Annotated in this window: 54 protein-coding genes; 11 read left to right on the forward strand and 43 right to left on the reverse strand. The window is 67.4% G+C overall.

The annotated features are described in order from the left end of the window. Together pheT and pheS are read right to left on the reverse strand one after the other, a co-directional pair. A partial coding sequence (gene pheT / locus ACT3S2_RS12925; RefSeq protein WP_444561776.1) for a phenylalanine--tRNA ligase subunit beta occupies positions 1 to 2,110 on the reverse strand: 2,110 nt, incomplete at its 3' end. Positions 2,111 to 2,112: 2 nt separating this feature from the next. Continuing rightward, positions 2,113 to 3,198 (reverse strand): phenylalanine--tRNA ligase subunit alpha, encoded by a 1,086-nt coding sequence (pheS, locus tag ACT3S2_RS12930; RefSeq protein WP_444554580.1) that lies wholly within the window; start codon positions 3,196 to 3,198, stop codon positions 2,113 to 2,115. Between the two features lie 168 nt (positions 3,199 to 3,366). On the opposite strand from pheS, the gene ACT3S2_RS12935 reads away from it, so the two are divergent. Both ACT3S2_RS12935 and ACT3S2_RS12940 read left to right on the forward strand, forming a co-directional pair. Then, positions 3,367 to 5,292 carry a penicillin-binding transpeptidase domain-containing protein gene (locus ACT3S2_RS12935; RefSeq protein ID WP_444554581.1) on the forward strand — a complete coding sequence of 642 codons (1,926 nt, stop codon included), beginning with the start codon at positions 3,367 to 3,369 and terminating at the stop codon, positions 5,290 to 5,292. Next, a complete protein-coding gene (locus ACT3S2_RS12940) occupies positions 5,279 to 5,746 on the forward strand; it encodes a hypothetical protein (RefSeq protein ID WP_444554582.1) in 468 nt (155 codons plus the stop codon). The genes ACT3S2_RS12935 and ACT3S2_RS12940 overlap by 14 nt, the downstream gene beginning before the upstream one ends. Here the strand turns inward: ACT3S2_RS12940 and pcp are convergent. The 7 genes from pcp to infC all read right to left on the reverse strand — a co-directional run bounded on the left by pcp (position 5,718) and on the right by infC (position 10,969). Further along, positions 5,718 to 6,338, reverse strand: a complete 621-nt coding sequence (pcp, locus tag ACT3S2_RS12945) for a pyroglutamyl-peptidase I (protein ID WP_444554583.1) — start codon at positions 6,336 to 6,338, stop codon at positions 5,718 to 5,720. The genes ACT3S2_RS12940 and pcp overlap by 29 nt on opposite strands. Continuing rightward, positions 6,335 to 6,799, reverse strand: a complete 465-nt coding sequence (locus tag ACT3S2_RS12950) for a (deoxy)nucleoside triphosphate pyrophosphohydrolase (RefSeq protein ID WP_444554584.1) — start codon at positions 6,797 to 6,799, stop codon at positions 6,335 to 6,337. Before ACT3S2_RS12950 ends, pcp begins: the two co-directional genes overlap by 4 nt. Continuing rightward, a complete protein-coding gene (locus ACT3S2_RS12955; protein ID WP_444561777.1) occupies positions 6,796 to 7,752 on the reverse strand; it encodes a cation diffusion facilitator family transporter in 957 nt (318 codons plus the stop codon). Before ACT3S2_RS12955 ends, ACT3S2_RS12950 begins: the two co-directional genes overlap by 4 nt. Before the next feature lie 98 nt (positions 7,753 to 7,850). Beyond that, a complete protein-coding gene (locus ACT3S2_RS12960; protein WP_444554586.1) occupies positions 7,851 to 8,765 on the reverse strand; it encodes a TrmH family RNA methyltransferase in 915 nt (304 codons plus the stop codon). Between the two features lie 139 nt (positions 8,766 to 8,904). Continuing rightward, positions 8,905 to 9,582: a 50S ribosomal protein L20, sunset domain variant gene (gene rplT / locus ACT3S2_RS12965; RefSeq protein WP_444554587.1), complete on the reverse strand. Its 678-nt coding sequence runs from the start codon at positions 9,580 to 9,582 to the stop codon at positions 8,905 to 8,907. A gap of 104 nt (positions 9,583 to 9,686) precedes the next feature. Further along, entirely contained in the window at positions 9,687 to 9,881 is a 195-nt protein-coding gene (gene rpmI / locus ACT3S2_RS12970) for a 50S ribosomal protein L35 (protein WP_444554588.1), read from the reverse strand. Between the two features lie 116 nt (positions 9,882 to 9,997). Further along, positions 9,998 to 10,969, reverse strand: a complete 972-nt coding sequence (gene infC, locus ACT3S2_RS12975; protein ID WP_444561778.1) for a translation initiation factor IF-3 — start codon at positions 10,967 to 10,969, stop codon at positions 9,998 to 10,000. 321 nt (positions 10,970 to 11,290) lie between these two features. Here infC and ACT3S2_RS12980 point away from each other — a divergent pair, with 321 nt between their 5' ends. Then, entirely contained in the window at positions 11,291 to 11,659 is a 369-nt protein-coding gene (locus ACT3S2_RS12980; RefSeq protein WP_444554589.1) for a DUF1844 domain-containing protein, read from the forward strand. Positions 11,660 to 11,756: 97 nt separating this feature from the next. Here the strand turns inward: ACT3S2_RS12980 and ACT3S2_RS12985 are convergent, their stop codons facing one another. From ACT3S2_RS12985 to ACT3S2_RS13015, 7 genes are all read right to left on the reverse strand, one after another. After that, entirely contained in the window at positions 11,757 to 12,683 is a 927-nt protein-coding gene (locus ACT3S2_RS12985) for an SseB family protein (RefSeq protein ID WP_444561779.1), read from the reverse strand. A gap of 2 nt (positions 12,684 to 12,685) precedes the next feature. Beyond that, positions 12,686 to 13,429 (reverse strand): bifunctional 1-(5-phosphoribosyl)-5-((5-phosphoribosylamino)methylideneamino)imidazole-4-carboxamide isomerase/phosphoribosylanthranilate isomerase PriA, encoded by a 744-nt coding sequence (gene priA, locus ACT3S2_RS12990; RefSeq protein WP_444554647.1) that lies wholly within the window; start codon positions 13,427 to 13,429, stop codon positions 12,686 to 12,688. Between the two features lie 67 nt (positions 13,430 to 13,496). Continuing rightward, positions 13,497 to 13,649: a hypothetical protein gene (locus ACT3S2_RS12995; protein ID WP_444554591.1), complete on the reverse strand. Its 153-nt coding sequence runs from the start codon at positions 13,647 to 13,649 to the stop codon at positions 13,497 to 13,499. Further along, on the reverse strand, positions 13,649 to 14,287 hold the full coding sequence (gene hisH / locus ACT3S2_RS13000) for an imidazole glycerol phosphate synthase subunit HisH (protein ID WP_444554592.1): 639 nt from the start codon (positions 14,285 to 14,287) through the stop codon (positions 13,649 to 13,651). The genes ACT3S2_RS12995 and hisH overlap by 1 nt, the downstream gene beginning before the upstream one ends. After that, positions 14,288 to 14,908 carry an imidazoleglycerol-phosphate dehydratase HisB gene (hisB, locus tag ACT3S2_RS13005; protein WP_444554593.1) on the reverse strand — a complete coding sequence of 207 codons (621 nt, stop codon included), beginning with the start codon at positions 14,906 to 14,908 and terminating at the stop codon, positions 14,288 to 14,290. It abuts the gene before it with no gap. 58 nt (positions 14,909 to 14,966) lie between these two features. Continuing rightward, a complete protein-coding gene (locus ACT3S2_RS13010; RefSeq protein WP_444554594.1) occupies positions 14,967 to 16,097 on the reverse strand; it encodes a histidinol-phosphate transaminase in 1,131 nt (376 codons plus the stop codon). Positions 16,098 to 16,164: 67 nt separating this feature from the next. Beyond that, the gene (locus ACT3S2_RS13015) at positions 16,165 to 16,563 is read right to left on the reverse strand and encodes a LysM peptidoglycan-binding domain-containing protein (RefSeq protein ID WP_444561780.1); all 399 of its coding nucleotides are present in this window, start codon (positions 16,561 to 16,563) and stop codon (positions 16,165 to 16,167) included. A gap of 263 nt (positions 16,564 to 16,826) precedes the next feature. On the opposite strand from ACT3S2_RS13015, the gene lexA reads away from it, so the two are divergent. Beyond that, positions 16,827 to 17,561 (forward strand): transcriptional repressor LexA, encoded by a 735-nt coding sequence (gene lexA / locus ACT3S2_RS13020; RefSeq protein WP_444554596.1) that lies wholly within the window; start codon positions 16,827 to 16,829, stop codon positions 17,559 to 17,561. Between the two features lie 53 nt (positions 17,562 to 17,614). Here lexA and ACT3S2_RS13025 read toward each other — a convergent pair whose 3' ends face one another. Then, positions 17,615 to 19,633 (reverse strand): ATP-dependent DNA helicase, encoded by a 2,019-nt coding sequence (locus ACT3S2_RS13025; protein WP_444561781.1) that lies wholly within the window; start codon positions 19,631 to 19,633, stop codon positions 17,615 to 17,617. After that, positions 19,626 to 21,200, reverse strand: coding sequence for a GTPase HflX (gene hflX / locus ACT3S2_RS13030; protein WP_444554598.1), 1,575 nt, complete (start codon positions 21,198 to 21,200; stop codon positions 19,626 to 19,628). The genes ACT3S2_RS13025 and hflX overlap by 8 nt, the downstream gene beginning before the upstream one ends. 188 nt (positions 21,201 to 21,388) lie before the next feature. Here hflX and ACT3S2_RS13035 point away from each other — a divergent pair, with 188 nt between their 5' ends. After that, positions 21,389 to 22,036, forward strand: a complete 648-nt coding sequence (locus tag ACT3S2_RS13035; RefSeq protein ID WP_444554599.1) for a class I SAM-dependent methyltransferase — start codon at positions 21,389 to 21,391, stop codon at positions 22,034 to 22,036. Here the strand turns inward: ACT3S2_RS13035 and dapF are convergent. From dapF to ACT3S2_RS13065, 6 genes are all read right to left on the reverse strand, one after another. Beyond that, positions 22,033 to 22,974, reverse strand: a complete 942-nt coding sequence (gene dapF, locus ACT3S2_RS13040) for a diaminopimelate epimerase (RefSeq protein ID WP_444561782.1) — start codon at positions 22,972 to 22,974, stop codon at positions 22,033 to 22,035. The genes ACT3S2_RS13035 and dapF overlap by 4 nt on opposite strands. 9 nt (positions 22,975 to 22,983) lie before the next feature. Then, the gene (gene miaA, locus ACT3S2_RS13045; RefSeq protein WP_444561783.1) at positions 22,984 to 23,898 is read right to left on the reverse strand and encodes a tRNA (adenosine(37)-N6)-dimethylallyltransferase MiaA; all 915 of its coding nucleotides are present in this window, start codon (positions 23,896 to 23,898) and stop codon (positions 22,984 to 22,986) included. A 6-nt stretch (positions 23,899 to 23,904) separates the two neighbouring features. Next, on the reverse strand, positions 23,905 to 25,428 hold the full coding sequence (gene miaB, locus ACT3S2_RS13050; protein WP_444561784.1) for a tRNA (N6-isopentenyl adenosine(37)-C2)-methylthiotransferase MiaB: 1,524 nt from the start codon (positions 25,426 to 25,428) through the stop codon (positions 23,905 to 23,907). A 61-nt stretch (positions 25,429 to 25,489) separates the two neighbouring features. Then, positions 25,490 to 26,131 carry a regulatory protein RecX gene (locus ACT3S2_RS13055; RefSeq protein ID WP_444554603.1) on the reverse strand — a complete coding sequence of 214 codons (642 nt, stop codon included), beginning with the start codon at positions 26,129 to 26,131 and terminating at the stop codon, positions 25,490 to 25,492. Positions 26,132 to 26,172: 41 nt separating this feature from the next. Beyond that, positions 26,173 to 27,225, reverse strand: coding sequence for a recombinase RecA (recA, locus tag ACT3S2_RS13060; protein ID WP_444554648.1), 1,053 nt, complete (start codon positions 27,223 to 27,225; stop codon positions 26,173 to 26,175). A 197-nt stretch (positions 27,226 to 27,422) separates the two neighbouring features. Beyond that, positions 27,423 to 27,644 carry a DUF3046 domain-containing protein gene (locus ACT3S2_RS13065; RefSeq protein ID WP_444561785.1) on the reverse strand — a complete coding sequence of 74 codons (222 nt, stop codon included), beginning with the start codon at positions 27,642 to 27,644 and terminating at the stop codon, positions 27,423 to 27,425. 48 nt (positions 27,645 to 27,692) lie between these two features. Between ACT3S2_RS13065 and ACT3S2_RS13070 the strand changes: the two genes are divergently transcribed. Then, complete coding sequence (locus ACT3S2_RS13070) at positions 27,693 to 28,172, forward strand: MarR family winged helix-turn-helix transcriptional regulator (RefSeq protein ID WP_444561786.1); 480 nt, start codon at positions 27,693 to 27,695, stop codon at positions 28,170 to 28,172. A 78-nt stretch (positions 28,173 to 28,250) separates the two neighbouring features. Here ACT3S2_RS13070 and ACT3S2_RS13075 read toward each other — a convergent pair whose 3' ends face one another. The 6 genes from ACT3S2_RS13075 to dapA all read right to left on the reverse strand — a co-directional run bounded on the left by ACT3S2_RS13075 (position 28,251) and on the right by dapA (position 35,569). Beyond that, positions 28,251 to 28,688 (reverse strand): helix-turn-helix domain-containing protein, encoded by a 438-nt coding sequence (locus tag ACT3S2_RS13075; RefSeq protein ID WP_444554606.1) that lies wholly within the window; start codon positions 28,686 to 28,688, stop codon positions 28,251 to 28,253. A gap of 168 nt (positions 28,689 to 28,856) precedes the next feature. Further along, positions 28,857 to 29,345, reverse strand: a complete 489-nt coding sequence (locus ACT3S2_RS13080; RefSeq protein WP_444554607.1) for a CinA family protein — start codon at positions 29,343 to 29,345, stop codon at positions 28,857 to 28,859. Beyond that, positions 29,342 to 29,950 carry a CDP-diacylglycerol--glycerol-3-phosphate 3-phosphatidyltransferase gene (gene pgsA, locus ACT3S2_RS13085; protein WP_444561787.1) on the reverse strand — a complete coding sequence of 203 codons (609 nt, stop codon included), beginning with the start codon at positions 29,948 to 29,950 and terminating at the stop codon, positions 29,342 to 29,344. The genes ACT3S2_RS13080 and pgsA overlap by 4 nt, the downstream gene beginning before the upstream one ends. Before the next feature lie 9 nt (positions 29,951 to 29,959). Then, positions 29,960 to 32,881: a DNA translocase FtsK 4TM domain-containing protein gene (locus ACT3S2_RS13090; RefSeq protein WP_444561788.1), complete on the reverse strand. Its 2,922-nt coding sequence runs from the start codon at positions 32,879 to 32,881 to the stop codon at positions 29,960 to 29,962. A gap of 50 nt (positions 32,882 to 32,931) precedes the next feature. Continuing rightward, positions 32,932 to 34,638, reverse strand: a complete 1,707-nt coding sequence (locus ACT3S2_RS13095) for a ribonuclease J (RefSeq protein WP_444561789.1) — start codon at positions 34,636 to 34,638, stop codon at positions 32,932 to 32,934. 13 nt (positions 34,639 to 34,651) lie between these two features. Then, complete coding sequence (gene dapA, locus ACT3S2_RS13100) at positions 34,652 to 35,569, reverse strand: 4-hydroxy-tetrahydrodipicolinate synthase (protein ID WP_444561790.1); 918 nt, start codon at positions 35,567 to 35,569, stop codon at positions 34,652 to 34,654. 197 nt (positions 35,570 to 35,766) lie between these two features. Here dapA and ACT3S2_RS13105 point away from each other — a divergent pair, with 197 nt between their 5' ends. Beyond that, positions 35,767 to 36,972: a heparan-alpha-glucosaminide N-acetyltransferase domain-containing protein gene (locus tag ACT3S2_RS13105; protein WP_444554612.1), complete on the forward strand. Its 1,206-nt coding sequence runs from the start codon at positions 35,767 to 35,769 to the stop codon at positions 36,970 to 36,972. 6 nt (positions 36,973 to 36,978) lie between these two features. Here the strand turns inward: ACT3S2_RS13105 and ACT3S2_RS13110 are convergent, their stop codons facing one another. Then, the gene (locus tag ACT3S2_RS13110; RefSeq protein ID WP_444554613.1) at positions 36,979 to 37,764 is read right to left on the reverse strand and encodes a GAP family protein; all 786 of its coding nucleotides are present in this window, start codon (positions 37,762 to 37,764) and stop codon (positions 36,979 to 36,981) included. Positions 37,765 to 37,889: 125 nt separating this feature from the next. Between ACT3S2_RS13110 and ACT3S2_RS13115 the strand changes: the two genes are divergently transcribed. Both ACT3S2_RS13115 and ACT3S2_RS13120 read left to right on the forward strand, forming a co-directional pair. Then, entirely contained in the window at positions 37,890 to 39,179 is a 1,290-nt protein-coding gene (locus ACT3S2_RS13115; RefSeq protein WP_444561791.1) for a sensor histidine kinase, read from the forward strand. Next, complete coding sequence (locus ACT3S2_RS13120) at positions 39,176 to 39,835, forward strand: response regulator (RefSeq protein ID WP_444561792.1); 660 nt, start codon at positions 39,176 to 39,178, stop codon at positions 39,833 to 39,835. Before ACT3S2_RS13115 ends, ACT3S2_RS13120 begins: the two co-directional genes overlap by 4 nt. Before the next feature lie 20 nt (positions 39,836 to 39,855). Here ACT3S2_RS13120 and ACT3S2_RS13125 read toward each other — a convergent pair whose 3' ends face one another. From ACT3S2_RS13125 to ACT3S2_RS13165, 9 genes are read right to left on the reverse strand one after another with little or no spacing between them, the layout of a single operon-like run. Next, positions 39,856 to 40,323: a hypothetical protein gene (locus ACT3S2_RS13125; protein WP_444554616.1), complete on the reverse strand. Its 468-nt coding sequence runs from the start codon at positions 40,321 to 40,323 to the stop codon at positions 39,856 to 39,858. After that, the gene (gene dapB / locus ACT3S2_RS13130; protein WP_444561793.1) at positions 40,324 to 41,088 is read right to left on the reverse strand and encodes a 4-hydroxy-tetrahydrodipicolinate reductase; all 765 of its coding nucleotides are present in this window, start codon (positions 41,086 to 41,088) and stop codon (positions 40,324 to 40,326) included. An 18-nt stretch (positions 41,089 to 41,106) separates the two neighbouring features. After that, complete coding sequence (locus ACT3S2_RS13135; RefSeq protein WP_444561794.1) at positions 41,107 to 41,547, reverse strand: molybdenum cofactor biosynthesis protein MoaE; 441 nt, start codon at positions 41,545 to 41,547, stop codon at positions 41,107 to 41,109. After that, positions 41,534 to 42,025: a MogA/MoaB family molybdenum cofactor biosynthesis protein gene (locus tag ACT3S2_RS13140; RefSeq protein ID WP_444561795.1), complete on the reverse strand. Its 492-nt coding sequence runs from the start codon at positions 42,023 to 42,025 to the stop codon at positions 41,534 to 41,536. The genes ACT3S2_RS13135 and ACT3S2_RS13140 overlap by 14 nt, the downstream gene beginning before the upstream one ends. Further along, positions 42,022 to 42,522, reverse strand: coding sequence for a cyclic pyranopterin monophosphate synthase MoaC (gene moaC / locus ACT3S2_RS13145; RefSeq protein ID WP_444554620.1), 501 nt, complete (start codon positions 42,520 to 42,522; stop codon positions 42,022 to 42,024). Before moaC ends, ACT3S2_RS13140 begins: the two co-directional genes overlap by 4 nt. After that, positions 42,519 to 43,811 carry a molybdopterin molybdotransferase MoeA gene (locus ACT3S2_RS13150; protein ID WP_444561796.1) on the reverse strand — a complete coding sequence of 431 codons (1,293 nt, stop codon included), beginning with the start codon at positions 43,809 to 43,811 and terminating at the stop codon, positions 42,519 to 42,521. The genes moaC and ACT3S2_RS13150 overlap by 4 nt, the downstream gene beginning before the upstream one ends. A 20-nt stretch (positions 43,812 to 43,831) precedes the next feature. Beyond that, on the reverse strand, positions 43,832 to 44,650 hold the full coding sequence (locus ACT3S2_RS13155) for a molybdate ABC transporter permease subunit (RefSeq protein ID WP_444554622.1): 819 nt from the start codon (positions 44,648 to 44,650) through the stop codon (positions 43,832 to 43,834). Continuing rightward, entirely contained in the window at positions 44,647 to 45,411 is a 765-nt protein-coding gene (gene modA, locus ACT3S2_RS13160) for a molybdate ABC transporter substrate-binding protein (protein ID WP_444554623.1), read from the reverse strand. The genes ACT3S2_RS13155 and modA overlap by 4 nt, the downstream gene beginning before the upstream one ends. A 2-nt stretch (positions 45,412 to 45,413) precedes the next feature. Then, complete coding sequence (locus ACT3S2_RS13165; protein WP_444554624.1) at positions 45,414 to 45,809, reverse strand: TOBE domain-containing protein; 396 nt, start codon at positions 45,807 to 45,809, stop codon at positions 45,414 to 45,416. A 220-nt stretch (positions 45,810 to 46,029) separates the two neighbouring features. On the opposite strand from ACT3S2_RS13165, the gene moaA reads away from it, so the two are divergent. Together moaA and ACT3S2_RS13175 are read left to right on the forward strand one after the other, a co-directional pair. After that, positions 46,030 to 47,133, forward strand: coding sequence for a GTP 3',8-cyclase MoaA (moaA, locus tag ACT3S2_RS13170; RefSeq protein ID WP_444554649.1), 1,104 nt, complete (start codon positions 46,030 to 46,032; stop codon positions 47,131 to 47,133). Then, entirely contained in the window at positions 47,134 to 47,409 is a 276-nt protein-coding gene (locus tag ACT3S2_RS13175; protein WP_444554625.1) for a MoaD/ThiS family protein, read from the forward strand. Positions 47,410 to 47,571: 162 nt separating this feature from the next. Here ACT3S2_RS13175 and ACT3S2_RS13180 read toward each other — a convergent pair whose 3' ends face one another. The 3 genes from ACT3S2_RS13180 to ACT3S2_RS13190 form a co-directional block, all read right to left on the reverse strand. Then, positions 47,572 to 49,086 carry an alanine/glycine:cation symporter family protein gene (locus ACT3S2_RS13180; protein ID WP_444561797.1) on the reverse strand — a complete coding sequence of 505 codons (1,515 nt, stop codon included), beginning with the start codon at positions 49,084 to 49,086 and terminating at the stop codon, positions 47,572 to 47,574. 118 nt (positions 49,087 to 49,204) lie between these two features. Then, positions 49,205 to 50,605 (reverse strand): M16 family metallopeptidase, encoded by a 1,401-nt coding sequence (locus ACT3S2_RS13185; RefSeq protein WP_444554627.1) that lies wholly within the window; start codon positions 50,603 to 50,605, stop codon positions 49,205 to 49,207. A gap of 15 nt (positions 50,606 to 50,620) precedes the next feature. Further along, positions 50,621 to 52,852 carry a polyribonucleotide nucleotidyltransferase gene (locus tag ACT3S2_RS13190; protein WP_444561798.1) on the reverse strand — a complete coding sequence of 744 codons (2,232 nt, stop codon included), beginning with the start codon at positions 52,850 to 52,852 and terminating at the stop codon, positions 50,621 to 50,623. Between the last annotated feature and the right edge of the window lie 246 nt (positions 52,853 to 53,098).

Consider the following 53,098-nt stretch of genomic DNA (forward strand, 5'->3'; position numbering starts at 1 on the left):
ACGACAGCCGGGCCGTACGCCCCGGGTGGAACGCCTGATGCATCCCCTGGGACACCACCAGTTCGACCCCCAGGATGTCTGCCACCAGTCGGGCCACATCCAGGGCCGAGGCCCAGTCGTGGGCCCGTGGCTCCACCCCGACGCCGGGGGCCGCATCGTTGCCGAACAACACGGCGCCGATATGCTGCGGCTGTTCGGGCAGACCGGCATCCAGTGCGTCCAGGACGTCGTCGGCGGGGCGTTCACCCAGCGGCGGGATCGTCGCGGTGCCCAGCGTTTCACCGGGCAGGTAGACCAACCCGGCCTCGTAGAGGGCCAGATCGCGGAAGCCCCTGGAGTGGTTCCGACGCGCGGTCTCCAGCAGTCCGGGCAGGATGCTGGTGCGCAGGAACCCGAACTCGGTGGAGATCGGGTTGGCCAGCTTCACCGCCGCGACCTCGGTGCCGGCCGTTGCCGCGCCGAAGGTCTGGTTCTGCGCCAGGGACACGAACGGATAGCTCAGCACCTCGGTCAGTCCGGCGTCGGCGAGGCCCTGGAGCACCCGGCGGCGTTGCTGCTGGGTCCGGGTCAGGCCGCGCCCGGGGGGAGCCACCGGAAGGGTCGAGGGGATCTCCTCGTAGCCGACCAGCCGGGCGATCTCCTCCACGAGGTCCTCGCGGATGCGCAGATCGGGCCGCCAGGACGGTGCGGTGACCCGCAGCCCCGCGGTGGTCTGCTCCACGGTTGCACCCAGATCCCTCAGCGTTCCGGTGACCTGTTCGGGGGTGTAGTCGACGCCGATCAGCTTCGAGGCGAAGTCCTCGGGCAGATCGATGATGCGTGGTTCGGGCCGGGCGCCCTCGTCGGTCGCGGTGTCCTCGGCGGTTCCGCCGGCCAGTTCAACCAGGAGTTCGACGGCGCGTTGGGCGGCTTCGTCGGCCACTTCCCAGTCGACCCCGCGCTCGAAGCGTTTGGAGGCCTCGGAGGGTAGCCTGTGCCGGCGACGGGATCTGGCCACGGCCACCGGGCTGAAGTGGGCGGCTTCGATGAGCACGTTGGCCGTGGACGTCGAGACCTCGGTCTCGGTGCCTCCCATGACCCCGGCGATGCCGATGGCTCCCCGGTCGTCGGCGATCACCACGTCCTGGGGGTCCAGCTCCCGCTGCTTGTCGTCGAGCGTCCTCAGGCGCTCCCCCGCCGTGGCACGACGCACCACGATGTCCCCGCGCAGGACGTCGGCATCATAGAAGTGCAGCGGCTGGCCCAGTTCGAGCATCACGTAGTTGGAGATGTCCACGATCAGTGAAATCGTCCGCATTCCGGCCAGGGTCAGCCGCGAGGCCATCCAGGGAGGGGTCGGCCTCGAGGCGTCCACCCCGGTGACGGTCCGGGCCACGAACCGGTCGCAGCCGGGGGCCGCGTAGGCTCCTGCATCGTCGGCGATCCGTACCGGGTATCCGGGTCCGGTCGCGGCGGGGACGGTGACCCCCGCCGCCGGGTCGGTGAAGGTGGTGTGCGTGGCGTGGGCGTATTCGCGGGCGACGCCGCGGATCGAGAAGCAGTAGCTGCGGTCCGGGGTGACGTTGATTTCCGCCGCCTGGTCGTACAGGCCCAACAGCTCCATGGCATCGGAGCCGATCTCGGGGTCCAGCCCCAGGCGCGAGAGCACGATGATCCCGTCGTGGTCATCACCGATGCCCAGTTCGCGGGAGGAGGCGATCATCCCTGCCGAGACATGACCGTAGGTCTTGCGGGCACTGATGGCGAAGTCGCCGGGCAGCACGGCCCCGGGAAGGGTGACCACGACCTTGTCGCCTTCGACGAAGTTGTGCGCACCGCAGACGATGCCCTGCACGCCCGAGGGGTCGATCCCGTCGTGGGTGAGGTCCTGGGTGGCCCCTTCGGGCACCACGCGGACCTGGCACCAGTTGATGGTCTTGCCGTTCGTCTGGGGTTCCTTGACCAACGATTCGACCCGGCCCACGACGATGGGACCCGAGATGGAGTCGGTGGGACGGTGGACGTCCTCCTCCTCCAAGCCGACCCGCACGAGGTCGGCCATGACGTCTTCGGCCGTGGCGTCGGCCGGTACCTGCGCGTATTCGCGCAACCAGGAAAGGGGTATGCGCATGATTAGATCTCCATCCCGAAGTGTTCGCTGAAGCGGATGTCGCCCTCGATCATGTCGCGCATGTCCGGGACGTCGTTACGGAACATGAGCGTGCGTTCGATGCCCATGCCGAAGGCGAAGCCCGAGTATTCCTCGGGGTCGATGCCGGCGGCGCGCAACACATTGGGGTGCACCATCCCGCAGCCACCCCATTCGATCCAGGCCGGCCCTCCCTTGGCCCCGGGGTGGAAGATGTCCAGCTCGGCGGAGGGCTCGGTGAAGGGGAAGAAGTTCGGGCGCAGCCGGATCGCGGCATCGGGGCCGAACATCTGCCGGGCGAAGTGTTCCAAGGTGCCGCGCAGATCGGCCATGGTCAGGCCCTTGTCCACGGCCAGGCCCTCGAACTGGTGGAAGACCGGGGTATGGGTGGCGTCGAGCTCGTCGGTGCGGAACGTCTTGCCCGGGCACAGCACATAGACGGGCAGATCGCGCTCGAGCATCGAGCGGATCTGCACCGGCGAGGTGTGGGTACGCATCACCAGGTGGGACTCGGCGGGTTCGATGAAGAAGGTGTCCTGCATGTCGCGGGCCGGATGGTCCGGGGCAAAGTTCAGGGCGTCGAAGTTGAACCATTCCGATTCGACCTCGGGGCCCTCGGCGATCTCCCAGCCCATGCCCACGAAGATATCGCCGACCCGTTCCTGCAGGGTGGACAGCGGGTGCCGGGCCCCGGCACGACGGCGGTGCGCCGCCGCGGTGACGTCCACGGCCTCCTCGATGAGGATCCGTGCGGCGTCCTCCTCCTCCAGGACCGTGGTGCGTGCGGCCAGGGCCTTGTTGACGCGGCCACGGGCCCCGCCCATCAGCTTGCCGGCTGTCGCCTTCTCGGTCTTGTCCAGCCGGCCGATTTCGCGGTTGGCCAGGGCCAGCGGGGACTTCTCTCCGCTATGGGCCAGCCGGGCCTGCTTGAGCATTTCGAGATCGGTGGCCGCCTCGATGGCCGACAGGGCGGCGTCGACGGCAGCCTGGACTGCCGCCTCGTCGGTGGGATGCGGAACCGACGGTGCGGTTCCTCCGGGTCCACCGTTCGGTGGCGTGGCTTCAGACATGGCAGATGTACGGCCCTTTTCACGGTTGGGGTGGTCCTGTTTCCGGATCCCAGTCTAGTAGTTCGCCCCCGGGCTCCCGAACCCGCGCGCGGACATTGCGCCCGCCGCGGCGTCGTTCCATATGTCCCGCCTTGTGATCGCGTCCACTCCCCGGCCATAATGACCACCATGCATGTAGCCCGGCGCTTGACGCTGACGACCGTCCTGTCCACGCTCGCCCTGGGAAGCCTCTCCGCATGCTCATCCCCGGTGCCCGATCCCGATCCGGTCGCCCAATCCGTGGCCCAGGCCCTGGAGACCTTCGATTTCTCTTCCGTGCCGCTGAAGAATGCCGACCCTGCCACGGTTTCCGAGGACCTGGCCACCGCCTTCGACTCCATGAAGGACCTGAAGCACCGCACCACGGTGGACTCGGTCGAGCGGCCCGAGGACGAGGACGAGGACTCCCCCACGGCGACCGCCACCTTCACGACGGTCTGGGACGTGGATGACACCAAGACCGACTGGGAATACTCCACCAGCGCACAACTGGCCTACGACCAGGAGGCGGAGGCCTGGCAGGTCGACTACGACCAGGAGGAACTCACGGGGCTGGAACCGGGCCACCATGTGGCGTTGCGGACCAAGGCCTCCGAACGCGGGCAGATCCGCAGCACCGATAAGCAGGCACTGGTCAAGGACCGCCCGGTGGTCCACCTGGGCCTCGACAAGACGCGGCTGGAGGACGGCGAGGCAGGGGGCGCGGCGAAGAAGCTCGCGAAGCTCGCCGACGTGGACGTGTCCGACTACGTCGCCCGGGTCAAGGCCGCCGGGGACCAGGCGTTCGTCGAAGCCATCACGCTGCGCGACAACTCCAAGCGCGAGGTCACCGACGCCCAGGTCGAAGCCATCCCCGGCGGCCGGGCCATCACCGGCAGCGAGCCGTTGGCCCTGACCCGGACCTTCGCCCGACCGATCCTGGGCACCGTCGGGCAGGCCACCGCCGAAATCATCAAGGAATCCGAGGGCAAGACCAAGGCCGGGGACGTCGTGGGGCTCTCGGGGCTTCAAGCCCAATACGACGATCGGCTCTCCGGCACGGCGGGCCTGACCATCGCCAGTTACGATCCCTCCGGCCAACAGGTGGAAGAGCTCTTCGAGCGCGACCCGAAGAACGGCAAGGACCTGACCGTGACGCTGGACTCGGCCCAGCAGAAGCTGGCCGAGAAGCTACTCAAACAGGTCGACCCCACCTCGGCCCTGGTCGCCATCCGCCCCTCCGACGGCTCCGTTCTGGCCGCCGCCTCCGGCCCGGCGGAGCAGGGGATGAACACGGCGATGCTCGGCAAATATGCCCCCGGGTCCACCTTCAAGGTGGTCACCGCCCTGGCCATGCTCCGCGATGGGAAGACCCCGTCCAGCAAGGTCAAATGCCCGAAGACCACCACCATCAAGGGCAAGGAGTTCAAGAACTTCGACGCCTACCCCGCCGGCAAGCTCGGGACCATCCCGCTGTCGGAGGCCATCGCCCAGTCCTGCAACACCGTCTTCATCAACGGGGCTGCGGGCCTGAAGGCCAAGGACCTGACCACTGCCGGGGCCTCCCTGGGGCTCAACCCCTCCCCGTCGACCGGCGTCTCCTCGTTCCTGGGCTCCATCCCGGATGATTCGACGGGGACGACCCTGGCGGCCAATGGCATCGGCCAGGGTGTCGTGGAGACCTCCCCGTTGGGCATGGCCACCGTCGCCGCTTCCGTGGCCGCCGGCCAGACGGTCTCCCCGCATCTGGTGGAGTCCCCGAGCCCGGATGCCGCCAAGGATCCGGCGAAGAAACTGGAGTCGAAGGAGGCCGACGAGCTGCAGAAGATGATGGCCGGAACCGTCACCCATGGCACCCTGGTGGGCCTGCAGAAGGTCCCCGGGCCGAAGGTCTACGGCAAATCCGGCACGGCCGAGTACGACGCCGACGAGAATGCCCATGCCTGGGTCATCGCCGTCCAGGGTGATCTGGCCGTGGCGGCATTCGTCTCCGAAGGCATCGGTGGGGCCCAGACCGCTGGACCCCTCGTCGCTGATTTCCTCACCGGGGTGCAGAAGTCCGGTGGCGGCAACTGACCGGGCGCGTTGGCGCAGCGCGGCGAACTGGCTGAACCTGGCTACTCCGTGCGGGCTGCTGCTGGCCCGTGCCACGGGGTGCCGGGTGCGTTCGGGGCCTCGTGGCCTCTACCTCGCCCTCGGGTATCGGCTGGACCTGCCCGACGCCGCGGCCTTCACCGTGGGCAACGTCGTCCTCTGGCGGGAGGGCCTCGACGAGCCGGAGCGTTGTCCCGGACTCATCGTCCACGAGGAACGCCACGCCAGCCAATATGCCTGGTGCCTGGGACTGCCGTTCCTACCGCTCTACGCGGTGGCCGCCGGATATTCCTGGCTCCGCACCGGCGACCCCGCCTCCCGCAATGTCTTCGAACGGCAGGCCGGGCTGGCGGCTGGCGGCTACACGCAGCGCAGGAGCCGGCCGATCGGCGCCCTCCTGCCGCCGCTCAGGCGATGGTCCCGGCCCCGAGGCTGATATCCGCCGAGCCCTCCAGCGCCTCACGCACCACCAGGACCAGCGCCGTGGCCAGGGACTCGGGATCCACCCGGGCCACCGCCGGGAAGGGGACATGGACGAAGCCGCCACGGCGGGCCTGTCCCGAGGCCGCCAGCTCATGCATCAGCGTGTAGAAGATCTGGTTGCAGACGAAGGTGCCGGCACTCTGGGACACCTGGGCGGGGATCCCCTCCCGCTGCAACGCGGCCAGGGCCCGCTTGAGGGGCAGGGTCGTGAAATAGGCCGCAGGGGCCCCGGGAACGACGGGCACATCCACGGGTTGTTCCCCCGCGTTGTCGGGGATGCGGGCGTCGATCACGTTCAGGGCGACCCGTTCGAGCATGACGGCCCCGGCAGCGGCATTGAGCCCGGTGCAGACCACCAGTTCCGGACGGTGGTCCTGCAGGGCCCTGCGCAGGACTCCCGCGGCTTCGGAAAAGACACACGGAAGTTCGACGGCGGTGGCGGGGTGGCCGGATTCGGAGAGCAGTTCCGCGGCACGGCGTGAGGCGTCCCCCGACGGGTTCAGCGGATCCCCGCCAAAAGGTTCGAAACCGGTCAGCAGGATCATGGGCGCACGATGCCCTGACCGGATACCGTCCCGGGTAGGGCACCGTGTCGGGCCACGATCGCCTCGACGATCGGCAGATCCGCGGGAATCCACGGAACAACGTCCTTCAGGTCCCCATCGAGTTCCAGCCACCGCAGTTCGTCGTGGTCTTCCAGCGGTTCGGGGGTCCCGTCGGTGACGCAGGCGAGCCAGACGCGCATGGCCGCCGGTCCCGAGAGTTTCCAGCCCTGGTCGATCGGTCCCTCGATTTCGGCTCCGAGTTCCGCCTCGATGCCCAGTTCCTCGGCCAGTTCACGAAGCAGACCGGCCTGGCAGCCCTCCCCGGCTTCGACCTTGCCCCCGGGAAATTCCCAGAGCCCGGCCAAGGCGGGCGGACTGGTCCGGCGGGCCGCCAACAGCCGGGTCGGGGCCTGGAGCGAATCAACCAGTGCCGCGCCGACGATTTGTTTCAACGCATTCATTCAGCGACTCCTTCGTTGGTCCCGGGACCCCCGATGTCCTCGGTCGTCCGTTCGATGTCAGGTTCGAGGTAGATCAGTGTTGCGGTCGGCACCGAGGCGCGGATCCGCGCCTCGGTCGCATCGATGGCCCTGGCGATGTCTTCACCGGAACTGCCCTTGCGGATGCCGAACTTGGCGGCAACGAGGATCTCCTCAGGGCCCAGGTGCAGGGTCTTCAGGTGGATGATGTCGGTGCCGTCGGCGCGGATGGCCGCTTCGATCCCGGCGATGTCTTCACCGGTCGCCGACTCCCCCAGCAGCAGGGATTTGGTTTCCACGGCCAGGATGACCGCGATGCAGACCAGCAGCACCCCGATCATCGCGGTCCCGGCGGCGTCGAAGAGCCCATTGCCCGTCAGCAGGGTCAGCCCCACCCCCAGCAGGGCGAAGAACAGGCCCACCAGTGCCCCCAGGTCCTCCAACAGGATCACCGGTAGTTCGGGGGCCTTGGCCCGGCGAACGAACTTCACCCACCCAGTGGTCCCGCGGACCTGGTTGGATTCGCGGATGGCCGTCCTGAAGGAGAGTCCTTCGGCGATGATCGCCCCGACGAGCACGGCGACCGGGACCCACCACCAGGGTCCTTCGATGCCATGGGGATCCTTGAACTTCTGGAAGGCTTCATAGAGGGCGAACAGCCCGCCGACGCTGAACAGGATGATGGAGACGATGAAGGCGTAGATATACCGCTCACGTCCGAACCCGAAGGGGTGTGCGGGGTTGGCTTCACGGGTGGACCTCTTCCCGCCAATCAGCAGCAGGACCTGGTTGCCCGAGTCCGCGACCGAGTGGATCGCCTCGGCCAGCATCGATGAGGACTGGGTGAGCAGCCAGGCGACGAACTTGAAGACGGCGATCGCCAGATTGGCTGCCAGCGCCGCGACGACGGCCTTGTTCCCACCGGATGCTGCCATGGTTACCGCCTCTGTCGGGGCGCGATGCGCGCCATTGGATATCCTTGCGTCACGGTACTACGTCGAGGGGCTCCTCCCGCCACGCCCGGACCGTGCCCTCAGGCGGATGGACCGGATCTCCGGTGCGCCCGCGCCGAGGCGTAGAGGCAGACGGTGGCCGCCGTGCCCACGTTCAATGATTCCGCGACCCCGTAGAGCGGTACCGCAACCCGGTGGCCCGCGGTCGTCAGTTCCTCCTCGTCCAGTCCCTGGGCTTCGTTGCCGAAGAGCCACGCGGTGGGTGCCTCCAGCTGAGGTCCCGCAACACTCCCGCTGCTGCCAGGTCCACCCAGGCGGCGCATCGTGCTCTGGTCCTGCAGCACGTCGAGGTCGGTATCCCCGTACCCGTCGGCGGCCAGAAGCTGCACCTGCGCCTCCTGCGCCGCAGCGGCCAGGGACGTGAACGACACCCCGGAGACGATCGGCACCTGGAAGATGGATCCGACGGTGGAGCGCACGGCCTTGGGGTTGTAGATGTCGACGCTTCCCCCGGTGAGCACGACTGCATCGGCCCCCGCTGCCACGGCGGCGCGGAGGATCGTGCCGGCGTTGCCGGGGTCCTGGACCCGGCACAATACGGCGACAAGCCGCGTCCCGGCGTCGAACACCTCATCGAGGCTGGTCTCGGCGATGCGGCAGACGGCCATGATCCCTTGCGGGGACACGGTGTCGGCCATGGCGGCCAGCACCTCGGGGCTCGCGGTGCGCAGCCTGACCCTGGTCCGCGGCCGCGCCAGATCCGGGTGTCGCTGGAGGGCTTCAGCGGTGGCGAAGACCTCCTGGACGATCCCGCGTTCGCCCCCGGCCACCATGGTGTCGTGGCGTTGCAGTGCCTCACGGACCGCTTGGGGTCCCTCGGCCAGGAAAGCAGCCTTCTTGGCACGGCCGGGCCGGGTGGCCAACCGGGCCACGTCGCGGACGCGTTCGGCCCGTGGGTTGGTCATTTCGATCTCAGCGTGGTGTTCGGCGCTCATGGGAAGAACCTTATCGGTGTCGGGCGCCGCAGCGCACAGGTGGTCCGGCCACCACTAGTGGTTAACGGCCGAGGGGACGGAATCCGCTTGGAATTCCGTCCCCTCGCACCATGCGGGCCGTGGCCCGCGGCGCAGTGTCCTACTTGGAGAACTGCTGGCGGGACTCGCCACCTGCCGGCTCGAAACCGGCGGCCTTGGCGGCCTCGACGGAGTTGAACCAGAACTCCGGCTGCGTCTGGTCGTACCAGGTCGAATCCGGCACGTGGTACTTCATCGACTGGTTGCCCTTGATGACGTAGCCCGCGGGGGCTTCCTCGCCTTCAACGGCCTTGACCATGCCTTCACCCTCGGTGGCCTTGGCGGCCTTCGGGGCGGCGGCCTTGGGGGCGGCAGCCTTCTTGGCGGCCGGAGCAGCCGGTGCCTTCGTGGCGGGCTTCTCGGCGGCCGGGGCGTTGACGTCGGCCGGGAGGGCCTCCTTGGCGACCTTGACCAGTGCGCCGAACGCGTTGGCGTCGGACACGGCGAGATCGGCGAGCATCCGGCGATCAACCTCGACCTCAGCGGCCTTCAAGCCCTGGATCAGACGGTTGTAGGTCAGGCCGTTCGCGCGGGAAGCAGCGTTGATGCGCTGGATCCAGAGGCGACGGAAGTCACCCTTGCGCTTGCGGCGGTGGCCGTAGCTGTAGACGAACGAGTGGAGCAGCTGCTCCTTGGCCTTGCGGTACAGGCGCGAACGCTGACCGCGGTAGCCCTTGGCCCGTTCGAGAACGACCCGACGCTTCTTGTGGGCGTTGACTGCCCGCTTCACACGTGCCACGTGTGTACTCCTTAATATCTTGTCCTCGGGATGCCTGCCTATCGGCGACCTGTCCGGGGGAACTCCATGGATGGATGGGAACTCGTGGTTCCCGGTGCGTGTGCTTAGAGGCCCAGCATCCGCTTGATGGTCTTGGTGTCCGCCTTGGCAACGATCCGTTCGCCCTTGAGCTGGCGCTTCAGGCTGGAAGGCTTGTGCTCCAGGTAGTGACGACGATTGGCCTGCTGGCGCATGATCTTGCCGCTACCGGTGAGCTTGAAGCGCTTCTTGGCGCCACTGTGGGTCTTGAACTTCGGCATATCCGCCGTTCTCCTTACGTGCTCCCGTTGCCCTATCGGACCGGGGATCTTTGAGGCTTCCTGTATGGGAAACCGTGGGTCAAGTGCTGCCCCCGACAGGGGCTGGCCACACCGGGCTATTTACCCGGACGAGGTTTCGGAGCCGCGGTGGGCTTCGGAGCCGCGCTGGGCTTCGGTGCCGGTTTCGGCGCAGGCTTCGGGGCCGGCTTGGCGGCCGGCTTCGGAGCTGCTGCGGGCTTCGCTGCAGCGGCCGGCTTGGCTGCCGCTGCCGGCTTCGCCGCGGTCGACGGCTTGCTGGCCGCCGCTGGCTTGGTCGCTTCCGCAGGCTTGGCGGCTTCCGCAGGCTTGGTGGCCGGTTCGGCCTCGGGGGTCTGCGGGGCTGCGGCTGCCTTGGCTTCTGCTTCCTTGGCTGCTGCGGCGTCGACCTTGGCCTTTTCGGCGTTATCCGCCTCGACCTGGGCCAGACGCGCCTGGAACTCGTCCGGAAGGTTGTCACCCAAGGACTGGGTCATGGCCGGCTGCTCGTCCGAGGTATCGACGCGGTCTTCCTTGGTCGCCTTGGACTTGGCCTTGTCGTTTTCACGCTGTGCCTGACGGCGGGCTTCGGCCTTGGCCTCTGCCTTGTTCTTCAGCGGTCCGACGACCATGACCATGTTGCGGCCGTCCTGACGCGGGCTCGACTCGACGACGCCGACTTCGGCCACGTCTTCGGCGAACTTGTTCAGCAGGCGGATGCCCAGTTCGGGACGCTGCTGCTCACGACCACGGAACTGGATCATGGCCTTGACCTTGTCGCCAGCGCCGAGGAAGCGCAGGGCATGCCCGGTCTTCGTCTCGTAATCGTGCTTGTCGATCTTGAGGCGGAAGCGGACTTCCTTGAGGACCGTGTTGGTCTGGTTCTTGCGTGCCTCGCGTGCCTTCACCGCGGCTTCGTACTTGAATTTGCCGAAGTCCATCAGTTTGCACACGGGCGGCTTGGCCGTCGGCGCCACCTCGACCAGATCAAGGTCGGACTCCGCGGCCAGACGCAACGCGTCCTCGATGCGGACAATGCCCACCTGTTCGCCGTTGGGTCCAACCAGCCGCACCTCTGGGACGCGGATTCGATCGTTAATGCGTGGATCGCTGATGTGTCGCTCCTGCTTTTCGTAGTTCGAAGCCGCCAGCAACAAGAGAAGGCCTCCAGCTGCTGGGCAGATGGAGGCCTGGAAAATCGGTTCGGCTGCTCGCGCATGCCACGGAACCCGTGGTTCCGTCCCGAAGTGACCCGGCAACCTGAAGCGGTTACTGCGGGTGGGAGTAGGCCTCCACTTGCATACTCGTTTCGTTGTTCCCGACGGATCCTTCGCCCGGTGGGGCGGAATCCGCTGAGTCAGCAAAACCAGTCGGTCTGTGAAAAGCTTAGCAGCATGAGTACCCCTGAAACCAATCCGGACGCCACCTTCGGCGAGACCAACGAGGTTCGCGACATCGCTGAAGTAGCGGCCGTGGAAGTCATTACCACCGCAGCCGTGCACCTGATGAGCGCGGCAGCCGTGAAGTGCGGACTCGCCGAAGGCGAAGACGCGGAAGACCTGCAGGACCTGGATGAAGCCCGCAAGCTCATCACCGCACTGGCGGGTCTGATCACGGCAGCAGCACCCGAAGTCGGCTCCCAGCATGCCGGCCCGCTACGCGACGGCCTGCGCTCCTTGCAGCTGGCCTTCCGTGAGGCCTCCAACTACCCGGATGCCCCGGGGCAGGGTCCCGGCGAGAAACTCACCGGGCCCGTGAACTAGGGCTTCGACCACCATTCCCAGGGAGGTCGCCACCCCGGTGGCGGCCTCCTTTTCGCTGCCCGGCCCGGGGGTCCCTGCCGCCGGGTGGCGTAGCCGTTCACGCGCGGGCCGGTGGTCCCTGGAGTCCGAGTTCCAACGAATCGACCCGGGCACCGAATTCCGGGTCGGCTCCCAGCGTGCGTTGCAGTCGCTCGACGGTGTCGGTGACGTCATCACGGGCCATCCCGGAACGCAGGGAGACCTCCACGCGCAGCTCCGGGCCCGGGCCTCCCCCGGCCATGACCGTCCCATCGGCGGTGCGCGAAGCAACGCCCCGGCCCGGGGCCGCGGTGATCCCGAGGATGGCGGGATCGGCGTCGGCCGCGGCCTGCAGCAGCGGCAGCAGGGTCTCGTCGGCGTAGCTGGGGGTCCACTCCTGCTGTTGGGCCAGCGCCCACATCGCGGGCCGTCGCAGGACGAAGGTGGCCTCTGCCGCGGGGTCGATCACGATGAGCTGGGCCTTTTCGGCCACGGCGGACAAGGCGGCCCGCGGAGCGTAGACGGCCACGGGGCGTGCTTGCCCGTGCCAGGCCTGCAACCGGTCGACACTGCTGAACACCGGCAGGGCGGGGCGGCCGTCAGGGGCGGTGATGGTCACCAGCGCCATATCGGCTTCCTTGTCTTCGGTGAATCCGTGGTCCCCGAGGCCCCCTTCGGCCAGGGTCGCGACCACGGGCACGAACACCCTGGCGTGGGCCAACGCCTCGTGGACCATTTGTTCGGTACCGGAGCCGGCCTTCAGCGCGGTGATGGCTTCGAGGTAGCCGGGGTCGGCCGTGCCGTCGTCATCATCGAAGTGGTGCAGCGGGTTTCCCCCGCCCGACAGATCCCGTCCGGCCCAGGATTGGCCGGCGGAGTCGGTGGCTTCTCCGGCGCGGAGCAGGGCGGCCTCGATATGTCCTGGCAGGTGGCGGCCGATCCGCTGGTCCGTGGGAGCTTTCCCGCGGGGTGTTCTGGCGGCCGCGTTGGATGCGCCGTCGGTCATCGCTACCGCCGGCCGGCGACGTCGAGGGCCTGGGGCAGGGTGAACTGCCCGGAATACAGGGCCTTGCCCACGATTGCGCCCTCGACCCCGTCGGGCACCAAGGCACGTAGTTCGCGCAGGTCATCGAGGCTGGAGATCCCGCCGGAGGCGATCACGGGTCGACTGGTTCGGGTGCACATTTCACGCAGCAGGTCCACGTTCGGACCGCGCAGTGTTCCGTCCTTGGTCACATCGGTCACGACGTAGCGGGCGCATCCGGCGTCTTCGAGCCGGGCCAGCACGTCCCAGAGGTCTCCCCCTTCGCTGGTCCACCCGCGGCCGGCCAACGTGGTTCCCCGCACATCGAGTCCGACGGCGATCTTGTCTCCGTGCCGGGCGATGGCGCGGGCCGTCCAGTCGGGGGCTTCCAGGGCAGCGGTACCCAGGTTGACCCGGGCGGCACCGAATTCCAGCGCCCGTTCCAAGGATTCGTCGTCCCGGATTCCGCCGGAGAGTTCGATCTTGATTCCCAGTTCACGGGAAATCCGGGCGACGGCCTGGGTGTTGTTCCCCCTCCCGAATGCGGCGTCCAGGTCCACCAGGTGCACCCACTCGGCGCCGTCTTGTTGCCAGGCCAGGGCCGCTTCAAGCGGGTCACCGTACCCGGTCTCGCTGCCGGCTTCGCCCTGGACGAGGCGGACGGCTTGCCCGTCGGCGATGTCCACCGCGGGCAGGAGTTCGAGGATGCTGTTGCTGGTCACGGGGATCTTCTCCGGTCTTCGTCGAATAGGTCGTGGGGGGGGTGGTACGCGGCGTCTTGCCGGGAGGGGAAGACTACTTCAGGGTCATGATGTAGGCGGAAAGCAGGGCCATCGCCGCCAGGACCCAGGTCGCGATGATCCAGGAGATATGGGCCTTTTGCTGACGCAGCGACAACGCACCACCGGCGAGGATGCCGCCGACCGCCATGAGGATGAGACTCCACATCAGGACAGGGTTCCCAACCAGTTGGATAGCAGTTTCGCCCCTGCTTCGCCTGACTTCTCCGGGTGGAACTGCACGGCCGACAACGGCCCGTTCTCCACGGCGGCGATGAAGGGGCCCCCGTGATCGGACCAGGTCACTGCCGGGGGGCTCATACGCGGTTGGGCCACCGGGAAATCCCAATGCTGGACCGCATAGGAGTGTACGAAGTAGAACCGCTCGTCCTCGAGACCGGCAAAGAGCCTGGACCCTTCGGCCGCCGTGACGGTGTTCCAGCCCATATGCGGGACCACCGGCGCCTTGAGCCGCTCGACGGTTCCGGGCCATTCCCCGAAACCGGCGGTCCGGATACCGTGTTCGACCCCCTCATCGAAGAAGACCTGGTGGCCGACGCAGATCCCCAGGACCGGACGGCCCCCGGCGATCCGGCGCCCGATCAACGGTCCTGCCCCGACCTCGCCGAGGGCCTTCATCACGCTGGCGAAGGCGCCGACTCCTGGAACGACGAGACCATCGGCCCCACGAATGTCATCCGGTTTGTTGCTCAGGGTGACTTCGGCTCCGACGTGTTCGAGCGCGCGGACCGCGGAACGGATGTTGCCCGATCCGTAATCCAGCACGGTGATCCGGGGCCCGGCCATCTACAGGGCACCCTTCGTGGAGGGGATCATCCCGGCGTTGCGGGGGTCTGGTTCCACGGCCTGGCGCAAGGCGCGGGCGAAGGCCTTGAACTGCGCTTCGACGATGTGGTGCGGGTCCCTGCCGCACACCAGTCGCATGTGCAGGCAGATCTGTGCGTGCAGCGTGATCGATTCGAAGACGTGGCGGGTGAGCGAGCCGGTGAAGTGCCCGCCGATCAAGTGGTATTCCTGACCAGCCGGCTCACCCCCGTGGACCAGATAGGGCCGTCCCGAGATGTCGACGACCGCGTGGGCCAGGGCCTCATCGAGCGGGACCGAAGCTTCGCCGAAGCGGCGGATCCCCGCCTTGTCGCCCAGGGCGGTGCGCAGGACCTCGCCGATGGTGATGGCCACGTCCTCCACCGTGTGGTGGGCGTCGATGTGGGTGTCGCCGGTCGCCTGGACCGTCAGGTCGATCAGCGAGTGCTTTGCCAGCGCCGTGAGCATGTGGTCGTAGAACGGGACGCTGGTGCTGATGTTCGCGACACCCGTGCCGTCCAGGTCGAGTTCGACGGTGACGGTGGACTCGCTGGTGGCACGCTCCATGCGGGCTCGGCGACCGCCGAGCAATTCTGCAGACATGGGTATTCCTTCGGTGTGGGTGGGGCGGGCGGCGACGGTGGCGGCCCGCAGGTTAAGTCTAGCTGTCGTGCCCGGAGCCGGTATCCGCGGCGGGGCTCAGGAGGCCCTCCAAGGCCTGGAGGAATGCGGTCGTCTCGGTCTCGGTTCCAGCGGTGACCCGCAGATGACCGGCGATGCCCACATCTCGGATGAGTACCCCGGCCTCGAGCAGACCCTGCCAGATGGCACGGGAATGCTCGAGCCCGCCGAAAAAGACGAAATTGGAGTCACTGACTGCCGGTTCCAACCCCAACCGGGTGAGTTCGCGGACGATCCTGTCGCGTTGGCCCTTGATGTCCTCGACCGTGGCCAGCAGCGCATCGACCTGTTTCAAGGCGGCATTGGCGGTGGCTTGGGTGACGGCCGAGAGGTGGTAAGGCAGACGGACCAGGCGCAGCGCATCGGCGATTTCCGGGGCCGCCGCGAGATAGCCCAGCCGGGCCCCGGCCAGCGCGAAGGCCTTGCTCATGGTCCGGGTGACGATCAGTCGTTCGCGGCCGGGCAGCAGTGTCAGCGCGGATCCGGTCCCGCTGAGTGCGAATTCGGCGTAGGCCTCATCGACGATGACGATCGCCTGGCTGGCACGCCCTGCCTCGTATACCGCTTCCACGACGTCCAGTCCCAGGGCGGTACCCGTCGGGTTGTTCGGCGAACAGAGGATCACGATATCCGGCGCCGCCTCCGTGACCTGGTCCGCTGCGGATCGCGCGCTGAGTCCGAAGTCACCGCTCCGCTCTCCGGCGAGGTAGGTGGTGTCGGTCCCGCTGGCCAGCAACGGGTACATCGAATACGTGGGCGGGAAGCTCATCACGGTGCGTCCCGGCCCTCCGAAGGCCTGGAGGATCTGCTGCAGGACCTCGTTGGATCCGTTGGCGGCCCACATGTTCGCCGCATCCAGCCCGTGTCCCAAATAGTCGGCGAGGCGTTCGCGGAGTTCGGTGAATTCACGATCCGGGTAACGGTTCAGGGACGCAGCGGCGGCACTGACCTCTTCGGAGATGGCCCGGCTTACTGCCTCGGGCAACGGATGGGTGTTCTCGTTGACGTTCAACAGGATGGGCACGTCCAGTTGCGGTGCGCCGTAGGGTTCGATGCCACGCAGGTTTTCACGCAGGGGCAATTTGGCCAGTCGTTCCAGCTGATCACTCACGACCCCATTCTATTGCCCGTGCCCCGCAGTCGGGAATCGGACCGGGTGACAGGGTCATAAAGCGGGCCTAATCGCCCGTGGGGACGAAGATCTCCTGGCCCGGGACGAGGACCGATCCGTTCAGGTCGTTCATTTCCGTGATTTCCGCCATGACGTCACGGCGGTCGCGCTGCGGGGCGAACTCCTCGGCCAGCGCCCAGACCGTGTCGCCCTCCATGACGGAGACGGTCGTGGCTTCCACCGCGGTCGTATCCGATGCGTCCGAGGCCATGACCGGGGCGGTGAAGATGCCAGCGAGGACGAGCAGGGCGGTGGCTGCCAGCATGACCGGCAGGCCAATGAGGATGAAGCGCCCCCGTCGCGTCAGCTCCAGCCGGCCCCGAGGGGTGGAGGCACGGGCCGGGGCGGTGGTCGGAACGGAGTCCGCCTTGAGGGACACCGGGGCTGCGAGTGCGATCTGCGCCATGGTCTGACCTTCCTGTTGTCCGCCGAAGCGGGTTCTCGTTGCGGGTGTCGAACCCGATCTTCGAACTCATATTCGAACTTCTATCTCATTTTTAGCATCTATGTACGAAGATTGTCGAGACACGTTCGAATAAATCTTTGAATGAAGTCCGTGACTGCCCTAGAGTGGAAGCCATCGGCTGGATGGATGAGAGTCCACCAGTTGCATCCGACACATTGCGCACAGCCCCGGTACGCCGGCGATTTACCAGGACGGGATGGATCATGAGCTCAGCGGAGAATCCGGCGCCGAAGAAGGCACCGAAGGGGTTGACTGTCCGGCAGAGGCGGATCCTGGAAACCATCCAGGAGGCCGTGACCGCCAAGGGGTATCCGCCGTCCATGCGCGAAATCGGCGATACGGTCGGGCTGGCGAGCTTGTCCAGCGTCACCCACCAGCTCGCCCAGCTGGAGAAGCTCGGCTACATCCGGAGGGATCCACGCCGCCCCCGGGCCATGGAGATCCTGCGCCCGCTGGCCCCCGAGGTCACCGGGACCCCGGAGGCCTCGCAGCCGGCTCCCGCCCCGCGGGAACCGGAGCAGCTTCGGCCCCGGCTGACCGTGGTGGACTCGGATGATTCCGACGAGGTGGCCCGGGTTCCGCTGGTGGGCCGCATCGCCGCCGGTGGACCAATCCTGGCGGACCAGGCGGTCGAGGATGTCATGTCATTGCCACGCCAACTCGTCGGGCACGGTGAACTGTTCATGCTCAAGGTCAGCGGGGATTCGATGGTCGAGGCAGCCATCTGTGACGGGGACTGGGTCGTCGTCCGCCGTCAGCAACATGCGGAGAACGGCGATGTCGTCGCGGCGCTGCTCGATGACGAGGCCACGGTGAAGACCTTCAGGCAGCGCGACGGCCACACGTGGCTGCTGCCACAGAACCGCCAGTACGAGCCGATCCTGGGCGATCATGCCACCGTCATGGGCAAGGTCGTTTCGGTGATGCGTTCGATCTAGGCCGCGGTGTACTTCCAGGAGGGCCCGTCCGCGGACGGGCCCTCCTTTCATGTCTAGTCCTCGCTCGCCGCCAGACGCCTCAGCGACCCCAGCACGACGTCCTTGTCCGTGGTCGACCACATCGGGGGCAGCGACGCACGCAGGTAGTTTCCATAGCGTTCGGTGGCCAGCCGTGAATCCAAGACGGCCACCACGCCACGGTCCCCCGTGGAACGGATCAACCGGCCTGCCCCCTGGGCCAGACGGACTGCTGCATGGGAGGCGGAGACGGCCATGAAACCGTTGCCCCCATGTCGGGCAACGTCGCGGCTGCGTGCCGTGGACAGCGGGTCGTCGGGGCGTGGGAAAGGGATCCTGTCGATGACCACCACCCGGCATGACTGACCCGGCACGTCGACTCCCTGCCAGAGGGTCATGGTCCCGAACAGGCAGGTATCGCGTTCATCGGCGAACTGCCGGACCAACGTGGACATGCTCGACTCGCCCTGGCAGAGAATCTCCGGGTCCACCCGTGGCCGCAGCGCTTCGGCGGCCTCCTCGGCGGCCCGCCGGGAGGAGAACAATGCCAGTACTCCCCCGCCGGAGGCCCCGATCAGGTCGGCGAGCTCATCCAGGGCCTCGGTCGATACGTTTCGCGATGGTTTGGGCAGATGCCGCGCAACATAGAGCATCCCCTGCCGGGCATAGTCAAAGGGGCTACCGACATCGATGCCCGTCCACGCGGGAGCCCCCTCGCCGAGCAGCCCCAACGATCCGGCCACCGGTTCGAAGGCAGCACCTATGGCCAGGGTCGCGGAGGTCAGGACGACCGTGCGGCCGTCGAAGAGGCCCTCACGTAATTTGCCGGCCACCGACAGTGGAGCGACATTGATCGTCGCGGGGGCCGAGTCATCCGGGGCGCTGTAACCGGCCCCCGGGGTGAAGTTGCCTTGGCGGGATATCCAGACGACCTCGCGTTCATCGGCGGGTCCATCGAGGCGTTCGCACTGTTCCTGCAGATACATCAACTGCGAGCGGGCCATCTGGCGTCCGCCGTCAGCGGTTTCGCCATTCCCCGGTTTCGAGTCGGACAGGGCCGTACGCGCCGCTTCGCGCACGGCGGCGATGGCGGCGACCTGCTCTTCGTTCAGCCCCTTGGGCAGCAGCCCGGTCGGCACTCCCTCCAGGGAGTCGGACAGGGTCTTACCCGCCTGGTTGAGGGCTTCGACAGCGACGCCTTTGCAGTTTCTGCGGGTCGCGGTGGCCGCGGCGGCAACCAGCGCTGCCGAGATGGGGCGGGTCACCGAATTGGTGACCCGGTCCTGGAGTTCATGGGCCTCGTCGATGATCACCGTGTCAAATTCCGGCAGCACCGCCAATCCCTCGAACGCCGAGACGGCCAGCAAGGCGTGGTTGGTGATCACGATGTCGGCATCGCCGGCCTTCTTGCGGGCCAGTTCGCTGAAGCATTCCTCGGCCATCGGGCACCGCTGGGCACCGAGGCAGTCCATGGCACTGACGGAGACCTGCCGCCAGGCACGTTCGCTGACCCCCGGGACGAGATCGTCCCGGTCCCCCGATTCGGTTTCCTCGGCCCATTCGCGTACGCGAACGACTTCCTGGCCCAGTGCCGAAGTGGGCCCCGTGCCGGCGGTCAACGGGCGGGCCGCCCCGTCATCGCCCAACGCGAAGAGCGCCCCTTCATCCTCGTCGGGGTAGCCGCCTCCCAGCTTGTACTTGCAGACATAGTTCGATCGCCCCTTGGCCAGGGCGACATCCAGGTGCCGCGGCAGCTCGTCATCCAGGTTCTCCAGGAGCCGGGGAACGTCCCGACCGACGATCTGGGCCTGCAGGGCCAAGGTCGCGGTGGAGACGACCACCGGTTTATCTGCTTCGAGGGCGTGGGCGATCGCCGGAACCAGATAGGCCAGCGATTTACCCGTCCCGGTGCCGGCCTGCACCAGGAGGTGCTTTCCGCTTTCGAAGGCCTCCACGACCTGTTTGGTCATCTCATGCTGTCCGGGCCTGCTTTCCCCGCCCATGCGTTCGACCGCCTGATCCAGGAGGGCGACCACCTCTTGTACTTCAGCCATGTACGACGAACTGCTCCAATTCCGCGGCGAGTGCACCGCGTACCTTCACGGACAGACGGGTCCCTTCATCCAGGTGCTCGGTCTCCAGGATCTCCGCGTCGGAGCCGTGCAGCCGGTGGACCAGATCACCACGGTCATAGGGAATCAGCAATTCCATGGCCACATCCGGACGGGGGATGGCTTCGCTGATCGCCGCAAGCAGTTCGGGGATCCCCCCGCCGGTCCGGGCAGAGACCACCACATGGTTCGGTTCGCGTTGACGAATGCGTTCGACGACGAACGGATCGGCGATATCGGCCTTGTTCAACACGATGATCTCTGCAATGTCCTGCGCGTCGACCTCGGTGAGGACCTCCCGGACCGCATGGATCTGGCCTTCGGGGTCGGGGTGGGAGGCATCGACCACGTGCAGGATCAGATCGGCGTCGGCGATTTCCTCGAGGGTCGAGCGGAAGGCCTCCACCAGTTGGGTGGGCAACGACCTGACGAATCCCACGGTATCGGCAATGGTGTACCCCAAGCCATCTTCGGTTTCCGTGCGCCGGACCGTGGGATCCAGCGTGGCGAACAGTGCGTTCTCCACCAGCGCCCCGGCGTCGGTCAAGCGGTTCAGCAGCGAGGACTTTCCCGCGTTCGTGTACCCGGCAATGGCCACCGCCGGAACGGCATTGCGTTTCCGGTTCGAGCGTTTGGCATCACGTGCCGGTTTCATGCCCTTGATCTCGCGACGGAGTTTGGCCATGCGGTCACGGATCCGTCGACGGTCCAATTCGATCTTGGTCTCGCCGGGGCCGCGTGATCCGATGCCACCGCCCGCGGTCCCGACCCGGCCACCGGCTTGGCGTGACATGGATTCGCCCCAGCCACGGAGGCGGGGAAGAAGGTATTCAAGCTGGGCCAGTTCGACCTGGGCCTTGCCCTCACGGCTCTGCGCATGTTGGGCGAAGATGTCCAGGATCAGCGAGGTCCTGTCGATGACCTTCACCCGGACGATGTCCTCCAACGCCCTGCGCTGGGATGGAGCCAGTTCGGAATCGACGACCACGGTATCGGCCCCGGTGCTGGCCACGACATCGCGCAGCTCCTGGGCCTTGCCCGAGCCCAGGAACGTGGCTGGATCCGGTTTCAAGCGGCGCTGGACCATGCCATCCAGGACTTCCGATCCCGCTGTTTCGGCCAAGGCGGCCAGTTCCCGCAGGGAGTTTTCCGCTTCCTGGGACGTTCCTTCGGTCCAGATTCCGGCGAGTACCACCCGTTCCAGCCGAAGCTGCCGGTTTTCGACCTCGGTGACGTCTTCCAGCTCGGTGGACAATCCGGCGACGCGGCGCAGCGCATGGCGTTCGGACAGATCGCGCTGGTCGCCATCGCTTGATGAGTGTCCGTCACCCTTGCCGTCCAAGGCCAGGGCTTTGCCGCCCAGCGGCGCCTGGGCGCGCCTGTCGTCAGCACGCTGGGGCGTGGCACGGTCGGTGGCATCGTCCGTGGCCAGAATACGGTCGATGACGGATTGGATCTCGTCCTCCGGGAGGTTTCGATCGTCCGGGTTGGGCTCGTTATGAGTGGTCATGTTCCCCTTTGAAAGGATTCGTACACCAATTCTAGTCCGGGTCACCGACAGGTGGCTGGTTTCCTCCACAGGCCGAAACCCGAGAGTGCCCGAACCGTGAGTGATTGGGATAACTCTATCACTGAAACCGTCGGGCCGGGAAGACCAGGATTCGCTTTGGCGTCACCCTGACGGTTAATCTTCAACCCATGGGTTCGGACCACTACTTCAGCGCACAACCGTCGACGCCATTCACCCGCAGGAGCGTCCGCGTGATGCTCGGCGGCACGGAACACGCCGTCAACACCGCCGGAGGCATCTTCAGCCCGGATGGAATCGACAAGGGAACCGCGGTCCTGCTGTCCGGGGTGCCCGCCCCGGCGGCGGAAGGCCACCTGCTCGACATCGGCTGCGGCTGGGGTCCGATCGCCTTGAGCATGGCTCTGGCTTCCCCCTCCGCCACCGTCCATGCCGTGGACGTCAACCAGCGCAGCCTGGAACTCACCCGCGAAAACGCGCAGGCCCTGTCCCTGGACAACGTGGTGGCCACGGCCCCCGAAGCCGTCGATGACGACCTGAGGTTCCAGACCATCTGGTCCAATCCCCCGATCCGGGTGGGCAAGGAAATCCTGCATGGGATCCTGCTCCACTGGTTGCCCCGGCTGGCTGTCGGCGGAACTGCCTGGTTGGTCGTCCAGAAGAACCTGGGCTCGGATTCACTGCAACAGTGGCTGGTTCGGGAACTCCCCACCGGGTTCATCGTCGATCGATACTCCAGCGCCAAGACCTTCCGCATCCTGAGGGTGCGCAACACCACGGATGCCTCCGGCGTGGGCACGACTCCCTCGAAGGACTAGACCAGGGTCCCCTCGGCCACCAGTACCGCAGGTCCCTCCAGGACCACATGCTCGCGGCCCTCGGGAGCCGTCACGAACCGTACGGAGACGGTCCCGCCGGGAACGTGCACGTCCCAGCGGCGTGCCGAGGCCCCACCGGCCCAGTGTCGGGTCGCCACGACGGCGGCGCAGGCGCCGGTGCCACACGAAAGGGTCTCGCCCACACCGCGTTCATGGACGCGCATGCGGATGGTTCCGACACCGTCGTTGACCAGCGGATCCGACGGCAACACGAACTCCACATTCGTCCCGTGCTCGGGGACGGGGTCGACCACCGGCATCCGGTGCAGATCCAGCTGGTCCAGCTCGGTCGCCTCGGAGAGCGCGACGACCGTATGCGGGTTGCCCATGTCCACGCTCAGGCCCGGGCGCGGGACCTCCAACGAGGCGTCCACGATGCTGTCCAGGGCCCGTTCATGGGCCTGGTCGGGGAAGAGGAACTCCCACGGGCCCATGTCCACCGAGTACCCGGCGGCAGAGCGGGAGACCACCTTCACCCCGGCCCGGGTGCCGATCGTCAGGGAATCGCCGTCGGCCAGGGAAACCAGAGCACGGGAGACCAGGAAATGCACGAAGACGCGCACCCCGTTCCCGCACATCTCGGAGACCGAGCCGTCGCCGTTGCGGTAATCCATGAACCATTCGGCCTCCGGGTGCCGGGCCAGCAACTCCCGCCCCTCGGCCAGGGTCTCTGAACGGATGGCACGGATCACTCCGTCGGCTCCGAGGCCGAGATGACGGTCGCAGAGGGAAGCCACCTGCGCGGGAAGGATGTCCTGTCTGTTGTCCGGGTCCGAGAACAGGATGAAGTCATTGCCCGTTCCATGGCCCTTGGTGAAGTCCAGGCCCGAGAGGGCCGACAGGGTTCCGCTGGGGTGATCGGATTCCGTAAAGCTCATGGTCCCAGCCTACGTGCCCGGGGATCCTTCGAATTCCCGCACGGATGCTTCCAGCGCTGCCCACAGATCCGGGTCCGCGGCATCGAACCAGTGGACCCGGGGATCGGCCCTGAACCAGGTGATTTGGCGGCGGGCGAAGCGGCGGGTGGCCACGGTGGTTGATTCGATGGCCTGCTCGATCGTCGCGGTGCCTTCCAGCACCTGAAGGAACTGGGCGTAGCCGATGGCCCGGGAGGCGGTCCTGGTCTCGCGCAGACCGAGGGCCGCCAACGACTCCACTTCGTCCAGCAGCCCGGTTTCATGCATGGTGCGCACCCGGTGTGCCACCTTGGCGTGCAGCAGTTCGCGGTCGATGTCGAGTCCGAGTTGGAGCGTGGGTTGCCGGTAGTCGCGGCGCGGCATGTAGGAGCTGAAGGGCCGCCCGGTCAGCTCGTGGACCTCCAGGGCCCGGACCAGTCGGCGCTCGTCCAGATCCCGGGCCGATGACACCGGGTCCGCCACGGCCAGACGACGGCGCATCCCGGCCACACCGTCCTCGGCCGCTTCGGCTTCCAGCCGCCGTCGAATCGTCGGATCGGTGGGCGGGAACTCGAGTTCGTCGATGACGGCCCGGACGTAGAGTCCGGAGCCGCCGACCAGGATCGGCAGCCGGCCACGGTCCTGGATGCCGGCGATCGCTTCCCGGGCCTGCTGTTGGAACGTGGCCACGCTGGCTTCATCGTCGATGTCCATGATGTCCAGCAGGTGGTGCGGGACCCCACCCCGCTCGGCCGGGGCCAGTTTGGCCGTGCCGATGTCCATGCCGCGGTAGAACTGCAGGGCATCGGCGTTGACGATTTCCCCGTCGAGGCGCCGGGCGAGGGCGATGGCGGCGTCGGATTTGCCGGTGGCCGTTGGCCCGACGATCGCGATCAGTGGCCTCATGCCGGGCTAAGCGCGCGGGGGCAGGGCGGGCATGCCCAGCGAGACGCCCTGGCCCGCTGCCCCCTGGCCGGTGCCGCAGGAGTCGGCCTGCGAGCGGTCCCAGGCGTCCCCGGCGCGTGAACGACGCAGGTGGTATTGGGCCGTGGTCGGTGGATCGGCGATCAGGTGGAAGGCTGCGGCTTCAGTGATCGTGACGTTGACCAGGTCACCCGGACGGGGGGCTTCGGCGCCGTCGGGCACGGAGAAGTGGACCAGCCGCTGGTCGCGGGCACGGCCCGTCAGCCGGTGGGTCTGCTCGGCCTTGCGTCCCGGCTGTGCGGTGACCATGACTTCGACTTCACGGCCGAGTTGCCGGGCATTCTCTTCGGCGCAGATCCTGTCCTGGAGCGCGGTCAGCCGTTCGTAGCGTTCCTGGACGACTTCCTTGGGCAGCTGATCGGCCAGTTCGGCCGCCGGGGTCCCGGGGCGCTTGGAATATTGGAAGGTGAAGGCGCTGGCGAACCGGGATTGCTCGACGACATCCAGGGTCGCCTGGAAGTCCTCTTCGGTTTCCCCGGGGAAGCCAACGATGATGTCGGTGGTGATGGCCGCCTCGGGCATGCGCTGACGTACCCGGTCCAGGATCCCCAGGAACTTCTTGGAACGATAGGAGCGGCGCATGTCCTTGAGCACCCGGTCGGACCCGGACTGCAGGGGCATATGCAGTTGCGGCATCACATTATCGGTTTCGGCCATCGCCTCGATGACGTCGTCGGTGAAGGCCGCGGGGTGTGGGCTGGTGAATCTGACGCGTTCGAGTCCGGGGATCCGTCCGCAGGCCCGGAGCAGTTTGCCAAAGGCCAGCCGATCCCCGAATTCAACACCGTAGGAGTTCACGTTCTGGCCCAGCAGGGTGACCTCGATGGCCCCGTCGTCGACCAGGGCCTGGACTTCGGCCAGGATGTCACCGGGGCGGCGGTCCCGCTCCTTGCCACGCAGCGAGGGCACGATGCAGAAGGTACAGGTGTTGTTGCAGCCCACCGAGATCGAGACCCAGCCGGCGTAGACCGAATCGCGTTTGGTGGGAAGGGTCGAGGGGAAGACGTCGAGGGATTCGAGGATCTCCAGCTGGGCTTCGTTGTTGTGGCGGGCACGTTCGAGCAGCGTGGGCAGGGAACCGACGTTATGGGTTCCGAAGACGACGTCGACCCACGGGGCCCTGCGCTGGATCGTCTCGCGGTCCTTCTGTGCCAGGCACCCACCGACGGCGATCTGCATGCCTGGGTGCTGCTCCTTGACGTGCGCCAAACGCCCCAGGTTTCCGTAGAGCTTGTTATCGGCGTTCTCCCGGACGGCGCAGGTGTTGAACACGACGACGTCGGCTTCCGTGTCCGGATCGCGTCTGGGCACCATGCCGGCTTGCTCCAGCAGTCCTGCCAGTCTCTCGGAGTCGTGGACGTTCATCTGGCAGCCGTAGGTGCGCACCTCGTAGCTGCGTTGCGCTTCGTCGAGGGGCGGGGCTGTATCGGGGCTGGGCATGGTCGAACTCACTCCCCCAGAGTACCGAACGCATCATCGGTGAAGGAACCTGGGCGTTTTGGCAGGGCAGGGCTCAGTCGCGGTCGGCGGTCCAGATCTCGTTGACGACACGAAAGGCGGTCCCCGACCCGTACCCCTTGCGGCCGAGCATCGCCACCAGCCGCCGGACCCCCTTGTCGTGGTCCAGTCCCGCCGGCATCGACCTGACCTTCTTCTCCACGAGTTCGCGGGCCATCTCCAACTCATCGGCCCCGCTGAGCTGTTCCAGCGCCTCATCGGAGAGCTCGTCGGCAATGCCCTTCTCCCGCAGCTCGCGGCGCAAGGCGCTGCGAGACAGTCCCCGGCTGCGGGCACGGCTACGCACCCAGGCCTCGGCGAAGGCGGCATCGTCGATGAGTTGAAGTTCCTCGAATCGATCCAGGATGCCCTCGGCCGCGTCCCGCGGGATCCCCCGCTCCGAGAGCTTGTCGGCCAACTGCCGACGACTCTTGGGCGAACCGGTGAGCTGTCGCAGGACGATCGCCCGTGCCGCCGCCTCGGGGTCCTTCTCCGGGTCAGGACCGGGAGACCGGTGTCCGCGCCCACCGCCTCGACCACCAGGCTCCTGCTCGGCCCGGTGGTCCTCCGCCGCGTCCAGCGGTGCGGTGTCTTCGCGGGGGAACAGGGTCTCCCGGTTCAGGTCACCGGCCTCCATGGCAGCGCTGTCTCCCTCCACCGACGCCCCCTCCCGGCCTGTACTTCGTTGCGTTCGAACGCCTAGGAGTCCTTGCCCACGGCGCGTAGCTGCGCATCGCCCGGCTCCTCCGGCGGCAGGGCGCCGATACCCAGCTTCTCCTTGATGCGACGCTCCAGTTCATCGGCTAGATCCGGGTTGTCCCGCAGGAACTTACGCGCATTTTCCTTGCCCTGGCCGAGCTGGTCACCGTCGTAGGTGAACCATGCCCCCGACTTCTTCACGAAGCCTTCTTCGACGCCCATGTCGATCAGGCCACCCTCACGGGAGATCCCGACGCCGTAGAGGATGTCGAATTCAGCTTGTTTGAAGGGCGGGGCCATCTTGTTCTTGACGATCTTGGCCCGGGTCCGGTTCCCGACCGGGTTGGTTCCCTCCTTGAGCGTCTCGATGCGACGGACGTCGATCCGCACGGAGGCGTAGAACTTCAGCGCCTTGCCACCGGTGGTGGTTTCGGGGCTGCCGAAGAAGACGCCGATCTTCTCGCGCAACTGGTTGATGAAGATCGCAGTGGTCTTCGTCTGGCTCAGCCGTCCGGCGATCTTACGTAGCGCCTGGCTCATCAGGCGGGCCTGCAAGCCGACGTGGCTATCGCCCATCTCGCCTTCGATTTCGGCGCGCGGCACCAGGGCGGCCACCGAGTCGATGACCACGACGTCCAGGGAGCCGGAACCAACGAGCATGTCCATGATCTCCAGCGCCTGCTCACCGGTGTCCGGCTGGGACACCAGCAGGGCGTCGGTGTCGACGCCGAGCTTCTTGGCGTACTCGGGATCCAGTGCGTGCTCGGCATCGATGAAGGCGGCAATGCCGCCGTTGGCCTGGGCGTTGGCGACTGCGTGCAGCGCCAACGTGGTCTTACCGGATGATTCCGGTCCGTAGATCTCCACGACACGGCCACGCGGCAGCCCGCCGATGCCCAGGGCGATGTCCATGGCGATCGAGCCGGTCGGGATGACTTCGATCCTGGCTCGGGTATCGTCCCCCAGACGCATCACCGAACCCTTGCCATATTGCTTGTCGATCTGTGCCAGCGCTGATTCGAGAGCCTTTTCGCGGTCCATTGCTGCGGCCATCATTCACCTCGGTTGTCTTGCGGCCCTACGGCCTGTTGTCGTCCTGTTTCACACGGTATGCGCCGCACCGGATAATTTGGTGCGGGCCGTCGTCCCTTGTGGAGAACCGCGGTCCGCCACCCGTGCCATGTCTCTGTGGACAGCTTACAGCTGTTCCGAACACATGTTCGAACGAGTGTTCGGCGTGTCATGGCCGATTACTGCTTCGGGGCGACATCGCGTCCGAGCCGCCGTGCGGGGGGAACGTCCTGTTTCTCACAGATGGCCCACCAGACGCGGCGGGGGTCGACGCCCGAGGACAGGGCCGCCTGGGCGCTGAGGCCGCCCAGTTCGGACAGGACCAGCTCGGAGGCCAGCACACGGGAGTAGCCCGCACCGAACTCGTCGTCCATCAGGCGCCAGAAATCACTGAGTCTCACGTTGTCCATTCTTCCACGGGTTGGTCCCTCCGACCCTAAGATGGTGCCATGAATGCACCCGATCCCGCAGATGAGGCAGTGGCCCAGCGCACCCGAGCCATCCATGACATGGAGGAGCAGCTCAGTTTCCTCTGGCGTCGGGCCCGGGCCAATGGCAATAAGGTCGCCAAGCAGGTCCACCCCGATATGGAGCCGGGAGCCTACGGCCTGTTGGCGGCGCTGCAACGTCGTGGGACCCTGAGGTTGACCGAGTTGGCTGCGGAGATCGGCGTCGGCAAACCCTCGGTGAGCCGCCAGGTCAAGATGCTCGAGGAGCTGGGGGTGCTGGCCAAGGTCGCCGATCCCTCGGATGGCCGGGCCCAGTCGATCACCCTGACCCCGGCCGGGGCACGGCAACTGGCTGCGGCGCAGACCTCCCGCCAGCATGTCTTCCAAGACCTGCTCGCCGACTGGCCCGACGAGGAGTTGTTGTCGTTGGCCGCCTTGCTGACCAAGCTGAACGGCTCCTATTTGAATGATCGGGGCTGAAGCACGTCGTTAACGGAAAGCAGGACAGCCGTGTGAACGGCTGCCCTGCTGTCATGGCGTGAGGGGATGTTCCCGGCGTTAGTGGGTCGGGGCCATGCCCTGGGCCAGGCCTTCGGTCCATTCCTCGGGAAGGACCGTGGCGAACTCGTTGGTGAGGTCCGACGGGACGGTGTCGGGGATGTCGACGCCCTCGGCCATCGCGACCCGGTCGCTGACCTCGCGAAGCATCAAGGACAACGGAACGTCCAATGCCCCGCAAATCGATGAGAGCAGTTCGGACGACGCTTCCTTCTGTCCACGCTCCACCTCGGAGAGGTAACCAAGGGAAACACGGGCATTATGCGAGACCTCGCGTAGGGTCCTGCCCTGACGCTGGCGGACATCCCTCAGGACGTCTCCGATCTCGTGGCGGAGTACTACCATTTTGGGCTCCTTATGCTCGCGATGGGCATCTTCTGTCAGTCCCACATCGCGCCAACGGACGACGCCGTTTACGGATACGGGTTGCTTGACCATGTGTATCGCCTTACTCCTTTTGATCCTGTGCCAGGTGTCCCTGGCCGATGGGTCCTGTCATGGACCCTGTAGTTTTTTCAACTAACGGGACCTCGATTTTGTTCCCCAGCCCCCAGCCTAGTCACAAAACTGCCCCCACAGCCAGTATTCCGCGCCGGTGGTGGAGGCTCATTCCGCCTCGATGAGTTCCAGCAGTCGTTCCAGTGCCCTCTCACAGGCCTGGGCGCGGATGGCTTGCCGTCCTCCGGTGAACCGGAATTCGACCGCGCCGCTACCGTGGGGCCCGGCATGGCCGATGAAGACCGTCCCGACTTCCTTGCCGTCGTGGGCATCCGGGCCGGCCACCCCGGTACTGGCAACGGCGACGTCGCTGGTGCAGATCCGGCGGGCCCCGACCGCCATCCGACGGGCCACTTCCGCATCGACGGACCCCCTGCTCTCCAGCAGGGACGCGTCGACGCCCAGCACCTCCTGCTTGACCTGGTTGTGGTAGCTGACCACTCCCCCGCGCAGCACGGCCGAGGCTCCGGGGACATCGGCCAACGCGGCGGAGATCCAACCTGCCGTCAGCGACTCGGCGGTCGCCACGGTGATCCCCCGCCGGGTCGCCTCGGAGATGATCCGTGCGGCCAGCGCCGGGGTGCCACCGCCGGTCACGGGGTCTCGGTCCCTTGGCCGGCCGGGGCCATCCGCGCGGCCTGGATGATGTAGTCGATCCCCGTGTAGACGGTGATCAGTGCGGCCAGCAGGATCACGATCAGGGCCACGATGGACAGCCAGGTGATCGCCGGGGTGAACGGCAGCAACAGCAGGAACAGGCCTGCCGTCTGGGTGACGGTCTTCAGCTTCCCGCCGCGCGAGGCGGCGATGACCCCGCGGCGCAGCACGGCGAAGCGCAGCAGCGTGATCCCGAGCTCGCGCACCAGGATGACGATGGTGATCCACCACCAGAGTTCGCCCAGCCACGACAGGGTCACAAGGGCGGCCCCCAGCAGGAGCTTATCGGCGATCGGGTCGGCAATCTTCCCGAAGTTGGTGATCAGCCCGCGGCTGCGGGCCAGGTCCCCGTCGAGTTTGTCCGTATACATGGCCACGACGAAGAGGCCGACGGCCACCCATCTCAAGGCCGCGTGCTGTTGGTCATCGGCCACCAGCGCCCAGACGAAGAAGGGGACCATGATGATCCGCAGGGTCGTCAGGACGTTGGCGATGTTCAGGGTCGGGACATGGCCGGGGGCCGGTCCTGCAGGTGTATCAGTCACCCTTTCAGGTTACCGTCCAGTGAGGTTCCAGGCGTCTTCCGAACCGGAGTCGCCGTCGTCTTCATCGTGGTAGTCGGTGCTTTGGGCCCGTGAGGCGAGGTCCTCGGCCACCAGATCGGCGCCCTGGTGGTTCGCGTTGGCGTTCTCGACCAGGGCGGCCTCGGCCGGGGCCACCTCCTCGGGAGCAGCCGGAGCGGTGTCCCCGCGCATGGCGGCGAGCACGGCCGGCAGGTCGTCGGGCTGGACCAGGACGTCTCGGGCCTTGGACCCCTCGGAAGCACCGACGACGCCGCGTGATTCCAACAGGTCCATCAGTCGTCCGGCCTTGGCGAAGCCGACCCGGAGTTTGCGTTGGAGCATCGAGGTGGAACCGAACTGGGTGGTGACCACCAGTTCGGTGGCCTGCAGCAGCACCTCGAGATCATCGCCGATGTCGTCGTCGATGTCCTTCTTGGGCGCCGCCTCCACCGCGACATCCTCGCGGTAGACGGCCGTGAGCTGGCCCTTGACGTGCTCCACGACCCGGTGGATCTCGGATTCGGTGACCCAGGAGCCCTGCACACGCATCGGCTTGGAGACCCCCATGGGCAGGAACAAGGCATCGCCCTGTCCCAGCAGCTTCTCGGCTCCCGGCTGGTCCAGCACCACGCGGGAATCGGTGACCGAGGAGGTGGCGAACGCCATGCGGGAGGGCACGTTGGCCTTGATCAACCCGGTGACCACATCCACGGAGGGGCGCTGGGTGGCCAGGACCAGGTGGATGCCTGCGGCCCGGGCGAGCTGGGTGATGCGCACGATCGAGTCCTCGACGTCACGCGGGGCGACCATCATCAGATCGGCCAGCTCATCGACGATCACCAGCAGGTACGGGTAGGGCTTCAGCACCCGCTTGGAGCCCTCGGGCGGAACCACCTTGCCGTTGCGCACCCCCTTGTTGAAGTCGTCGATGTGCTTATATCCGAAGTTCGCCAGGTCGTCGTAGCGGGTGTCCATCTCGCGCACGACCCATTGCAGGGCTTCTGCCGCCTTCTTCGGGCTCGTGATGATCGGGGTGATCAGGTGCGGAACGCCCTCGTAGGCGGTCAGTTCCACCCGCTTGGGGTCGACCATGACCATGCGCACATCGTCGGGGGTGGCCCGCATCAGGATCGAGGTGATCATCGAGTTCACGAAGGCGGACTTACCGGCACCAGTGGCACCGGCGACGAGCATATGCGGCATCTTGGCCAGGTTCGCGACCACGAACCCGCCTTCGACGTCCTTGCCGATGCCCATGACCATGGGGTGTTCGGTCTTGCGGGCCGCGTTCGAACGCAGCACGTCGCCGAGGGCAACCACTTCCTTGTCGGTGTTGGGGATCTCGATGCCGATGGCACTCTTGCCGGGGATCGGCGAGAGGATGCGCACGTCAGAGGAGGCCACCGCATAGGAGATGTTCTTGGACAAGGCGGTCACGCGTTCGACCTTGGTCCCCGGGGAGAGCTCGATCTCGTACCGGGTGACCGTAGGCCCACGGCTGAAACCGGTGACGTGGGCCTCGACCTTGAACTGGTCCAGGGTGTCGGTGAGTGCCTTCACGACGGCGTCGTTGGCCTCGGAACGTTCCTTCGCGGGAGGACCTGCCGGCAGGAACTCCGAGGAAGGCAGGGTGTAGGCGACGTCGCCGGAGAGCTGGAGCTGTTCGGTGCGCTGCGGGATCGGTGACAAGGGGGCCGGCTGGGCCACCGGGTTGGAGGCCACGGTGGCGGGGGCCGCCGCGCTCCCGGAGCCGGCCAGCATGCCGTTGATCGCGGTGGTATCCAGCGCCTCGGTGGCCGGTTCCCCATCCTGCCCCGCAGCGGGGGTGCCCAGTCCGACGTCGTTCTTGACCTTTTCCATGGCCTTTTCGGATGCCGTGGGCCGGCGTACACCCGGGGGGATCTGCGGTTCCGGAACCGGTTTGGTCTGGGCATCACGGTCGTTGATGACGGCATTGTCATAGGCTTCATCGCCGGTGAGGCCTTCGCTTGCTGCTGCGGCGGCCTCCTCTTCCTCGCGTTGGCGGGCCCTGGCTGCCTTGCCGGCGCGGCGGCTGCGCTTGGGCCTGGGGGCCGCGGCACCGCGGTCGGCATAGAGGTAGCTCTGATCGTGTTCTGGATCGTTCGGGTCCTCGGGTTCACGGGGTTCGGAACCGGGCTCCGGCTGGCCCATGATCCATTCGTAGCCTTGGCGCAGACGGGCCGGGATATGGCGGAACGGGGTGGCGGTCATGATCATCACGCTGAGCACGGCGCCGGCGATCATGATCGCCAGGGCACCCCACTGGGTCAGCAGTCCGGCCAACGGAACGGTGATGAGGAACCCGACGACGCCGCCACCGGCTCGGAGCGCGTCGAGCGGTTCGTCCAGGGTCGGCAATCCGGCGGCGACATGGGCGATCCCGGCGATGGAGAATGTCGCCAGGGTCAGGCCGATGCCGATGCGGTTGTTGGCGCGGTTTTCGGCGGGGCGGCGGAAGAGACGGTAGGCGCCGATGAACAGCACCAGCGGCAGCAGCGAGGCCATGAAGCCCAGGGATCCGCCGAAGACGTTGTGCACGGTGGTTCCGTACCAACCGACCCCGCGCAGTCCCCACCACTCGACGCTGCCGACGATGACGGCGATGACGACCAGAAAGAGTCCGGTGCCGTCGCGACGAATGTCACGGTCCGGGCGCACGTCCTGGCCGATCTTGCGGAAGGCGCCGCCGATCACCCGGGCCAGGCCCATCCAGAGGCCACGGATGGCGCGTAGCGGCAGGGCGATGTCCTGGTCGGCCTCGGCGGTGTTTCCCACCGGCTTCGTCCCGCCCTGGCGCGTGGAACCGGAAGCCGGTTTTCCGCGCGCTGGAGTCTTGCCCGCCGGTTTGCGGCCGGAGGCCTTCGTCGGGGTGGGGGAAGTACGGGTCGCCATATGCGCAACCGTACAGGATCCAGGGGTCAAAACCCCGGATTCACACGCCTTCAGGCCTCCAGGACAACCGGCATGATCAGTGGTTTGCGGCGCAGGGTCCGTCCGAGCCAGGACCCGATGCTCCGGCGCACGACCTGCTGCAATTGGTGGGTGGTCGCCTCCGGGTTCTTCGCCAGCGCCTCCTGCAGGGCCGTGAGGATCGCCGGTTTGATGGATTCGAGCACGTCGGCATCCTCGGCCACCCCGCGGGAGTGGATGTCGGGTCCGGAGAGCACGGTTCCGCGCTGTCGGTTGATGACCGAGATCACGGAGATGAATCCTTCCTCGCCCAGGACGATGCGGTCCTTGAGGTCCTCCTCGGTGATGCTTCCCACTGCTGATCCGTCGACATAGACCAGCTCGCAGTCCACGGTGCCGACCCGTCGGGCCACCCCGTCTTTCAGGTCGACCACGGCCCCGTCCTCGGTGACCAGGATGTTCTGCGCGGGAACGCCGGTTTGTTCGGCAATACGGGCGTTGGCCAGCAGGTGCCGGGTTTCGCCGTGCACAGGCATGGCATGGCCCGGCCGCAGGATGTTGTAGCAGTAGAGCAGTTCCCCGGCGGAGGCGTGCCCCGAGACGTGGACCTTGGCCGTGCCCTTGTGCACGACGTCGGCCCCCAGGGCCATCAGGGAGTTGATCACCCGGAAGACGGCGTTCTCATTGCCGGGGATCAGGGAGGAAGCCAGGATGATGGTGTCCCCGCGGCCGACGGTGACCCGGTGGTCGCCGGTGGCCATCCGGGAGAGTGCCGCCATGGATTCGCCCTGGGAGCCGGTGGACATCAAGACCACCCGCTCCTCGGGAAGCCGGTCCGCTTCCTTGAGGTCGATCAGGATGCCCTCGGGCACCTCCAGGTACCCCAGCCGGGCGGCGATGCCCATGTTCCTGACCATGGAACGCCCGACGAAGGCGACCTGGCGCCCGTGCGTGGCGGCGGAGTTGAGCACTTGTTGGACCCGGTGGACGTGGGAGGAGAAGGAGGCGACGATGATGCGTCGGGTGGCCCGGGAGAACAAATCGTCCAGGACCGGCCCGATCTCCTGTTCGGCCGTCGTGAAGCCCGGGACGTCCGCGTTGGTGGAGTCGGACATGAACAGGTCCACGCCTTCTTCGCCCAGGCGGGCGAAGGCCCGTAGGTCGGTAATGCGTCCGTCCAACGGCAACTGGTCCATCTTGAAGTCGCCGGTATGCAGCACCGTACCGGCGCTCGTGCGGATGAATACGGCCAGCGCGTCGGGGATCGAGTGGTTCACTGCCACGAATTCGGTTTCGAAGCCGGCGAACGTGTGGCGTTGGCCTTCCTCGACGGTGACCAGCACCGGGGTGATCCGGTGTTCGAGAAGTTTGGCTTCGACCAGGGCCAGCGTCAGCTGCGATCCGATCAGCGGGATGTCCCCGCGCAACCGCAGCAGGTAGGGCACGGCCCCGATATGGTCCTCGTGCCCGTGGGTCAGTACGACGCCGACCACGTCGTCGATGCGCTCGCGGATGTAGTCGAAGTCCGGCAGGATGACGTCCACCCCGGGCTGGTGTTCCTCGGGGAAGAGGAGCCCGCAGTCCACGATGAGCAGTTTGCCGTCGATCTCGAAGACGGCCATGTTCCGCCCGATTTCCCCGATGCCGCCGAGGGGGACGATCCGCAGGACGTCATGGGCCAATGGCGGTGGCGGGTTCGGGTACGTTTCCTGCTCCGGCACGACGCTGGTTTCGCTCATCGGGGCCCCTTTCCTAGAGGTTGATTCCCGCCTCGGCCAGATTCGCACGAATGGGGGCCGCTTCGGCATCGGTCGGTTCCACCAGGGGCAGACGGACGATCGCGTTGGAGAGGACCCCCTGCCACTTCAGGACCGTCTTGGCGGCCACGGCTCCTTGGATATGCGACATGACGGCACGCTGGATGGGGTCCAGTTCGAAGTGCAGGGCCCGGGCGGTGGCCAGGTCGCCGGCCAGCAGGGCGTCCACCAGGCGGCGGTATGCGGCGGTGGCGACGTGGGCGGTCACGGAGATGACCCCCTGGGCGCCGGCGGCCATCAGCGGCAGCGTCAGCCCGTCGTCCCCGGAGTACACATCCAGGTCGGTGCTGGCCAGCACGCGGGTGGTGGCCTGGTAGTCGGCCTTCGCATCCTTCAACGCCACCACGTTGGGGTGTTCGGCCAGACGGATCAGGGTTTCGGTGCTGATGGAGATGCCGGTGCGGCCGGGAATGTCATAGACCATGACGGGCAGATCGGTGCAGGAAGCGAGCGTCTCGACGTGGGCCCGGACGCCGGCCTGGCTGGGCTTGTTGTAATACGGTGCGGTGACCAGCAGCCCGTGCACGCCGACCTTCGCGGCGGCCTGGGAGAGCTGGATGGAGTGGGCAGTGTCGTTGGTGGTGGACCCGGCGATGATCTTCGCACGGTCGCCCACGGCTTCGACGACCGTGCGGAACATGCCCACGTTCTCCTCGTCGGTCAGCGTCGAGGTCTCCCCCGTGGTCCCGGTGACCACCAGGTTGTCGCAGCCCTCATCGACTAGTTTGGTCGCCAAGGCCGCTGCCTGGTCGTAGTCGACCTCGCCGGCGGGCGTGAACGGGGTGACCATGGCGGTCCCCAGGTTCCCGAAGATGGCATCATGACGCGGGGTATTGGATTCCGGGGTAGGCATGGCACCACGTTACCCCGCACGGACCCCGAAACCGCCGAGTCCACGCGCCACGTGACCAAGATGACGCGCACCCGGCCGACGATGACGACGCGGGCCCGATTCCGCCGTCGTCCCCCCTCCGGCCGGTGGCCCGCCTTGATATATTCGACCGTGTGTCCCCGGCACCCCCGCCGCCCGATCCGATCCTCCAGGAGCCCATGCCCAGTCAGAGCGCCTCCGCCCCCGCTGGTCGGATCGCGGGGGTCGATGTGGCCCGCGGCCTCGCCCTGCTGGGCATGATGGCCACCCACATCCTGCCGTTGACCCGGGCCGATGATTCCGGCGCCGTCCATGCCACCTGGACGGCCACCTTGTTCGCCGGGACGTCCTCGGCACTGTTCGCGATCCTGGCCGGTGTCGGCTTGGCGCTGCTGACCGGGGGAAGCCGCCCACATACCGGGACCCGACTCAGGTCCGGGCGGCGCTCGGTCCTGATCCGGGCCGTGTTGATCACCGTCATCGGGTTGGGCTGTGGAGCGTTGAACACCAATGTCGCCGTCATCCTGGTGCACTACGGGGTGCTGTTCCTGATCGCCAGTGTGTTCCTCGGCTTGCGGTGGCGCACCCTCTGGTTCTCGGCGATCGGCTGGCTGCTGCTCTCCCCCGTCCTGTGGTACCTGCTCTTCCCGCTGGCGACGTCCCGCATCTCCCCGGCCACCGTAGGCCCCTCCCCCGGTCTGACGGACCTGCTGCGCCCGGCCTCGTTGGCCGCCGATCTGTTCATCACCGGCTACTACCCGGTCCTGGTCTGGACGGGATTCATCGTGCTGGGTCTGGCCCTGGGGCGCTGCCGGATCTCGCTGCCTCCGGTCGCCCTGGCGTTCACCGTCGGTGGTGCGTCCCTGGCGTGGGCGGCCCGGGAGCTCTCGGACCGGGTGATCGGAGCCAACGACGAGGCGCTGCGGACCTTGACGGCGATCACCGAGGGGAACGGTCTGCCCCTGGATGCTGCGTTGCTCTCCGGGCACGGCCTGGCAGGGGTCGAAGGGACCCCCTGGTGGTTCGTCCTCTCCGCACCGCATAGCAGCGCCCCCTTGGATCTGCTGCATGTGGCGGGGACCGCGATCGCCGTCCTGGGCGCCTGCCAGTTGCTGGCCATGGCACTGTCGGCGCTGCTCGGCCTGGCCGGAGAAGCACTGCTCTGGCCACTCTCTGGCGCCGGGTCCGCGACGCTGACCCTCTATGCCGGCCACCTGGTGGCCTTGGACGCGTTGAGCACCGTCACCGCCGGAATGCCGCGGTTGGGGTTGTACCTGTACTTCGTCGTCGGTTCCCTGCTGGTGGGCATCGGACTGAAGTGGGCCGGCCGGAGGGGCCCGCTGGAAGCCGGGGTGCATGCGCTCGCCCGCAGCGGCACCGGCTGATCCGGCTTAGAGCCCACCGACGGCGAAGCGCAGCAGCAGGAACCCGCCGACTCCCATGATCCACAACACCGCTTCGGCGGAGGCCTTGCCCAACCACTGGCCCAGCCGGTGCAGGGGTCCGTTGATGCGGTGGGCCAACAGCAGCCGGGCGGTCAGCAGCAACCCAGCCGGTAGCAACATGACTACGCAGTAGCCCGCCAGCAGCAGGAACGATCCCGCCCCGGCAGGACCTGAGACGGTCAGCACGCCGATCGCCGCTACATAGGGCAGCATGGTCGGCAGCTCGAGCAAACCGGCCACCAGCGCCAAAGTAAGCAGGCCGGCCGGGGTGCCCAGGGCCCTGCCGATGCGGGTCTTCCACCGTTCCTCGGCCGCTTCCTGACGGCCCTGCGGACCGGATGGCCCCGGTTGATCCGGTGCCGTCGCGGTTGCCCCGGTCGCGGTCGTGGCGTGCTGCGGTTTCGCCGTCCGGCGCACCGTCTTGCCGTCCTTGAGCGCGAACCACAGAAGCCCGGCGCCGCCGGCAAGCGCCACCCAATGGGCCGGGCGTGAGTCGATGAACATCCGGGCTCCGTCACCCCATACCTGGAGCACCGTGGTGGCCGAGGTCAGCATCAGCACGCCGATGAGGAAGTAGAAGACCCCGATCGTCACCAGGTAGATGCCGATCCGTCCGGCGATGCGCCCGACGTCGCGGCGCAACAGCAACCACACGGGGATCACCAGGGTGCCGATGCTGGTGCTGTCCACCAGGGCCAGGACGAGGAGTTTGAGCAGATTCTCAGAGGTCATGACCCCACACTCGTCGGATCCCGGCTGCCGCGCGTCCTGCCATCGATGCACCGGAGGTCATCCCTTCGTCCCATCAGGTGGCCTCCCGCCTTGGAACCACGGGCGGGGACGGGCACGATGAAACCATGAACGATACCGAACGGCCCGTTCTCCGGGTGCTGAGTGCCATCCGGCGCGAGGACATCCTGCTGGCCCTGGGCTATCCGGCGATGATGTGGTTGCTGTTGACCGTGAACAACGATGGCGACTGGGCCTGGTTCCCACCAGCTTTCTCGGCCTGGTGGCCCGCAGTGGCAGCCGTGGGGTCTGTGGGCATCCTCTTCCGGCGTGGGACGACGTTCCTGATGGCCTCCATGACCGGGACGGCGGTACTGGTGCTGTTGCTGATGGGCCAGACGACGGCGCTGTTCCTGCTCTGGGAAACCGTCTTCTCGCTGGTGCTCTTTGCCGGCGACCGGGTCTCCCGAATGACCGAAATCGCCTCCCTGGTCCTCACGGCCGTCGCCACTCTTTCCGTCCTGGCGGTCACGGCCGAGCTGCCTGCTGCCGTTCTGACGGCACTGATTGCCGGAATGTCGTTGCTGCTGCCGGCCGAATGGGCCAGCAATGTGCGCAAGGAACGCAAGCTGTCCGCGGCGGAGGCCACCCGTGCTCAGGCTGCGGAGGATGCCGTCAGGCAACAAGCCACCCTGGAAGCAGCCCGTCACGAATTGGCGGTGGCCTCCGAGCGCCAACGCATGGCCCACGAACTCCACGATGTCCTCTCGGCCCGCCTCTCGGCGATCGCCCTGCAGACCGGCGCTGCGCTGAGCACCGGGACCCGTGAACTCGCCGCCGAGGTCCTGTCCCATGTCCGGAAGGAAAGCGTCGCGGGGCTGAACGAGCTGACTTCGATGATCCGGATCCTGTCTTCGGGTGATGCCCAGGAAGCTGCGGGGTTCCTCGCGGACCTTGATTCGCTGGTCGCCGCCCATGCTGCTTCGGGGACCCGGATCACCCTGTCCAGCACGGTGTCGGGAACCGCGTCGATCCCCTCGGCACAACAGACTGCCGTCTACCGGGTCGTGGCCGAGTCGCTGGTCAACGCGCTGAGACATGCCCCCGGTGCCAATATCGCCGTCGTCGGGCAGGGTGGTCCCGCCGCCGGGCTGCTCCACGTCCGCGTCACCAACAGCCCACCACCGGCCGGACCTGGGTCCGCGGCAGATGCCGGGGAACCCGGGACCGGCACCGGGTTGCGGAGTCTTCGCCTGCGGGTGGAGCAGCTCGGCGGGGAACTGACGGCAGCAGTGCACGACGGCGGCTGGCAGGTCTCGGTTCGGCTGCCGGTTCGCGCCTCGGAGGAAGATTTGGAGCACTCTGGCGCTGGGCTCGCCGGCCGGGCCTCGGTTCCGCCGGCTGAGGGCCCGGCATGAGCGATATCACGGTGTTGTTGGCTGATGACCATGCGGCCATCCGTCTGGGCATGCGCATGGTCTTGGAAACGCAGCCCGGTCTCACCGTCGTGGGCGAAGCGGCCGACGGCGCCCGGGCGGTTCAGATGGCGCGGGCGCTGCGCCCCGACGTCGTCCTGATGGATCTGCGCATGCCGGTCGTCGACGGGATCCAGGCGACCTGGGAAATCACCGCCGAGGCCTTGTCCAAGGTCCTGGTGCTGACGACCTTCGACCAGGATGCCTACCTCTTCGGGGCGTTGGAGGCCGGGGCCGACGGGTTCCTGCTCAAATCGGCCGAACCGGCGGATATCACCGCCGCGTTGCAGCGGGTCCACGCCGGGGATTCGGTGATTTCCCCCGAGGTCACGGCACGAATCGTCAGTGCAGCGGTGGCCGCCCGGACGGCGCCACCCATCGCTGACGCCGCTTCCCTGGATGCCGCTGCCGCGGTGGAGACGCTGACCGCCCGCGAGCGTGAAGTGCTGAAGTGCCTGGGTGAGGGGTTGTCCAATCAACTGATCGGACGTCGGTTGGATATTTCGGAGACGACCGTGAAAACCCACGTTTCGCGGGTCCTGGCCAAGCTCGGCCTGCAGTCCCGCGTGCAGGCTGCCTTGTTTTCACGTCGGAGCTGATCGGCCCCGGGCCGGGAAGGTCAGCTTCCGGTGGACGCCTTCGCGTCGGGCGAGGCCCGGAACAGGTCGATGGCCCGGCGCATCATCTCGCGGGCCCGACGGCGGTCCCCCGAGGCGTCGTAGGCCAACGCCAGCCGGTGCATGCTGCGCCAGGACCCGGGGTGTTCCTCGGCTTCCTCCTGGTACTGCACGAAGTCCTCATCGGCCGATGCCTTGATGATCCGTCCGGAAGGGGTGCGCGGCAGGTTGTCCTCGGGCAGCAGCCCCTCCGATTGGAGGATCCCTGCCATGCGCTGGCTACGGGCCCCGAAAAGGACTTCACGGATGAGGATCCAGACCCCCAGCAGGGGGATCAGCAGGGCCGCGATGCCGATGCCCTTGGCCAGCGGTTCAGGTGAGCCGATGAGGGTCACCGCGCTGGAGAATGCGGCGAAGAGGTAGAGGACGAACAGCAGCAGGATCCCGCCGACCCAGAGTTTGGTCTTCACTTAGGCGTTGCCTCCCAGATCGAGGTAGGAGTCCAGTCCGTAGGTCAGCCCGGGGCGTGAGCCGACGGTCCGTAGCCCCAACAGCACCCCGGGCATGAACGAGGCCCGGTCGAAGGAGTCATGGCGCAGCGTCAGCTGTTCGCCTTCGGAACCGAGCAGGACCTCCTGGTGGGCGACGAGTCCGCGGAGCCGGACCGAATGCACGTGCACCCCCTCGACATCGGCGCCACGGGCCCCGTCCAGCAGGGTCTCGGTGGCATCGGGGCTGGCCGGGATCCCCGCCGCACGACGCTTCGCCGAGATCAGTTCGGCGGTGCGCACCGCGGTCCCCGAGGGGGCGTCGACCTTATTCGGGTGGTGCAGTTCGATGATTTCGACGGATTCGAAGTATTTGGCGGCCTGGGCGGCAAAAGCGGAGGCCAGGACGGAACCCAACGCGAAATTCGGGGCGATCAGCACCCCGGTCTGCGGGTGCGCGGCCAGTAGTTCGGCGAGTTGGGACCGGCGGTCGTCGGTCCATCCGGTGGTCCCCACCACGGCGTGCAGCCCGTGGTCGACGGCGAAACGCACATTGGTTTCAGTGCTGCCCGGAACGGTGAGATCCACGAGGTGCGTGGCCCCGGCGTCGAGCACTTCCTGCAATGGATCGTGCCGGCCCAGGGCCGCCACCAGTTCCATGTCGGTGGCGTTCTCCACGGCCTGGACGGCCTCGGAACCCATGCGCCCGGAGGCGCCGAGGATGGCAACACGAATTTGAGCACTCATGCACCCAAGGATATCGCCTCAGGCCATGCCCACCCATTCGGTGTCGCCGTCCGTGAAGTGTTGTTCCTTCCAGACCGGCACCCCGGCCTTGACTGCCTCGACCAGATCCCGGCAGGCTTCGAAGGCCTCCCCGCGGTGGGCGGAGGCGGCGGCTGCCACCAGGGCCGGATCCCCGATGGCCAACGCCCCGGTCCGGTGGGCGGCCCAGAGCCGGGTTCCGGGGTGGCGGCTCGCGACCTCGGCGGCCAGGGCGGCCATGGTGGCCTCGGCGCTGGGATGGGCGCTGTAGTCCAGCTTGTCGACCGCTCGGCCGCCGTCGTGGTTGCGCACCACCCCGCCGAAGGTGACGACGGCGCCGGTGGCGTCGGTCTCGACGGCATCCCACGCGGTCGAGACGTCGATGGGTGCCTCCGCCATACCGGCGAAAACCACGATTCCCGGGGTATCAGGCATGTCCATATCCTCCTTCAATCTGTTCGCAGAGATGGGTGATGAGCGGGTCCAGGACGCCCAGGGCATCGCGGACCCCGGAGGGCGATCCCGGAAGATTCACCACCAGCGTCCTGCCGACGGTTCCGGCATGGCCGCGGCTGAGGGCGGCATGCGGGGTCTTCGTGCGCCCGACGGCGCGGATGGCCTCCATGATCCCGGGGATCTCCCGGTCCAACAACGGGGCCGTCATCTCGGGGGTCAGGTCATCGGGGGCCAGGCCCGTCCCCCCGCTGGTGATCAGCAGCGACGGGCTCGAGGCCAGCAGTTCGCGCAAGGCGGCACCGACCGGTTCCCCATCGGGGACGATGACCGGTTCGGTCAGCTCGAAGCCGTGCCCTTGCAACCATTCGCCGATGATCGGGGCGCTGCGGTCGGCATACCCGCCGGAGGCGGCCCGGGTGGAGGCGATGATGATTCCCGCCCGGCGGGTCGATGCGGGTCTCACCGGTCCTCCCCGACGGTCCAGTCCCCGCTTTTTCCCCCGGATTTGGCCAGCACCTTGATGTCGTCGATGGAGGCGTGCTTATCGACCGCCTTGGTCATGTCGTAGAGCGTCAATGCGGTGATCGACACGGCCGTCAGGGCCTCCATCTCCACGCCGGTCACCCCCCGGGTGGTCACGGCGGCCTCGATGCGGATGCTTCCGGCGTCGGCATCGGGGAAGAAATCGACGGTCAGTTTCGACAGCGGCAGCGGATGGCACAGCGGAATCAGTTCCGGGGTCTTCTTCGCGCCCATGATCCCGGCGACGCGGGCCACCGCCAGGGCATCGCCCTTGGGAAGCTCCCCCGCGACGATCATCGCCAGGACGTCGGGGCGGGTGTGCAGCACTGCCTGGGCGACGGCCCGGCGCGAGGTCTCGGCCTTGGCGGAGACATCGACCATATGCGCGGATCCGTCGGCCCGGACATGGCTCAGGGCTGGTGCTTCGGGGTCGTTCATATCTGCGCTCCGTAAATGAGGGTGTCGATCATTTCTCCAGCCCGGGGTGCCGCGCTTCCGGCAGGGAGCACCAGCAGGGCATTGGACCTGGCCAGGGCATGGACCAGATGGGAACCGGGCCCGCCCACCGGGGTCGCGGTCGGCGCGCCGTCGTCCCCGAGGACGACGGCGGCCCGCCGGACCTGGAGCTTTCCCGCCGGAGGTGCCGCAAGATCGGTGGCCAGGCGGGTCGCCACCCGGGGTCGCGGCGGCGTGGCGAAGAGTTCCTCCCAGACGGGCCGGGCCAGCAGCTCGAAGCTGACGACCCCGCTGACCGGGTTTCCCGGGAAGGCCAGCAAGGGGGTCGGCGCCGCCCCCGGCAGCCGCAGCATGCCGGCGCCCTGGGGCCCTCCGGGTTGCATGGCGACGGAGCCGAACTCGATCCCGTGGCCGGCCAGGGCCAGCCGGACGACCTCGAAGGCGCCCTTGCTGATGCCCCCGCTGGTCACCACGAGATCGGCGGCCGGAGCGCCGGGCGGTCCCAGGGCGGGGGCCAGTTCGGCCATGAAGGCCTCCGGCGCGTCGGTGCTGATGCCTGCGGCGGCGACCTCGGCCCCCGCCTCGGCGAAGAGGCCCAGCAACAAGGTGGTGTTGGCATCGTGGATCTGTCCCGGAGCGAGGTCGGAGCCGGGCGCGCGCACCTCGTCCCCGGTGGCCAGGACCAGGACCCGGGGGCGCCCGGTCACGGTGAGCCGGTCCAACCCCAAGGCCGCGGCCAGTCCGAGCTGGGCCGGGCCGAGCCGGGTTCCTGCAGGCAGGGCGATGGCCCCGCGGGCGATATCGCTTCCGGCCGCGCGGATGAACTGGCCGTCGGGGGTGTCGGCGGGCAGGCGTACCGTCCAGGCCCCTGCCGGGGGGCCCGGCTGGCTGAGGGCCTCCGGGAAATCCGGGGGGTCCGCCCTTTCGATGGGTACCACGGCGTCCGCGCCGGGCGGGAGCATGGCCCCGGTCATGATGGGGGCCGCCGTTCCGGCCGGCAGGGCTTCCGCGGCATCGCCGGCGGCGATCACGGCACCGACCCGGAGTTCCTGCCCGTCAAGCAGGTCGGCTCGGCGTACGGCGAATCCGTCCATCTGCGAATTATCGAACGCCGGCAGGTTCCGGGGTGCCGGCAGATCCGCGGCCAGGATCCGTCCGCGGGCTTCGCCCAGCACCAGCTCCTGGGACCCCAGCCGTGACGGCAGTTCGGACAGCAGGGCCTTCAGCACGCCACGGTGCTCGTCGACGCTGCGTCGGAAGGGTTGCTTCATGGCGTCCATCCTACGGGTGGCTACCGCCTGAAGATCCTGCCGACCCCGGCCCCGGCCACGACGAGCACGATCAGGTAGAGCCCGATCAGCATCAGGCTGATCCCCAGGGCTGCCTGCGGGTCGTTGGAGTTCAGCGCCAATTCGATCTGCAGCGGCAAGGTCCGGGTGCGTCCTGCCACGGAACCGGCGAAGGTGATGGTCGCCCCGTATTCGCCCAGGGACCGGGCGAAGGCCAGCAGCGTGCCCACGATGATCCCGGGGGCTGCCAGCGGCAGGGTGATGTGGGCCAGGATCTGTCCGGAGGAGGCCCCGGCGTTGGCCCCGGAGAATTCCAGGTCGGTGTCCACCGCTTCGATGCTGCTCAGCGCCGAGACGACGAAGAAGGGCAGCGAGACGAACACCTGGACCAGCACGACCGCCGCCGGGCTGAAGCCCACGCCCAGGCCGATCGAGTCCAGCCAGCCCCCCACCGGTGTCTGGCGGCCCCAGAAGTAGAGCAGGGCCAGTCCCGAGACCACCGGTGAGAGCACCAGCGGCACGACCAGCAGGCCGCGCAGCACCTGCAGGACGACTCCGTGCAGGCGCGAAAGCAGCACCGCCAGGGGCAGCCCGAGCAGGAAGCACACGATGGTCGAGGCCGTCGCCGTGCCCAGGGAGAGACCCAACGCCGTGCGGGCCTCGTCGCGGGCCAGCAACTCGGGCAGGTCCTGCCAGCGGGCCGCGACGAAGAGCGCCACCAGGGGCCCGGCCAGGGCAGCGAGCCCAATGAGCGCCGGAACCCACAGCCATCCGGGGGTGGTCGCCCGCCGCATGCGGGGCGAGAGGACGGTGCGGGTCACGGCGCCGAGAAACCGGCGTCGTTCAGCAGCTTCATGGCCGCATCCCCCTGGAGCCAGCGAGCGAAGTCCTGCGCAGGTTCGGCGGCATCGGTGGCGACCAGCAACGGATAGATGTTGGCGTCCAGCCCCGTCAGGTCGATGGCCCGGACCTGGTCCCCGGCTGCTGCGGCGTCGGTGGCATAGACGAAGCCGGCGTCGACTTGTCCCGCGGTGACCTTGGTCAGCACGGCCCGCACGTTGTCTTCCTCGCTGACCGTGTCCAGGGAGAAACCCTGGTGGTCGAGATAGGTGTTGGCGGCCCGGCCACAAGGCACCGCCGGGGCGCATAACGCCACCGCACCGGCCTCGGGCAACTGGTCCGCGGCGGTGATCTTCGACGTGGCGGGAACCGCGAGCACCAGGGTGTTCGAAACCAGGTCGATCGGGGGTTCGAAGGCCGTTGGATCCTCCAGCGCCTCGGGGGCCTGGGTGTCGGCGGTGATCAGCACATCGGGCTGCTGGCCGGAGTTCGCTTGCTGGACGAGCTTGGAGGAGGCGCCGAGGTTGATGTCGATCCGGGTCGTGTCCCCGGTTTCCTCGGCGTAGGCCCGGGTCAGTTCCGGGGCGACGTCGGTCAGGGAGGCTGCCGCCGCGAAGTGGATCGCCGCCCCGTCCTGCCCGCCCGGTGTCGAGGCCGTCGGGTCCGTGCCGGCGGCCGGTGTCCCGCACGCCGAGAGCAGCAACGCGGCCGCGGCCATGACGGTGATGAGGGGGTTGCGCATGATCAGGCCTTTGTTTCGATGATGACGTTGGTTGATTTCACCACTGCCGTGGCAATGCGTCCCGGTTCCAGCCCCAGGTCCTTCACGGCTTCGCTGCTCATCAAGGACACGACACGGAAGGGGCCGCATTGCATTTCCACCTGCGCCATGACCCGGTCGGCGGTCACCGCGGTCACCAGGCCGACGAAGCGGTTCCGGGCCGAGGAGGCCACGTGGGCCGGGTCGCTCGGCGTCTCGGCCAGACCGCGGATGTAGCCCGCCAGTTCCACCCCGTCGACGGTGATCCGCCCGGAGGCGTCCTTGCCTGCGGTCAGTTGTCCGGAGTCCAGCAGTCGGCGGACCGTATCGTCACTGACCGCCAGAAACCGAGCCGCCTCGGATACTCTCATTTGCGTCATTACTAGACCCTACTCGACGCAAATGCGGATATCCATACCGGTTGTTGTGGCGCGCACGGAAATCCCGGCGGTCCACGGGGCATCCTCGGGCGCCGATCACCCGGCCACTGCCCCTGTTTTCGCCCCGGATCTGGACTACGCTCGAGGCATGACGTGCAGCACCAGCTCCCAGTCCGCAGCCGACCCGGCCACCGGGGGCAAGGCTGCGGTATCCCTGGGCATGCCCGGCATCCCCGAACCGGGTGCCTCCGGCCCCCAGGACTCCGGGGATTTCGTTCCCCCACCGGCGCCGGGCGACGATCCGCGCCTGCTGGACCGGTTCGGACGGGTGGCCACCGATCTACGCATCTCCCTGATCGACAAATGCAATCTGCGCTGCACCTACTGCATGCCCGCCGACGGCATGGCCTGGCTGCCGGCGGAACGCCTGCTGACCGCCGGGGAGATCCGGCGGCTGGTCCGGATCGCCGTGGACATCCACGGGGTGCGCGAACTGCGCCTGACCGGCGGGGAGCCGTTGATGCGCAAGGACCTGGTGGACATCATCGCCGGGCTGCGCGCCGACCACCCCGACCTGCCGATTTCAATGACCACCAACGGGGTCGGCCTCACGGCCAGGGCCCGGGCCCTGGCCGAAGCCGGACTGACCCGGATCAACGTCTCGCTGGATACCATCCATGCCGAGTCCTTTAAGAAACTCGCGCGGCGCAACTTCCTGCACAAGGTCATCGAAGGCATCGACGCCGCGGCGGACGCGGGCTTGTCCCCGATCAAGATCAACGCGGTCCTGATGCGCGGCATCAACGACCTGGAAGCCCCTTCGTTGCTGGCCTGGGCGCTCGAGCGCGGATTCGAGCTGCGCTTCATCGAGCAGATGCCCCTGGATGCCGATCACGGATGGACCCGGGACGACATGGTCACCGCCACCGACACCCGCGAACTGCTCGGCGTCGATTACGACATCACCGTGGCCCCCGAGTCCCGGGACGGGGCACCCGCCGAACGCTACGAGGTCCGGGCCAAGGGCGAACCGGATACGCTGCTGGGCACCGTCGGGATCATCGCCTCGGTCACCGAACCCTTCTGCGCTGATTGCCGGCGCACCCGGATCACGGCCGAAGGCAGGATCATGAGCTGCCTGTTCTCCCGGGAGGAAACCGATCTGACCGCCCTGCTGCGCTCGGAGGCCACCGATCAGGACATCGCCGACCGCTGGCGGGCCGCCATGTGGGCCAAACCGCGCGCCCACGGCATGGACCACACCGGTCTGGGGGCCGAGGACTTCGTCCAGCCCGACCGTTCCATGAGCGCCATTGGAGGATAAGTGAAGGTCAGGTTCTTTGCCGCTGCCGCCGCCGCTGCCGGGGTGAAGGAGTTGGATGTCCCGCTGCAGGACATCGAGCACGACGGCGGGACGCTGGCGGCCTTGCTGGGCCACCTCCCGCACGCGGTCCCCGCCACCGGTGCGTCGGGACCCCCGTTGCATCGCGTGCTCTCCCGCTCCAGCTTCCTGGTCAACGAGATCGGCGCCAGGGACGAGTCGCGTCCCTTGGCCGACGCGGATGTCATCGACGTCCTCCCGCCCTTCGCCGGCGGCTAGGGACCGCTTTCACCCCGCCACCACCCATGCACGGCCGGCGCCGTCGTGCCCCAATTCGCCGGCATCACCCGAAAAGGCGGGCCGGTCCCGGGGTGTCCTCCCGGTGACCGGCCCGCCTTCTCGGGTCGGGGTGCGGCGGCCCGCAGGCTGCCGCACCATCCGCTACTGGCGCATGCCATCCCTCTTACTGGACCCGCCGTAGTTCTGCGAGGAACCGACGATGTCGCCGGACTTCCACTGGTCCCAGCCGGGCTGGTCCTTCATGAAAGCCTCGATCTCGTCCTTGGTGGCCTCGAGCTTGGGGTCATGCTTGAGGTACCAACGGGTCTCGCGCACGATCAGCCCGGAGAGGACGATCAGACCGATGAGGTTCGGCAGAGCCATCAGTCCGTTCATGACATCCGAGAACGCCCAGACGACCTCGAGCTGCACCGTGGCACCGATGAAGACGACCAGGGACCAGACGACACGGAACGGCATGACCGTTCGGCGCCCGAAGAGCTTTTCCATATTGCGTTCGCCGTAGTAGGACCATCCCAACAGGGTGGAGAAGGCGAAGAGCACCAGACCGATCGTCACGACCCAGTGGCCCCATTCCCCCGGCAGCCCGTGGCTGAAGGCCTCGCCGGTCATCAGTGCCGCGGAGATCTGTTCCCCGGATTCCGGATCGGTTTCGCTCCAGGCACCCGTGGTCACGATGACCAGGCCGGTGAAGCTGACCACGATGATGGTGTCGATGAAGGTCTGGGTCATGGAGACCAGGCCCTGGCGGACCGGGTGCGAGGTCTGCGCTGCGGCAGCGGCAATCGGCGCCGAACCCAGGCCGGACTCGTTGGAGAACAGGCCGCGGGCCACACCGAACTGGATCACGATGATGATCGCCGAACCGGTGAAACCGCCCACCGCTGACGTGCCGGTGAAGGCGTCGGTGAAGATCAGGCCCAGGGCCGCGGGAACCTGGCCCAGGTTGGCCAGCAGGATGTAGATGGCACCCAGGATGTAGAAGACGATCATCACCGGGACCAGACCGGCAGTAACGCGGCCAATGGATTTGATGCCGCCGACCAGGACGATCATGGTCAACACGGTCAAGGTCAAGCCGGTGAGCCACAGCGGGGCACCCCAGCTGCTCTCGACGTTGGCGGCAATGGCGTTGCCCTGGGTCATGTTGCCGATGCCGAAGCTGGCCAGGACGGCGAAGATGGCGAAGGAGAGCGCCAGGATCTTGCCGAACGGCCCCTTGATGCCGCGTTCGAGGTAGTTCTGCGGGCCACCTGACTTTTCACCCGCGGCATCGGTGCCGCGGAAGCGGACGGCCAGGAAGGCCTCCGAGTATTTCGTGGCCATGCCCAGCAACCCGGTAATCCACATCCAGAACAGGGCGCCCGGGCCGCCGATGCCGATGGCCGTGGCGACACCGACGATGTTACCGGTACCCACGGTGGCCGCCAGAGCGGTGGTCAGCGCCTGGAACTGGGAGATATCCCCCTCGGTGCCGGGATCCTTGCGCTTCAGGATCCCCAGCCGCAAGGCGGCACCCAGTTTCAGGAACTGCAGCCCCCCCAACCTGATGGTCAAATACAGCCCTGCCCCCAGAAGTAAGGGGATCAGCAGGAACGGGCCCCAGACGATACCGCTGATATCGCCCAGCACCTCCGTCACGCCATTCAAATTCATGGTGGATCTAACCTTTCAACAGCTATGCGAGTGTTGGGTGTGAGTGATGAAGTTCACACATATGCCACAGCATAGTTTGTCGAACCTGTTTCCGGGCAACAGGTGGCGGCGTGGCGGCCTAGTAGCCGAAGTCCCCGGGCGTGTCGAAGGGGCCGACGACCGTGACCGTTCGAGCTCTGGAGGCCAGTTCGCGGGCCAGCGCCTGGACGTCCTCGACGGTGACGGCCCTGACCCGGGCCAGCGATTCGTCCAGGTCCTGGAAGACGCCGGTCACCAGTTCGGCTCGACCCAGACGGCCCATGCGTGAGCCCGGATCCTCCAGCGCCAGGACCATGCCGCCGGAGAGCTGGCCGACGGCCTTGCGCAGTTCCTCCGGGCTGATCCCCTCGGCGGCCAACCGGTCCAGTTCCTCCCCGAGCAGCCCGATCACCTGCCCGGTCTTGACCGGGGCGCAGCCGGCATACATGCCGAAGTATCCGACGTCGGAATAGGCGGCGGAGAAGGAGTAGGTCGAATACACCAGGCCGCGCTTCTCGCGGATCTCCTGGAACAGGCGCGAGGACATGCCCCCGCCGAGCACTGCGTTGAGCACGCTCATCACGTGGCGTCGCTCGTCGGTGGCGACGATGCCCGGGCAGCCCATGATGATGTTGGTTTGTTCCACGGGACGGCGGATGACGTCGATGGTGTGTTGTCCGCTGACGGGCACCGGTTCCGTGCTGCGCCGGGGTTCGGGGGCGGCCCCCTCCTCGAGCGTCCAGCCGGAGGCACGCAATGCCTCGATGACTTGGTCGCAGACTTCGTCGTGGTCCAGGGACCCGGCGACGGTGATGACCAGTTCGCTGGGTTTGTAGAAACGACGGTAGTGGTCCAGTACGGCCTCGCGGCCGATCCCCAGGATCGCTTCGGGGGTCCCTCCGATGGGGCGGGCCAGCGGGTGCTCCCCCAACACTGCGGAGACGAAATGTTCATGGGCGACGTCGCCGGGGTCGTCGCCGTCCATGGCGATCTCCTCGAGGATGACGTCGCGTTCCTGCTCGAGTTCGCCGGGATCGAGGACGGCGGAGGTGATCATGTCCGCGATGATGTCGATGGCCAGCGGCAGATCCGCGTCCAGGACGCGGGCGAAGTAGCAGGTGCTTTCCTTGGCGGTGGCGGCATTGGATTCGCCGCCGACCTCGTCGAAGGCCGTGGCGATGTCCATCGCGCCACGGCGTGAGGTGCCCTTGAAGAGCAGGTGTTCCAGGAAGTGGGTCGAACCGTGTTGGCCCTCGACCTCGTCCCGTGAACCGACACCGACCCAGAAGCCGATGGTGGCGGAGCGCTGTCCGGGCATGGCCTCGGTCAGCACCCGCACCCCGCCGGGGAGGACGGAGCGGCGCACCAGCGCCCCTCCGGCCTCCCCGGCCAGGATGGTTGGATCCCCGTACTCGATCGGCGAGCCGGCCTCTGAAGCGCCCTGCTCAGCGGTGTACGGGAACATTCCCGAGCCGTGAAGCGGCAAAGGAATCAAAGCCATGGGTGGTACTCGTCCTTACGCGTCGACGGCCGAGGCTTCGGCCTCTTCAGCCACGACGGGCGCCAGGGAGAGCTTTCCGCGGTCATCGACCTTGGTGATCTCCACCTGGAGCTTCTGGCCCACGGAGACGACGTCCTCGACGTCCTCGACGCGCTTGCCACCGGAGAGCTTGCGCAGCTCCGAGATGTGCAGCAGGCCGTCCTTGCCCGGGGTCAGGGACACGAAGGCGCCGAACGTGGTCAGCTTCACCACGGTCCCGAGGTAGCGTTCGCCGACCTCCGGAACCATCGGGTTGGCGATCGCGTTGATGGCGGAACGGGCGGACTCGGCGGACTCGCCGTTGGTCGCACCGATCAGCACGGTGCCGTCATCCTCGATGGAGATGTCGGCCCCGGTGTCCTCCTGGATGGTGTTGATCATCTTGCCCTTCGGGCCGATGACCTCGCCGATCTTATCCACGGGGATCTTCACCGAGATGATGCGCGGAGCGAATTCGCTCATCTCATCCGGGGCGTCGATCGCGGAGTTGATCACCGAGAGGATGTGCAGGCGTGCTTCACGGGCCTGTTTCAGCGCGGCGCCGAGCACGGAGGCCGGCAGGCCGTCGAGCTTGGTGTCCAGCTGGATGGCGGTGACGAACTCCGAGGTACCGGCGACCTTGAAGTCCATATCGCCCATGGCGTCCTCGGCACCGAGGATGTCGGTCATCGCCGCGTAGCGGGTCTGGCCGTCAACCTGGTCGGACACCAGGCCCATGGCGATGCCGGCCACCGGGGCGCGCAGCGGCACACCGGCGTTGAGCAGCGACAGGGTCGAAGCGCAGACCGAGCCCATGGAGGTGGACCCGTTGGAGCTCAAGGCCTCGGAGACCTGGCGGATCGCGTAGGGGAATTCCTCACGCGTGGGCAGCACCGGCATGATGGCGCGCTCGGCGAGGGCACCATGGCCGATTTCGCGGCGCTTGGGCGAACCCACGCGGCCGGTCTCGCCGGTGGAGTACGGCGGGAAGTTGTAGTTGTGCATGTAGCGCTTGCGCGTCACCGGCGACAACGAGTCGATCTGCTGCTCCATCTTGAGCATGTTCAGCGTGGTGACACCCATGATCTGGGTTTCGCCGCGCTCGAAGATCGCCGAACCGTGCACGCGGGGCAGGACCTCGACCTCGGCGGTGAGCTGGCGGATGTCCGTCAGTCCACGGCCGTCGATGCGGACCTGTTCGGTGAGGATGCGCTGGCGCACGACGTGCTTGGTCACCGCGGCGAAGGCCTTGGAGACCTCCTTCTCGCGGCCTTCGAACTGCTTGCCCTCGGCGGCGAGCTGCTCGACGACCTCGTCGCGGTAGGCGCTGGAGGCGGTGTCGCGCTCCTGCTTATCGGCGATCGCGAAGATCTCCGTGAGCTTGGCCGATGCGGCGGACTCGACGGCGGCGTAGGCGTCGTCCTCGAAGTCGCGGAAGACCGGGAACTCGACGGTCGGCTTCGCGGCGCGGGCGGCCAGATCGGCCTGCGCGTCGCAGAGGACCTTGATGAACGACTTGGACGCCTCGAGGCCCTCGGCCACGACCTCTTCGGTCGGGGCGGTGGCGCCGTTTTCCTTGATCAGGTTCCAGGCGTGGTCGGTGGCTTCGGCCTCGACCATCATGATGGCGACGTCGTCACCGCTCACGCGACCGGCGACCACCATCGAGAACACGGCGTTCTCCAGCTGGGAGTGCTTCGGGAAGGCGACCCACTGGGCACCGTTTCCTTCGTCGACCAGGGCAACGCGGACGCCGCCGATGGGGCCGGAGAACGGCAGGCCCGAGAGCTGCGTGGACATCGAGGAGGCGTTGATGGCCACCACGTCGTACAGGTCGTCCGGGTTCATGGACAGGATGGTGACGACCACCTGGACCTCGTTGCGCAGGCCCTTGACGAAGGCCGGACGCAGCGGGCGGTCCATGAGGCGGCAGGCCAGGATGGCCTCGGTCGAGGGGCGGCCCTCGCGGCGGAAGAAGCTGCCGGGAATGCGGCCGGCTGCGTACATGCGCTCTTCGACGTCCACCGTCAGCGGGAAGAAGTCGAAGCCCTCGCGGGGGTGCTTGCCGGCCGAGGTGGCCGAGAGCATGGACGTGTCGTCGTCGATGTAGACCATGGCAGCGCCAGCTGCCTGCTGGGCCAGACGGCCGGTCTCAAAGCGGATCGTGCGCGTTCCGAACCGGCCATTGTCGATGACCGCTTCTGCGAACTGAATTTCGGGACCCTCCATGGAGAGTCACCTCCGTTTCTGTTGTGGCGCAGGCCCAGCCGATCCTCTCCTCCGGTTCCACCGGAGGGGGCACCCGGTCTTCGATCGAGGCCCACGGGGTTGCCGGCGTCGTGCCGGATTCCCGTAAACCACTACCGAGGACCGCGAATGTCCTTGATGGCTGGCTTCCTGCGGTTTTCATTGGTGTTGGCGGCGTGGGGCCTCGGGCCCCGTGCCCGGAAGCGGGCCCCCCGCGGGGGGGCCGCC

This window comes from Arthrobacter sp. AOP36-A1-22 (genome assembly GCF_052377615.1).
GTDB lineage: Bacteria > Actinomycetota > Actinomycetes > Actinomycetales > Micrococcaceae > Arthrobacter_H.

What these genes read in the sequence shown, in the direction of transcription:
- ACT3S2_RS13180 (WP_444561797.1), bottom strand. Translation starts at nt 49,086, where the DNA reads ATGAATTTGAATGGCGTGACGGAGGTGCTGGGCGATATCAGCGGTATC.
- moaC (WP_444554620.1), bottom strand. Translation starts at nt 42,522, where the DNA reads ATGAACGACCCCGAAGCACCAGCCCTGAGCCATGTCCGGGCCGACGGA.
- ACT3S2_RS13120 (WP_444561792.1), top strand. Translation starts at nt 39,176, where the DNA reads ATGAGCGATATCACGGTGTTGTTGGCTGATGACCATGCGGCCATCCGT.
- ACT3S2_RS13015 (WP_444561780.1), bottom strand. Translation starts at nt 16,563, where the DNA reads ATGGCGCAGATCGCACTCGCAGCCCCGGTGTCCCTCAAGGCGGACTCC.
- hflX (WP_444554598.1), bottom strand. Translation starts at nt 21,200, where the DNA reads ATGACCACTCATAACGAGCCCAACCCGGACGATCGAAACCTCCCGGAG.
- ACT3S2_RS12955 (WP_444561777.1), bottom strand. Translation starts at nt 7,752, where the DNA reads ATGGCAGCATCCGGTGGGAACAAGGCCGTCGTCGCGGCGCTGGCAGCC.
- ACT3S2_RS13150 (WP_444561796.1), bottom strand. Translation starts at nt 43,811, where the DNA reads ATGAAGCAACCCTTCCGACGCAGCGTCGACGAGCACCGTGGCGTGCTG.
- ACT3S2_RS12960 (WP_444554586.1), bottom strand. Translation starts at nt 8,765, where the DNA reads ATGAGCGCCGAACACCACGCTGAGATCGAAATGACCAACCCACGGGCC.
- hisH (WP_444554592.1), bottom strand. Translation starts at nt 14,287, where the DNA reads ATGGCCGGGCCCCGGATCACCGTGCTGGATTACGGATCGGGCAACATC.
- ACT3S2_RS13190 (WP_444561798.1), bottom strand. Translation starts at nt 52,852, where the DNA reads ATGGAGGGTCCCGAAATTCAGTTCGCAGAAGCGGTCATCGACAATGGC.
- ACT3S2_RS13105 (WP_444554612.1), top strand. Translation starts at nt 35,767, where the DNA reads ATGCCCAGTCAGAGCGCCTCCGCCCCCGCTGGTCGGATCGCGGGGGTC.
- ACT3S2_RS13115 (WP_444561791.1), top strand. Translation starts at nt 37,890, where the DNA reads ATGAACGATACCGAACGGCCCGTTCTCCGGGTGCTGAGTGCCATCCGG.
- ACT3S2_RS13185 (WP_444554627.1), bottom strand. Translation starts at nt 50,605, where the DNA reads ATGGCTTTGATTCCTTTGCCGCTTCACGGCTCGGGAATGTTCCCGTAC.
- ACT3S2_RS13095 (WP_444561789.1), bottom strand. Translation starts at nt 34,638, where the DNA reads ATGAGCGAAACCAGCGTCGTGCCGGAGCAGGAAACGTACCCGAACCCG.
- ACT3S2_RS13075 (WP_444554606.1), bottom strand. Translation starts at nt 28,688, where the DNA reads ATGGTCAAGCAACCCGTATCCGTAAACGGCGTCGTCCGTTGGCGCGAT.
- ACT3S2_RS12935 (WP_444554581.1), top strand. Translation starts at nt 3,367, where the DNA reads ATGCATGTAGCCCGGCGCTTGACGCTGACGACCGTCCTGTCCACGCTC.
- ACT3S2_RS12980 (WP_444554589.1), top strand. Translation starts at nt 11,291, where the DNA reads ATGAGTACCCCTGAAACCAATCCGGACGCCACCTTCGGCGAGACCAAC.
- pheS (WP_444554580.1), bottom strand. Translation starts at nt 3,198, where the DNA reads ATGTCTGAAGCCACGCCACCGAACGGTGGACCCGGAGGAACCGCACCG.
- dapA (WP_444561790.1), bottom strand. Translation starts at nt 35,569, where the DNA reads ATGCCTACCCCGGAATCCAATACCCCGCGTCATGATGCCATCTTCGGG.
- dapF (WP_444561782.1), bottom strand. Translation starts at nt 22,974, where the DNA reads ATGAGCTTTACGGAATCCGATCACCCCAGCGGAACCCTGTCGGCCCTC.
- lexA (WP_444554596.1), top strand. Translation starts at nt 16,827, where the DNA reads ATGAGCTCAGCGGAGAATCCGGCGCCGAAGAAGGCACCGAAGGGGTTG.
- ACT3S2_RS13135 (WP_444561794.1), bottom strand. Translation starts at nt 41,547, where the DNA reads ATGGACATGCCTGATACCCCGGGAATCGTGGTTTTCGCCGGTATGGCG.
- ACT3S2_RS13110 (WP_444554613.1), bottom strand. Translation starts at nt 37,764, where the DNA reads ATGACCTCTGAGAATCTGCTCAAACTCCTCGTCCTGGCCCTGGTGGAC.
- hisB (WP_444554593.1), bottom strand. Translation starts at nt 14,908, where the DNA reads ATGTCTGCAGAATTGCTCGGCGGTCGCCGAGCCCGCATGGAGCGTGCC.
- ACT3S2_RS12985 (WP_444561779.1), bottom strand. Translation starts at nt 12,683, where the DNA reads ATGACCGACGGCGCATCCAACGCGGCCGCCAGAACACCCCGCGGGAAA.
- modA (WP_444554623.1), bottom strand. Translation starts at nt 45,411, where the DNA reads ATGCGCAACCCCCTCATCACCGTCATGGCCGCGGCCGCGTTGCTGCTC.
- ACT3S2_RS12995 (WP_444554591.1), bottom strand. Translation starts at nt 13,649, where the DNA reads ATGTGGAGTCTCATCCTCATGGCGGTCGGCGGCATCCTCGCCGGTGGT.
- ACT3S2_RS13165 (WP_444554624.1), bottom strand. Translation starts at nt 45,809, where the DNA reads ATGACGCAAATGAGAGTATCCGAGGCGGCTCGGTTTCTGGCGGTCAGT.
- ACT3S2_RS12950 (WP_444554584.1), bottom strand. Translation starts at nt 6,799, where the DNA reads ATGAATGCGTTGAAACAAATCGTCGGCGCGGCACTGGTTGATTCGCTC.
- miaA (WP_444561783.1), bottom strand. Translation starts at nt 23,898, where the DNA reads ATGAGGCCACTGATCGCGATCGTCGGGCCAACGGCCACCGGCAAATCC.
- ACT3S2_RS13070 (WP_444561786.1), top strand. Translation starts at nt 27,693, where the DNA reads ATGAATGCACCCGATCCCGCAGATGAGGCAGTGGCCCAGCGCACCCGA.
- dapB (WP_444561793.1), bottom strand. Translation starts at nt 41,088, where the DNA reads ATGAGTGCTCAAATTCGTGTTGCCATCCTCGGCGCCTCCGGGCGCATG.
- pcp (WP_444554583.1), bottom strand. Translation starts at nt 6,338, where the DNA reads ATGATCCTGCTGACCGGTTTCGAACCTTTTGGCGGGGATCCGCTGAAC.
- ACT3S2_RS13025 (WP_444561781.1), bottom strand. Translation starts at nt 19,633, where the DNA reads ATGGCTGAAGTACAAGAGGTGGTCGCCCTCCTGGATCAGGCGGTCGAA.
- moaA (WP_444554649.1), top strand. Translation starts at nt 46,030, where the DNA reads ATGCCCGGCATCCCCGAACCGGGTGCCTCCGGCCCCCAGGACTCCGGG.
- ACT3S2_RS13035 (WP_444554599.1), top strand. Translation starts at nt 21,389, where the DNA reads ATGGGTTCGGACCACTACTTCAGCGCACAACCGTCGACGCCATTCACC.
- recA (WP_444554648.1), bottom strand. Translation starts at nt 27,225, where the DNA reads ATGGCCGCAGCAATGGACCGCGAAAAGGCTCTCGAATCAGCGCTGGCA.
- ACT3S2_RS13090 (WP_444561788.1), bottom strand. Translation starts at nt 32,881, where the DNA reads ATGGCGACCCGTACTTCCCCCACCCCGACGAAGGCCTCCGGCCGCAAA.
- rpmI (WP_444554588.1), bottom strand. Translation starts at nt 9,881, where the DNA reads ATGCCGAAGTTCAAGACCCACAGTGGCGCCAAGAAGCGCTTCAAGCTC.